This is a genomic window from Pantoea sp. S61 (assembly GCF_016625145.1).
GTDB classification, from domain to species: Bacteria; Pseudomonadota; Gammaproteobacteria; order Enterobacterales; family Enterobacteriaceae; genus Pantoea; species Pantoea rwandensis_B.
Map to the genome: position 1 here is coordinate 115343 of NZ_JACVUO010000008.1, position 57671 is coordinate 173013.

The 57671-nt window shown below is 55.0% G+C and carries 56 protein-coding genes (2 of these 56 running past the window's edge); 25 read left to right on the forward strand and 31 right to left on the reverse strand.

Translation table 11 applies throughout. The annotated features are described in order from the left end of the window. Positions 1-1938, reverse strand: the 5' portion of a protein-coding gene (locus tag IAE30_RS16425; RefSeq protein WP_200680409.1) for a flavocytochrome c. It extends 843 nt beyond the left edge of the window; only the first 1938 of its 2781 coding nucleotides appear in the window; it begins with the start codon at positions 1936-1938; its stop codon lies beyond the left edge, outside the window. A 606-nt stretch (positions 1939-2544) separates the two neighbouring features. Here IAE30_RS16425 and IAE30_RS16430 point away from each other — a divergent pair. Beyond that, a complete protein-coding gene (locus IAE30_RS16430) occupies positions 2545-4056 on the forward strand; it encodes an anion permease (RefSeq protein ID WP_045813912.1) in 1512 nt (503 codons plus the stop codon). A 164-nt stretch (positions 4057-4220) separates the two neighbouring features. Further along, positions 4221-5864, forward strand: coding sequence for a class I fumarate hydratase FumA (gene fumA / locus IAE30_RS16435; protein WP_200680411.1), 1644 nt, complete (start codon positions 4221-4223; stop codon positions 5862-5864). Positions 5865-5943: 79 nt separating this feature from the next. Here the strand turns inward: fumA and IAE30_RS16440 are convergent, their stop codons facing one another. Further along, complete coding sequence (locus IAE30_RS16440; RefSeq protein ID WP_167540449.1) at positions 5944-6108, reverse strand: hypothetical protein; 165 nt, start codon at positions 6106-6108, stop codon at positions 5944-5946. A 194-nt stretch (positions 6109-6302) separates the two neighbouring features. After that, positions 6303-7823, reverse strand: a complete 1521-nt coding sequence (locus tag IAE30_RS16445) for an aldehyde dehydrogenase family protein (RefSeq protein ID WP_200680412.1) — start codon at positions 7821-7823, stop codon at positions 6303-6305. 400 nt (positions 7824-8223) lie between these two features. Here IAE30_RS16445 and IAE30_RS16450 point away from each other — a divergent pair, with 400 nt between their 5' ends. Beyond that, the gene (locus IAE30_RS16450; protein ID WP_038647483.1) at positions 8224-8787 is read left to right on the forward strand and encodes a class I SAM-dependent methyltransferase; all 564 of its coding nucleotides are present in this window, start codon (positions 8224-8226) and stop codon (positions 8785-8787) included. Here IAE30_RS16450 and IAE30_RS16455 read toward each other — a convergent pair. Next, positions 8775-9494 carry a glutamine amidotransferase gene (locus IAE30_RS16455; RefSeq protein WP_038647485.1) on the reverse strand — a complete coding sequence of 240 codons (720 nt, stop codon included), beginning with the start codon at positions 9492-9494 and terminating at the stop codon, positions 8775-8777. The genes IAE30_RS16450 and IAE30_RS16455 overlap by 13 nt on opposite strands. 189 nt (positions 9495-9683) lie before the next feature. Between IAE30_RS16455 and IAE30_RS16460 the strand changes: the two genes are divergently transcribed. Then, the gene (locus IAE30_RS16460) at positions 9684-10568 is read left to right on the forward strand and encodes an EamA family transporter (RefSeq protein WP_200680413.1); all 885 of its coding nucleotides are present in this window, start codon (positions 9684-9686) and stop codon (positions 10566-10568) included. Positions 10569-10615: 47 nt separating this feature from the next. Next, entirely contained in the window at positions 10616-11977 is a 1362-nt protein-coding gene (locus tag IAE30_RS16465) for a CoA transferase (protein WP_200680414.1), read from the forward strand. Here IAE30_RS16465 and IAE30_RS16470 read toward each other — a convergent pair whose 3' ends face one another. Genes IAE30_RS16470 through ghrA form a run of 3 tightly spaced genes read right to left on the reverse strand, consistent with a single transcriptional unit; the run spans position 11978 to position 14265 of the window. After that, a complete protein-coding gene (locus tag IAE30_RS16470; RefSeq protein ID WP_045813907.1) occupies positions 11978-12538 on the reverse strand; it encodes a molecular chaperone in 561 nt (186 codons plus the stop codon). It abuts the gene before it with no gap. A gap of 26 nt (positions 12539-12564) precedes the next feature. Next, a complete protein-coding gene (locus IAE30_RS16475) occupies positions 12565-13302 on the reverse strand; it encodes a phosphatase (protein WP_200680415.1) in 738 nt (245 codons plus the stop codon). 24 nt (positions 13303-13326) lie between these two features. Then, positions 13327-14265 (reverse strand): glyoxylate/hydroxypyruvate reductase GhrA, encoded by a 939-nt coding sequence (gene ghrA, locus IAE30_RS16480; RefSeq protein WP_200680416.1) that lies wholly within the window; start codon positions 14263-14265, stop codon positions 13327-13329. Between the two features lie 206 nt (positions 14266-14471). Between ghrA and treA the strand changes: the two genes are divergently transcribed. Further along, the gene (treA, locus tag IAE30_RS16485; protein ID WP_200680417.1) at positions 14472-16151 is read left to right on the forward strand and encodes an alpha,alpha-trehalase TreA; all 1680 of its coding nucleotides are present in this window, start codon (positions 14472-14474) and stop codon (positions 16149-16151) included. Between the two features lie 397 nt (positions 16152-16548). Beyond that, positions 16549-18645 (forward strand): TonB-dependent siderophore receptor, encoded by a 2097-nt coding sequence (locus IAE30_RS16490; protein ID WP_200680418.1) that lies wholly within the window; start codon positions 16549-16551, stop codon positions 18643-18645. Between the two features lie 61 nt (positions 18646-18706). On the opposite strand, the gene IAE30_RS16495 is transcribed toward IAE30_RS16490, so the two are convergent. Then, positions 18707-18955: a GlsB/YeaQ/YmgE family stress response membrane protein gene (locus IAE30_RS16495; RefSeq protein ID WP_038647498.1), complete on the reverse strand. Its 249-nt coding sequence runs from the start codon at positions 18953-18955 to the stop codon at positions 18707-18709. Between the two features lie 186 nt (positions 18956-19141). On the opposite strand from IAE30_RS16495, the gene IAE30_RS16500 reads away from it, so the two are divergent. Continuing rightward, positions 19142-19876, forward strand: a complete 735-nt coding sequence (locus IAE30_RS16500) for a flagellar brake protein (protein WP_200680419.1) — start codon at positions 19142-19144, stop codon at positions 19874-19876. Between the two features lie 122 nt (positions 19877-19998). On the opposite strand, the gene IAE30_RS16505 is transcribed toward IAE30_RS16500, so the two are convergent. From IAE30_RS16505 to IAE30_RS16535, 7 genes are all read right to left on the reverse strand, one after another. Further along, positions 19999-21489, reverse strand: a complete 1491-nt coding sequence (locus tag IAE30_RS16505; RefSeq protein ID WP_200680421.1) for an FGGY family carbohydrate kinase — start codon at positions 21487-21489, stop codon at positions 19999-20001. A 2-nt stretch (positions 21490-21491) separates the two neighbouring features. After that, positions 21492-22436 (reverse strand): transketolase family protein, encoded by a 945-nt coding sequence (locus IAE30_RS16510; protein ID WP_038647503.1) that lies wholly within the window; start codon positions 22434-22436, stop codon positions 21492-21494. Beyond that, entirely contained in the window at positions 22429-23259 is an 831-nt protein-coding gene (locus IAE30_RS16515) for a transketolase (protein WP_034821964.1), read from the reverse strand. The genes IAE30_RS16510 and IAE30_RS16515 overlap by 8 nt, the downstream gene beginning before the upstream one ends. 198 nt (positions 23260-23457) lie before the next feature. Next, positions 23458-24558, reverse strand: coding sequence for an ABC transporter permease (locus IAE30_RS16520; protein ID WP_200680423.1), 1101 nt, complete (start codon positions 24556-24558; stop codon positions 23458-23460). 2 nt (positions 24559-24560) lie between these two features. Continuing rightward, the gene (locus IAE30_RS16525) at positions 24561-26075 is read right to left on the reverse strand and encodes a sugar ABC transporter ATP-binding protein (RefSeq protein WP_038650177.1); all 1515 of its coding nucleotides are present in this window, start codon (positions 26073-26075) and stop codon (positions 24561-24563) included. Further along, complete coding sequence (locus IAE30_RS16530) at positions 26075-26686, reverse strand: DUF2291 family protein (RefSeq protein WP_038647507.1); 612 nt, start codon at positions 26684-26686, stop codon at positions 26075-26077. The genes IAE30_RS16525 and IAE30_RS16530 overlap by 1 nt, the downstream gene beginning before the upstream one ends. 13 nt (positions 26687-26699) lie before the next feature. Continuing rightward, on the reverse strand, positions 26700-27641 hold the full coding sequence (locus IAE30_RS16535) for a D-ribose ABC transporter substrate-binding protein (RefSeq protein WP_038647509.1): 942 nt from the start codon (positions 27639-27641) through the stop codon (positions 26700-26702). Positions 27642-27825: 184 nt separating this feature from the next. Between IAE30_RS16535 and IAE30_RS16540 the strand changes: the two genes are divergently transcribed. Next, positions 27826-28773, forward strand: a complete 948-nt coding sequence (locus IAE30_RS16540; RefSeq protein ID WP_038647511.1) for a sugar-binding transcriptional regulator — start codon at positions 27826-27828, stop codon at positions 28771-28773. A 72-nt stretch (positions 28774-28845) separates the two neighbouring features. On the opposite strand, the gene emtA is transcribed toward IAE30_RS16540, so the two are convergent. Beyond that, positions 28846-29475 carry a membrane-bound lytic murein transglycosylase EmtA gene (gene emtA / locus IAE30_RS16545; protein ID WP_200680424.1) on the reverse strand — a complete coding sequence of 210 codons (630 nt, stop codon included), beginning with the start codon at positions 29473-29475 and terminating at the stop codon, positions 28846-28848. A gap of 163 nt (positions 29476-29638) precedes the next feature. On the opposite strand from emtA, the gene ldcA reads away from it, so the two are divergent. Both ldcA and IAE30_RS16555 read left to right on the forward strand, forming a co-directional pair. After that, entirely contained in the window at positions 29639-30562 is a 924-nt protein-coding gene (ldcA, locus tag IAE30_RS16550; RefSeq protein WP_038647515.1) for a muramoyltetrapeptide carboxypeptidase, read from the forward strand. A 23-nt stretch (positions 30563-30585) separates the two neighbouring features. Beyond that, positions 30586-31248 (forward strand): MBL fold metallo-hydrolase, encoded by a 663-nt coding sequence (locus IAE30_RS16555; protein ID WP_038647517.1) that lies wholly within the window; start codon positions 30586-30588, stop codon positions 31246-31248. On the opposite strand, the gene IAE30_RS16560 is transcribed toward IAE30_RS16555, so the two are convergent. From IAE30_RS16560 to IAE30_RS16575, 4 genes are all read right to left on the reverse strand, one after another. Further along, on the reverse strand, positions 31249-31662 hold the full coding sequence (locus IAE30_RS16560) for an N-acetyltransferase (RefSeq protein ID WP_045813895.1): 414 nt from the start codon (positions 31660-31662) through the stop codon (positions 31249-31251). It abuts the gene before it with no gap. Positions 31663-31684: 22 nt separating this feature from the next. Further along, a complete protein-coding gene (locus IAE30_RS16565) occupies positions 31685-32068 on the reverse strand; it encodes a hypothetical protein (protein WP_045813894.1) in 384 nt (127 codons plus the stop codon). A gap of 132 nt (positions 32069-32200) precedes the next feature. Then, complete coding sequence (locus IAE30_RS16570) at positions 32201-32422, reverse strand: YgdI/YgdR family lipoprotein (RefSeq protein ID WP_038647524.1); 222 nt, start codon at positions 32420-32422, stop codon at positions 32201-32203. A gap of 175 nt (positions 32423-32597) precedes the next feature. After that, positions 32598-32777 (reverse strand): hypothetical protein, encoded by a 180-nt coding sequence (locus IAE30_RS16575; RefSeq protein ID WP_034821992.1) that lies wholly within the window; start codon positions 32775-32777, stop codon positions 32598-32600. Between the two features lie 202 nt (positions 32778-32979). Between IAE30_RS16575 and IAE30_RS16580 the strand changes: the two genes are divergently transcribed. Both IAE30_RS16580 and IAE30_RS16585 read left to right on the forward strand, forming a co-directional pair. After that, the gene (locus IAE30_RS16580) at positions 32980-33309 is read left to right on the forward strand and encodes a hypothetical protein (RefSeq protein WP_200680425.1); all 330 of its coding nucleotides are present in this window, start codon (positions 32980-32982) and stop codon (positions 33307-33309) included. Between the two features lie 60 nt (positions 33310-33369). After that, positions 33370-33921, forward strand: a complete 552-nt coding sequence (locus IAE30_RS16585; protein WP_200680426.1) for a hypothetical protein — start codon at positions 33370-33372, stop codon at positions 33919-33921. A gap of 26 nt (positions 33922-33947) precedes the next feature. On the opposite strand, the gene IAE30_RS16590 is transcribed toward IAE30_RS16585, so the two are convergent. Then, positions 33948-34154 (reverse strand): DUF2767 family protein, encoded by a 207-nt coding sequence (locus IAE30_RS16590; protein ID WP_038647528.1) that lies wholly within the window; start codon positions 34152-34154, stop codon positions 33948-33950. Positions 34155-34337: 183 nt separating this feature from the next. On the opposite strand from IAE30_RS16590, the gene IAE30_RS16595 reads away from it, so the two are divergent. Continuing rightward, positions 34338-34586 (forward strand): DUF883 family protein, encoded by a 249-nt coding sequence (locus IAE30_RS16595; protein WP_034822005.1) that lies wholly within the window; start codon positions 34338-34340, stop codon positions 34584-34586. Between the two features lie 32 nt (positions 34587-34618). Here the strand turns inward: IAE30_RS16595 and IAE30_RS16600 are convergent, their stop codons facing one another. Both IAE30_RS16600 and IAE30_RS16605 read right to left on the reverse strand, forming a co-directional pair. Then, on the reverse strand, positions 34619-34816 hold the full coding sequence (locus IAE30_RS16600) for a hypothetical protein (RefSeq protein ID WP_038647530.1): 198 nt from the start codon (positions 34814-34816) through the stop codon (positions 34619-34621). 100 nt (positions 34817-34916) lie between these two features. Continuing rightward, entirely contained in the window at positions 34917-35114 is a 198-nt protein-coding gene (locus IAE30_RS16605) for a DUF6404 family protein (protein WP_034822012.1), read from the reverse strand. A gap of 206 nt (positions 35115-35320) precedes the next feature. On the opposite strand from IAE30_RS16605, the gene IAE30_RS16610 reads away from it, so the two are divergent. Continuing rightward, entirely contained in the window at positions 35321-36577 is a 1257-nt protein-coding gene (locus tag IAE30_RS16610) for a mechanosensitive ion channel family protein (RefSeq protein ID WP_200537265.1), read from the forward strand. Positions 36578-36635: 58 nt separating this feature from the next. Here IAE30_RS16610 and icd read toward each other — a convergent pair whose 3' ends face one another. Next, positions 36636-37886, reverse strand: a complete 1251-nt coding sequence (gene icd, locus IAE30_RS16615; RefSeq protein WP_038647536.1) for an NADP-dependent isocitrate dehydrogenase — start codon at positions 37884-37886, stop codon at positions 36636-36638. Between the two features lie 101 nt (positions 37887-37987). Here icd and rluE point away from each other — a divergent pair, with 101 nt between their 5' ends. The 8 genes from rluE (at position 37988) to IAE30_RS16655 (ending at position 45957) form a co-directional block, all read left to right on the forward strand. After that, positions 37988-38656 carry a 23S rRNA pseudouridine(2457) synthase RluE gene (rluE, locus tag IAE30_RS16620; RefSeq protein WP_234472779.1) on the forward strand — a complete coding sequence of 223 codons (669 nt, stop codon included), beginning with the start codon at positions 37988-37990 and terminating at the stop codon, positions 38654-38656. A gap of 45 nt (positions 38657-38701) precedes the next feature. Continuing rightward, positions 38702-39175 (forward strand): NUDIX domain-containing protein, encoded by a 474-nt coding sequence (locus IAE30_RS16625; protein ID WP_038647540.1) that lies wholly within the window; start codon positions 38702-38704, stop codon positions 39173-39175. Between the two features lie 41 nt (positions 39176-39216). After that, positions 39217-40329: a tRNA 2-thiouridine(34) synthase MnmA gene (gene mnmA, locus IAE30_RS16630; RefSeq protein WP_200680427.1), complete on the forward strand. Its 1113-nt coding sequence runs from the start codon at positions 39217-39219 to the stop codon at positions 40327-40329. Positions 40330-40364: 35 nt separating this feature from the next. After that, the gene (hflD, locus tag IAE30_RS16635; RefSeq protein ID WP_034822031.1) at positions 40365-41006 is read left to right on the forward strand and encodes a high frequency lysogenization protein HflD; all 642 of its coding nucleotides are present in this window, start codon (positions 40365-40367) and stop codon (positions 41004-41006) included. 44 nt (positions 41007-41050) lie between these two features. After that, on the forward strand, positions 41051-42421 hold the full coding sequence (gene purB / locus IAE30_RS16640; RefSeq protein ID WP_200680428.1) for an adenylosuccinate lyase: 1371 nt from the start codon (positions 41051-41053) through the stop codon (positions 42419-42421). Positions 42422-42645: 224 nt separating this feature from the next. Further along, positions 42646-43314, forward strand: coding sequence for a two-component system response regulator PhoP (gene phoP / locus IAE30_RS16645; RefSeq protein ID WP_034822036.1), 669 nt, complete (start codon positions 42646-42648; stop codon positions 43312-43314). A gap of 3 nt (positions 43315-43317) precedes the next feature. Beyond that, a complete protein-coding gene (gene phoQ / locus IAE30_RS16650) occupies positions 43318-44778 on the forward strand; it encodes a two-component system sensor histidine kinase PhoQ (RefSeq protein WP_200680429.1) in 1461 nt (486 codons plus the stop codon). Positions 44779-44835: 57 nt separating this feature from the next. Further along, the gene (locus IAE30_RS16655) at positions 44836-45957 is read left to right on the forward strand and encodes a cupin domain-containing protein (RefSeq protein WP_038647550.1); all 1122 of its coding nucleotides are present in this window, start codon (positions 44836-44838) and stop codon (positions 45955-45957) included. Positions 45958-46089: 132 nt separating this feature from the next. On the opposite strand, the gene pepT is transcribed toward IAE30_RS16655, so the two are convergent. The 5 genes from pepT to lolC form a co-directional block, all read right to left on the reverse strand. After that, positions 46090-47316 carry a peptidase T gene (gene pepT, locus IAE30_RS16660; RefSeq protein ID WP_045813882.1) on the reverse strand — a complete coding sequence of 409 codons (1227 nt, stop codon included), beginning with the start codon at positions 47314-47316 and terminating at the stop codon, positions 46090-46092. 119 nt (positions 47317-47435) lie between these two features. After that, complete coding sequence (cobB, locus tag IAE30_RS16665; RefSeq protein WP_200680430.1) at positions 47436-48269, reverse strand: Sir2 family NAD+-dependent deacetylase; 834 nt, start codon at positions 48267-48269, stop codon at positions 47436-47438. A 149-nt stretch (positions 48270-48418) separates the two neighbouring features. Continuing rightward, entirely contained in the window at positions 48419-49663 is a 1245-nt protein-coding gene (lolE, locus tag IAE30_RS16670; protein ID WP_038647554.1) for a lipoprotein-releasing ABC transporter permease subunit LolE, read from the reverse strand. Then, a complete protein-coding gene (gene lolD, locus IAE30_RS16675; protein WP_034822051.1) occupies positions 49663-50364 on the reverse strand; it encodes a lipoprotein-releasing ABC transporter ATP-binding protein LolD in 702 nt (233 codons plus the stop codon). Before lolD ends, lolE begins: the two co-directional genes overlap by 1 nt. Further along, positions 50357-51556, reverse strand: coding sequence for a lipoprotein-releasing ABC transporter permease subunit LolC (gene lolC / locus IAE30_RS16680; protein WP_200680431.1), 1200 nt, complete (start codon positions 51554-51556; stop codon positions 50357-50359). The genes lolD and lolC overlap by 8 nt, the downstream gene beginning before the upstream one ends. Before the next feature lie 375 nt (positions 51557-51931). Here lolC and IAE30_RS16685 point away from each other — a divergent pair, with 375 nt between their 5' ends. Next, complete coding sequence (locus tag IAE30_RS16685; RefSeq protein ID WP_038647560.1) at positions 51932-52141, forward strand: hypothetical protein; 210 nt, start codon at positions 51932-51934, stop codon at positions 52139-52141. Between the two features lie 140 nt (positions 52142-52281). Continuing rightward, the gene (gene mfd / locus IAE30_RS16690; RefSeq protein ID WP_200680432.1) at positions 52282-55725 is read left to right on the forward strand and encodes a transcription-repair coupling factor; all 3444 of its coding nucleotides are present in this window, start codon (positions 52282-52284) and stop codon (positions 55723-55725) included. A gap of 165 nt (positions 55726-55890) precedes the next feature. Here the strand turns inward: mfd and IAE30_RS16695 are convergent, their stop codons facing one another. Both IAE30_RS16695 and IAE30_RS16700 read right to left on the reverse strand, forming a co-directional pair. Then, positions 55891-56433 (reverse strand): glycine zipper 2TM domain-containing protein, encoded by a 543-nt coding sequence (locus tag IAE30_RS16695; protein ID WP_038650180.1) that lies wholly within the window; start codon positions 56431-56433, stop codon positions 55891-55893. Positions 56434-56729: 296 nt separating this feature from the next. Beyond that, a protein-coding gene (locus IAE30_RS16700; RefSeq protein ID WP_156102801.1) for an NAD(P)/FAD-dependent oxidoreductase crosses the window boundary here: on the reverse strand, positions 56730-57671 show its 3' portion. The gene runs 363 nt beyond the window's last position; only the last 942 of its 1305 coding nucleotides appear in the window; the start codon falls outside the window, past its right edge — the gene reads right to left on this strand; it ends in the stop codon at positions 56730-56732.

Sequence of the window (57671 nt, forward strand, 5' to 3'; positions counted from 1 at the left end):
GACGCCGGTGACGACACCGTTTTCCACCAGGATTTCTGAAACGGAGGTCTCCAGCAGCACTTCGATTTCACGCTGGTTGACGTTTTTCACCAGGCCGCTGATCAGGAAGCCACCGACGGCAGAACGGTCTTCCGGGCGGTGCGTGCGGTCAATACTCATACCACCGGTGATGGTGATGTCGCACAGCTCGATATTTTTCGCGGCCAGCCACTCAATCGCTTCTGGCGCCTGCTCAACAAACTCGCGCAGCAGCACCGGGTTGTTTTTGAATTTACCGCCCTTCAGCGTCTCTTCGTAGAACAGCTCTTTGCTGTCTTCGATGCCTTTGAGTTTCTGATAGCGGGTTTCGGCGGCGTTCATGCCCACCGAGGCTTTGATGGTGTTACCGCCAATGGTCGGCATCTTCTCGATGATCACCACGCGTGCGCCGTCATCGTGCGCCTGAATCGCCGCCGCCAGACCGGCACCGCCCGTGCCCACCACTACCACGTCATAATTGACCGGTGCGTTCGGGTTACCGCCCTCTTCAATCACATACTCTTTGCTTGACGTAGTCAGTGCGCGGGATACCGCTTTTTTCAGCGCCTCACTCTGCGTAGTGGCGCCGGTGATGGCATCGACGTGCGGGCTGTTCGCCACCAGAATGCGTTCACGCAGGCTTTCGAAGGTGCTGGTGAAATCGACATCCAGACTGGGGTCCGGCACCAGTGAGATATCGGTGATACGGTCCGTGTCGAGCGTCACGTTGATTTTCAGTTTCAGCGCTTCGGCTTCGACTTTCGCCTGGTAAACCCCGGCTTTGTATTTGCGATGGCCGTCGCTGACGTCGCGGATCATCGCATCCACCAGCGAGAAGCGCCACAGCGGTTCTGGAATCGTCAGCGCCTCACGTTTGGTACTGTCGATATAGAGTTCCATGTGTTCATTTTTGATGATGCGATCCGCCCAGTCCGGATAGGCGATGCAGGCTTTACCGACCGCCACCAGATCAAACCCGTGCTCCAGCGCATTCTCAGCATCTTCTTTATTCACCACACCGCCCACACCAATCACCGGCACTTTCGCCAGCGTGGCAGAGCGCTCGGCCAGATATTTGGTGATCAGTGGCGTTGGATCTTGGGTATCGACAATGGATGGACGCAGCAGCTGGCCGACTGAGAAGTGCACGTAATCGAGACCGCGCGCCGCCAGTTTTTCCAGCAGATACATCGTGTCATCCCAACGGATACCGGGGACTTCCAGCTCTTCCGGTGAGAAACGATAGCCGATGATGAAATCTGCCGCCGCAAAGCGATCGGCCATTTTATGGGTGATCTCCAGCACTTCCATTGGAAAGCGTGCGCGGTTATCGCGGCTGCCGCCCCATTTGTCGTCGCGCTGGTTGGAGTTAGGGGAGTAGAACTGCTGGATCAGATAGGTGTTTGCGCCGTGGATCTCAACACCGTCAAAACCGGCTTTAATCGCGCGGTTTACCGCATCACCAAACTTGGTGATCATCACATCGACTTCTTCGGCGGTCAGCGCTTGCGGTTTGGTGGCACCGTCACGCGGTGCAGCAATAGCGCTCGGTGCAACAGGGGTTTTACCACCAATCAGCGCCGGTTCCACCATGCGGCCACCGTGGTAAATCTGCAGAATGGCTTTTGAACCTTCCGATTTGATCGCATGGGCGATTTTCGCCAGCCCGGCAATTTTGTTGTCGCTGTCGATACCCAACGCGCCAGGGAAAGCAGGGCCACGATTATCAATAAAGCAGCATTCAACAATCACCGTACCGATACTGCCCGCACGTACGCGGTAATACTCGACCAGATCGCTGGTGACACCGCCGTCAAAATAGCCGGTACAGGTGGTCATCGGGGCCATCACCAGACGGTTTTTCAGCACCGCACCTTTCGGCAGCGTTAGCGGGTTAAGGATTGGGGTGAGCTTATTCATAATGAGCAACTCCAGAATTAAGAAATTGTGTATTCAATTCTTTGGCGGTTCGGCGCGGCTTTATAATTATTTAAGTGGTCCGATTTCATGGCGTAAATATACCATTTTATTTAGTTACATAACCCAGAATGTTAGTTATATAAGTTTTACGTTTGGAAATGATATTTGATGCTCATTGCCAGAATAGGCGCTCCGCTAAGTTTTAACCAAGACTTGACAAAAATCAACCTTTTCCTTACATTTAAAACAAATGCTGTACTATCATAAAGATAAAAGCCTCCAACCCGCCTCATTTTGCTCGATTTTTCGCGTTTCGATAGTTTGTAGCGTTTAATCCACAGCAGATAGAAAGTTAAATAAAAAGCAAAAGATAAAAATTAAAAAACAGTGCATATTTTTTATTGATCTAGATCAAAAGAGATATTTTAATTAATCGCATCTTAGCTGCATTCAATTGATAATTCGCGTATCGAATTTGCAAAGCAAAGTTTCATCAAAGCACAAAATTTAAATTGTCACGACTCATCTGCTGCACGCATGTTGAAACCAAAAGAACAGTGTGTTCGTGACAATCAATCGCATTCTTCCTAACTTGCAGACAAAACTATGAACACACAAACAACCCAGAGTGCCTCCCCCGTAGTGCCTCCTGCGGCGCCGGGGAAAAAGAATCGCCTGATTATGTTGTGCCTGCCGATCATCGTAGCGGTGCTGCTGCTGCTGGTCCCTACCCCTGCCGGGCTGGAACCCTACGCATGGCACTTCTTTGCTATCTTCGTTGGCGTGATTGTCGGGCTGATCTTTGAGCCGCTGCCCGGTGCGGTTATCGGCCTGACCGGCGTGGTGGTGATAGCGCTGTTCAGCCAGTGGGTGCTGTTTAGCCCGGCCGAACTGGCGGACCCCAAGTTTAAAACGGCGGCGCAGTCGTTCAAATGGGCAGTGAGTGGCTTCGGCAACTCCACCGTCTGGCTGATCTTCGGTGCCTTCATGTTTGCCGCCGGCTACGATAAAACCCAGTTCGGACGCCGCCTGGCGCTGATTCTGGTGAAGTATCTCGGCCGTCGCAGCCTGACGCTCGGTTACGCCATCACCTTCGCTGACCTGTTACTGGCACCGTTTACGCCCTCTAACACCGCGCGCAGCGGCGGTACCATCTACCCCATTATCGCCAACCTGCCGCCGCTGTACGGTTCAAAACCAAATGACCCGAGCGCACGTAAGATTGGTTCTTACCTGATGTGGGTTGCCATCACCGCTGCCTGTATCACCAGTTCGATGTTCCTCTCTGCGCTGGCACCTAACCTGCTGGCACTGGCGCTGGTGAAAAGCGTGGTGGGCTTCGAAATCTCCTGGGGCATGTGGTTCCTCGCCTTCCTGCCACTGGGCGTGCTGTTGATTCTCACCATGCCGCTGCTGGCTTACTGGCTCTATCCGCCAGAAGTGAAGGTCAATGACGAAGTGCCACGTTGGGCGACCGCTGAACTGGCGAAGCTCGGCAAGCTGTCACGCAATGAAATCCTGCTGCTGGTGTTTGTGGTCTCAGCATTAATGATGTGGATCTTCGCTGCAGCATGGATTGAACCGGCGATGGCTGCCCTGCTGGTTATCGTGCTGATGCTGTGGACCGGTGTACTCAACTGGAACGATATCACCAGCAACAAAGCGGCATGGAATACCTTTGCCTGGTTCGCCACCCTGGTCGCTCTGGCGGATGGTCTGGCGCGTGTGGGCTTTATCGCCTGGCTGGGTAAAGAAGGTGCGCAGCTGCTGCAAGGTTATGACCCACAAGTCTCGGCGGTGGTGTTGCTGGTTGCCTTCTACTTACTGCACTACCTGTTCGCCAGCACCACGGCGCACACCACTGCGCTGTTGCCTGCGATGCTGACCATCGCCGCCTCGATTCCGGGCATCAACATGCCAGTGTTCTGTTTGATGATGTGTGTATCCTTAGGTGTGATGGGTATTATCACCCCGTACGGCACCGGCCCAAGCCCGATTTACTACGGTAGCGGCTACCTGCCAACCAAAGATTACTGGCGTCTCGGTACCATCTTTGGCGCTATCTTCCTGATTGCTCTGATGGTTATTGCCTACCCATGGATGGTGATGATGTTCTGATGATGTTGCTCCGATGTTAAAATCGGAGCCGCGCAGAGCCGTGAAAGTGTTATGATGCTCGCCAGTCAGTCCTTGCGGAGGGCTGGCGAGAGAAAATCAAAAAACAGATCGCCTAATTTGTCACCTGCCACTCTGACAGGCGACACGAAGCTAAGTGAGCCAACATGTCGAACAAACCCTTCTATTATCAGAATCCCTTTCCTCTCGCCAAAGATGATACCGAATACTATCTGCTGAGCCGCGATTACGTCTCAGTAGCCAACTTCGATGGCGAAGAGGTGTTGAAAGTCGATCCTAAAGCCCTGACGCTGCTGGCGAAGCAGGCATTCCATGATGCTTCATTCATGCTGCGCGCCTCGCATCAGGCGCAGGTTGCCGCGATTCTGGTAGATGACGAAGCCAGCAAGAACGACAAATACGTTGCCCTGCAGTTCCTGCGTAACTCGGAAATCGCCGCCAAAGGCGTGTTGCCGACCTGCCAGGACACCGGCACGGCAATTATCATGGGCAAAAAAGGCCAGCGCGTCTGGACTGGCGGTGGCGACGAAGCCGCGCTGTCACAAGGAGTCTATAACACCTTTATCGAAGACAACCTGCGTTACTCACAGAACGCGGCGCTGGATATGTACAAAGAGGTCAATACTGGCACTAATCTGCCGGCGCAGATCGACCTCTACAGCGTGGATGGCGACGAGTACAAATTCCTGTGCATCGCCAAAGGCGGCGGTTCTGCCAACAAGACTTACCTGTACCAGGAAACCAAAGCGCTGATCACCCCAGCCAAGCTGAAGAATTATCTGGTGGATAAGATGATGTCGCTCGGTACCGCAGCCTGTCCGCCGTACCATATCGCGTTTGTGATTGGCGGCACCTCAGCAGAAAGCACGCTGAAAACCGTGAAGCTGGCATCAACTCACTACTACGATTCGCTGCCAACCGAAGGTAACGAACACGGTCAGGCATTCCGTGACGTCGCGCTGGAGCAGGAGCTGCTGAAAGCCTCACAAGAGTTGGGCCTTGGCGCACAGTTTGGCGGTAAATACTTCGCCCACGATATTCGCGTGGTGCGTCTGCCACGTCATGGCGCTTCCTGCCCCGTCGGCATGGGTGTGTCCTGCTCGGCTGACCGTAATATCAAAGCCAAGATTAACCGTGAAGGTATCTGGATTGAGAAGATGGAAGACAATCCAGGCCGCTACATCCCGGAAGAACTGCGTCAGCAGGGCGAAGGTGAAGTGGTGAATGTCGATCTTAACCGCCCGATGAGTGACATTCTGGCGCAGCTGTCATCCTATCCCGTGGCGACCCGCCTTTCGCTGAACGGCACCATTATCGTGGCGCGTGATATTGCCCACGCCAAGCTGAAAGAGCGCATCGACAACGGCGAAGGTCTGCCGCAGTACATCAAAGATCATCCGGTGTATTACGCAGGCCCGGCGAAAACCCCGGAAGGTTATGCCTCTGGTTCACTTGGCCCAACCACCGCGGGTCGTATGGACTCTTACGTTGATCTGCTGCAGGAAAACGGCGGCAGCATGGTGATGCTGGCAAAAGGCAACCGCAGCAAACAGGTGACCGATGCCTGTCATAAACACGGCGGCTTCTACCTCGGCAGCATCGGCGGCCCGGCAGCGGTGCTGGCGCAGCAGAGTATTAAGAGTCTGGAGTGCGTGGAGTACGCGGAACTGGGAATGGAAGCCATCTGGAAGATTGAAGTCGAGAACTTCCCGGCGTTTATCCTGGTGGATGACAAAGGCAACGACTTCTTCCAGCAGATCCACAATCAGTGTTCTGCCTGTGTGAAGTAAGGCTTTAAGCCGTGCTAAAACAAAAAATCCGCGGCTAACAGGCTGCGGATTTTTTTATGGGGTGAGCACTACGCGGCGCTTACATCGCACCGATTTGTACGTCGAGCAGCATATCGGCATCATCATCGTTTTGACCAATCACGTAAATCGCCTGACGGCCCGGCAGATTCACCGTGATGATGTGCTGATCGTCGGCATCCAGCACTTCATCATGCTGCTGCTGAAATTTATGCAGTGTGTTCATGTTATCTCCTTAAAATGGCGCACTATCTTAGATTCCCTACTGTTTAATATCGTCAAGACACGGCTTAAATGTAGCGGAATTGTCTGTATTCGTGATGCAGGCACTCTGTCATGACGAAATGACCATCAGATTAAAGAATTCACACAAATTTTTGACAGTGAATCAGGCAGCGGTTTGACCCGCTGCCAGTTGGCTTAAAAGAAGCCCAGCGGTTGCGTGCTGTAGCTCACCAGCAGGTTTTTGGTTTGCTGGTAGTGATCGAGCATCATTTTATGGGTTTCACGGCCAATCCCGGATTTTTTGTAGCCGCCAAATGCGGCATGTGCCGGATAGAGGTGATAACAGTTGGTCCAGACACGACCCGCTTTAATCGCTCGTCCCATGCGATACGCGCGGTTGATGTCACGGGTCCAGACGCCAGCACCCAGCCCATAAATCGAGTCATTGGCGATGGCGAGGGCTTCTGCCTCATCTTTGAAGGTCAGCACACCGACCACCGGCCCGAAGATCTCCTCCTGGAAGACGCGCATGCTGTTGTCGCCTTTCAGCAGCGTGGGCTGGATGTAGTAGCCGCTATCAAAAGCTTCACCGATTTTCTCCACGCCACCACCGTGCAGCACCTGAGCGCCCTCTTGCTGGGCGATTTCCAGATAAGAGAGGATTTTATCGAACTGCTGCTGCGACGCCTGCGCGCCAATCATGGTTTCGGTATCCAGCGGATCGCCGCGTTTGATAGTTTTGATACGTTTCATAACGGCTGCCATAAACGGCTCAAAGATCGACTCCTGTACCAGCGCACGCGACGGACAGGTACAGACTTCCCCCTGATTCAGGAAGCCAAGCACCACGCCTTCTGCCGCTTTCTCGATAAAGCTCTCTTCCGCATCCATGATGTCTTCAAAGAAAATGTTCGGTGATTTACCGCCCAGCTCAACGGTAGACGGAATCAGGCTTTTCGCCGCCAGTTCGAGAATATGCCCGCCGGTGGCGGTAGATCCGGTAAAGGCGATCTTGGCGATACCCGGATGTGACGCCAGCGCTTCACCGGCTTCTTTACCGTAACCGTGCACCACGTTAATGACTCCCGGCGGCACCAAATCTTTAATCACTTCCATAAACAGGGTGATCGACAAAGGCGTTTGCTCAGCCGGTTTTAGCACCACGCAGTTACCGGCACCCAGCGCCGGGGCCAGTTTCCACGCCGCCATTAACAGCGGGAAGTTCCACGGAATGATTTGCCCGACCACGCCCAGCGGTTCATGGAAGTGGTAAGCGGCGGTGAATTCGTCGATTTCCGCTGCGGTGCCTTCCCGTGCACGCACACAGCCCGCGAAGTAGCGGAAGTGGTCTACCGCCAGCGGCAGATCGGCAGCCAGGGTTTCACGCACCGGCTTGCCGTTATCCCAGGTTTCGTTGACTGCGATATATTCCAGTTTCTCTTCCAGTCGATCGGCGATTTTCAGCAACACCAGCGAACGTGCCTGCGGGGAAGTTTTGCCCCAGGCATCCGCAGCGGCCTGTGCTGCCGCGACTGCGTTATCGACATCGGCTTTGTCCGAGCGCGGGAACTCGCCGATGGTGGAACCGTTAATCGGGGTCGTGTTGACGAAGTAATGACCGTTCACCGGCGCAACGAATTCGCCGTTGATAAAGTTGCCATAACGCGATTGCAGAGTGATGAGAGAACCTTGTTCTCCCGGAGCAGCGTAACGCATGGTGTTTCTCCTTGCGGGACAGAGTGGCGAATAACAACTATGAAACTTGTTATTAACATTGATCGATCAATGTCAGCCTGTCAGATCGCAGAGCGGGAAACTGTGACCGCACCGAAGGAAAATTCCGGGATTGTTGATTTGAGATTTAGCACAGGCGCTAAGCCAGGATTGCTACTAAAGAAAAAGCCTCTGTCACAACAGTTTTCGGTCGCCATAAATGGCAACCCTACCATCCTCATGCACGATTTTCGTAGGGAGCACATTTATGCACATTAGAAATACGCGTAAACCTCCCGCTTCGTTGCGGAAAATTCCGAGTTTTGCCGCATATGCAGCGAAAAGCGAAACAAACGCAATGAATTTGGTCAATATGAAACAGGATACTCATCAGGAGAAAGAGATGTTGGCTTCAGCCCTGACGTTAATGCGCGCCAAAGCGAACTTTGTTCAGCAATTTATTCGAAACCCGCGCAAGATGGGCAGCATCACGCCCTCCTCTGCTGCGCTGTGTCGCACCATGTGTGATGCCGCCAGCTGGGATCACAGCCTGCGTATCGCCGAACTGGGTGCCGGAGACGGGGTGTTAACCCGGCATATTCTGGACAGAATGTCGCCGCAAGCGCAGTTGGATGTGTTTGAGATCAGCCCGGATTTAGTCGAGAGCTTGCGCGAATGGACCGATCCGCGCATGCAGGTACGTGCCTGCTCGGCCGAATACCTGTCTGGCGAATACGATGTGATCTTTTCCGGCCTGCCGCTGCTGTCGCTACCGCCGGAAACGCGTGAAGCGATTCTGAGTGCCGTCCACGATGTGCTGGGCCCGCGCGGTGTATTTATCCAGTTTCAATACACCTCATTGACCCAACCTACTCTGTCACGCTACTTCACCTGGCAGCGCCAGCGGGTGCTGAAAAATATGCCGCCCGCCTGGGTTTATCGCTGCACTCGGCATTACGCGCCCTGAGCCTGCACGCGCGGCTGCGGCCGCGTTTGCAACCAGAAACGACGCAACAACTCGCGTGACCAATCCTCACCTGCGACCTGCGCACCATCATCACACACGCCCGCCGGTAAACAGGCGGTCATGATGTCGCGGGTAAACTCCGGGTGGAACTGTACCGACAGCGCCTGCGGGGAATAGCGTAAAATCTGGCAACCATCCAGCTCAGATTGCGCCAGTACCACGGCGTGCTGCGGGGGACTAATCACCGACTGGCGATGCGAAAGCCATGCCTGAAACTCGCCGGGCAGCGTTGCCAGCCACGGATCGCGCTGCGCCTGCTGCGTCAGGGTTTTCAATCCACGTTCCCATCCGTTCGGGTTATCGCCCACTTTTCCGCCCAACGCATACGCCATCAGCTGATGGCCGTAACAGACGCCCAGCAGTGGCAGCTCGGCTTCCATGGCACCACGGATCCATGCGGCCGTGCGCTCGCTCCAGTCGGCGTGGTCGGTGACCATTGCCCAGGAGCCGCTAAGAATGGCGCCGCTAACGCGATCAAACGCCGGCAGCTCTTCGCCAAGATGCGGGCGGACAATCACATAGTCATCAGGCTGCAGTTGCAGCGCATCAATAAACCAGACGGGTTGTTCACCAATTTGCGCCACAACCTGCGGTGGCGGCACTTCGAGTTGAATCAGAGCAAGGGGTAACGCGCGGGTGTGTGTCATTCCGAATTCATTCCTTCACGGAGTCAGCTTTCGGACATCCACTTTGACAGGAAATCAGTGACCTGTCTTATTTTTTTCCTGCATAAGCTCATGCCTTAATGAAAAAAATTTTTGCACAATGTCACAGAAATGCACGGCTTCGTGCCATGATTAGCCGGTGATACCCCCTTTCATGTGAAGGATGACATTGTGGCAGTGCGGCATTTCTTTTTGGTTCTGATGGTGGTTTCCATTTGGGCTTTCAACAACGTGGCGGTGAAGTGGGGATTGCTGGAACTTCCGCCGCTATTCCTTACCTGGATGCGTTTCGTGGTGGTGGCGATTGTGCTGGTGCCATTCTGCCGCATCACGCGTGAACAGCTGCCGTGGCTGCTCACCCTCGCCTTCACCTTTGGCTTTATGCATTTCTCGCTGCTGTTTGTCGGCATGCGCTACACCGATGCCGGAACCGGCGCGATTGTGGTGCAGCTCGGTACACCGATTGCCATGCTGCTGGCGATGCTGGTGCTGAAAGAGAAACTGCGCCTGGTGCAGTTATTCGGCATCGCGGTCTCGTTAAGTGGTGTGGCGGTGCTCTCCGGCAGCCCAACCATTCCTGCGTGGTGGGTGTTATGTATTTTGCTGTGCAGTGCCTTTGGCTGGGCCATCAGCAATATGATCGTGAAGAAATCGCCGCCGATAAAACCGTTGACGCTCACCGGCTGGATCTCATTTCTTGCCGTGCCGATTGTCGGTGCCGCTTCCTGGCTTACCGAATCGCACCAGTTTTATGCCTTAAGCCACGCGGGCTGGCGCGGCTGGTTTGGTATTCTTTACAGCGCGCTGGCTTCCTCGATCGTGGCTTATACCTTGTGGTATTGGTTACTGAAAAAGTACAACGTCAACTTAATCATGCCCTACTCGCTGCTCACGCCAGTGCTGGCGGTTTTGATGGGCGTATTAGTGCTGGGCGACAGCATGAACAGCTTCAAGATCCTCGGCGCGTCTTTGGTGGTGCTCGGCACGGCCATTGCGGTGATCAACCTGCGTAATCTGCGCATGCACGCGCGTTTTCCGCGTTTACGCCGCCGTTAGATCCCCTCTGCTATGCTTGAGTCTCGCGCGTTTTCCGGAGACTCAATATGGATACTCAATCTGCTGCCGCATTATGGCAGCAACTGTGGCAAGGATTGCGTGGCGCGGAACCCCTTCCCGCGCTTAGCTTTCTCCAGCCCGATACCTTTTCCTGTGCGTTTGCCGTCAGTGAACTGGCCGCCACCAGCATTGGGCTCGCAAGCCAGGCAGTGAGCGACTTGCTCGGGCAATCGGCCCCGGTTAGCGTCAATGTGCGGCTCGCCTCTCGCTGGTTTCAGCACAGCCTCACGCCGTTAAATCGTCCTCCTGCCGCACTTTGGGACCCTTTTGCTGGCGACTATGCCACCACCGATGGCTGGATCCGTCTGCACACCAACGCCCCGCATCATCGTGCCGCCATGGAGCAGGTGCTGGGTCAACAAGCCGATCGCGCCGCGTTAGCGCAACAGGTATCACAGTGGCAAGCGACTGCGCTGGAGCAGGCTGTGATTGAGGCAGGCGGTTGTGCCGCGCAAATGCGCAGTGAGCAGCAGTGGCTACAGCATCCACAAGGCGTGGCCGTCAGCAGTGAAGCACTGATCGCCCAACAGGCCACGGGGCATGCGCCCACGCCTGGCTGGCAACTGCCCATTGCACGCCCACTGCTGGGCGTACGCGTGCTGGATCTGACGCGCATTATCGCCGGGCCGGTCGCCACGCGTTTTCTCGCCAGCCTTGGCGCGCAGGTTTTACGTATCGATCCTTACGGCTGGGAAGAGCCAACACTGGAAGAGGAGATCACCTGCGGCAAACGCTGCGCACGACTCGATCTCAAATCCCGAGCGGGCGTTGAGCAGCTGCGCGATCTGATCAAACACGCTGATGTGCTGGTGCATGGCTATCGCGCGGATGCGCTGGAAAAGCTGGGGCTGGATGCAGAATCACGCCGCAAACTGTCGCCCGGATTGGTGGATGTTAGCCTGAATGCGTGGGGCTGGAGCGGGCCGTGGCGTAATCGGCGCGGCTTTGACAGCCTGGTGCAGATGGGATGCGGCATCGCTGAACAGGGCATGATCTGGCGTGGTAACGTCCAACCGACACCGCTGCCAGTGCAGGCACTCGATCACGCCACCGGCTATATGATGGCCGCCGCGGTACTGGAAGGGATGAGACAGCGTCGGGAAAATCACGTTGGCTGGCAGGCACGCTTATCACTGGCGCGCACCGCAAGGCTATTGCAGCAGTTTGGCGCATCCCCGCCACCGCCGCAGCATGGCATTGCGGCACAGCACGGCGATGCCCTGCCGACAGTAGAGATTAACGCGTGGGGGATTGCCGAAAGATTGCGTGCCGCTGCGTATCTGCCCGGCACGCCGATGATCTGCGCCACGCCGGGCGTTAAGCTCGGCAGCAGCGTAGCCAGCTGGTGATCAGGCTTCTTCGCCGTTGCCTTCGTTCAGTTCATCGTACATCGCCTGAATGGCTTCACGGCTCAGCGCAGCCAGCGTGCGGTAGAACGCGCTGGTCGCGTGCGCTTCCACTTTGCCCAGGAACGCACCGCACCACGGCAGCAGGTAGTCGTCAAACAGCGCCAGCTGCGCGGCGAACTCATCTTCCGCTGACTGATCTTCCAGCCACGAGGCCGCCAGCAGCAGCACGCCAAAATGATCGGCAGGTGCATCGCTTAACGGCATGCCACGTGAGGCGAGGAAGGCACGGACATCCGCTTCCTGCGGACCGTTTGGCCACTGCGAGGCGTAAGGCGGTACGCTGCATTCGCTGCCGACGAACAGTGCGTTGTAATCCGCCGCCAGGGCCTGCGGATCGCTATTCTGCTGCAGACGGGTTAACAGTTCATCCTGCTCCAGCGGCCACTGAGCCTTCAGTTTGCCTTCACGCAGCATGGTGAAGAGCGGCACCAGCAATGGATCTTGTGGCTGGCGGTTGAACAGCGAGCCGATGACGCGGCAGAGAATGGAAAACTCATTCATGCAACAGAATTCCTTGAGGCTAAAAGTTAAAAGTCCGCAAATTCAGCAATGTGCTTACCGGTTCGCTGTTCGAGGAAGTCGAGCAGGCGGCGCGGCGTGACATTTAACACGCGTTCCTCGGGAAAATCCACTTCGCGCGTAATGCGGATGCAGTGTTCGAAATGACCAAGGGTAAATGCGGTGTGCGAATCCGACCCAAACGCCAGACGCCCGCCGGCATCACGCACCGCTTCAGCAATGGCGCGACAGTTCGGTTCGCTGCCCGGACGTGAGTGAGTAAAGGAAGAGTTGTTGATCTCCAGCGCCACATCATAATGCGCGGCCGCTTCGGCAATGGCGCGGATATCCACCGGGAATTTCGGGTTGCCAGGATGCGAAAGAATGTGCACCAGCCCACCGGCCATGGCGGCAATCATTGCTTCCGTGTGATGCGCTTTATCACGTGGTGCATACACCGGCTCATGGAAACCCGCCACGATCAGATCCAGCGCATCCAGCATCGGGCCGCTGCAGTCAATTTCACCCTGCTGATTTTTGATGTTGGCTTCAATACCACGCAACACGCCTACGCCATCAATCACGCGTGGCCAGATACGCATATTAACGAAGTGCCAGTAGTGCGGCGCATCCGCCATATCCGGGCCGTGATCGGTGATGGCAAACAGCTTCAGGCCATTCTGCTTAGCCTGCACCACATAGTCATGCAGTGTGCTGTAGGCGTGGGTACTGGCAACGGTGTGCATATGCAAATCGACGGGATACATCCTCTTCTCCTGACTCAATGTGAATTAATAACCGCGCTGACGATCGACTAAACCACCCGGTTGATCCCCTTGCTCCAGAGCAAGTATGGCACCAGCAATGAAATCCATCGCCTCGCCGGGCAACGTAATAGCCGCAGTATGTGGCGTCAATGTGACATGTGGATGAGACCAGAGCGGGTGATCCGCCGCCAGTGGCTCGGTCTGGAACACGTCCAGCGCCGCACCCGCCAGTTGACCGCTGTTCAATGCGGCCAGCAGATCGGCTTCCACCACGTGCGCGCCGCGCGCCAGATTGAGAAAAAAGGCACCCTGCGGTAACACGCGCAGAAACTTTTCATCGATCAGGTTGGTGGTTTCCGGCGTGGTGGGCAGCAGGTCGATCAGCACCTGAGTGCCATCGAGAAATGCATCCAGCTGATCGCGACCATGGAAGGTTTGCACGCCATCAATCTGCTTAGCCGAGCGGCTCCAGCAACGCAGCGGGAAGCCCCACTGACGTAAGCTTTCAAGCACGCTACTCCCCAGTACTCCCGCACCGAGCACGCCGATGGTGAAGTCGGCGCGATCCGCTGTGTCGAGTGGTTGCCAGTGCGCCTGTTGCTGCTGCTGACGGTAGTCGGCAAAGCGGCGGAACCAGCCCAGCACGCACCAGTTCGCATATTCCTGCATCTGACGCGCCATACCGGTATCTTCGAGGCGGAACAGCGGCACGTCATCGGTGAGCATTTCAGGATGGGCGCGCAGTTGCTTAAGAATTTCGTCGACGCCCGCGCCCATGGCAAACACGCCTTTTAACGGACGGCCAGCCAGCATCTCGATGGGCGGTGAACGCACGATGGCATAATCCGCCGGAGCCGTGTCGCCCGGCTGCCAGTAGCGCACGTTGGCTTGCGGTAAACGCTGACGTAGTCCCGCAAGCCAGCGATCGGGGGCTTGCGACGGGTGATACCAGATAATCTCCATACTGCTCTCCTTTTTTCCTTCAGCCTCAGGCAAATAGCAATGAAGGGCAAGCAAAAACCTCACTGTTAATGCAATTTCTTGCATGATTAATTCCCCCGGCTTCACATTTCCATGGCTTGAGGCGGCTAAGCGGCGCGTTAGCGACTAAAGTTGTTCGGGTGGTCAATGTGTTAGCACACCACCTTTTCGGACAAGGAGAAAAACCGATGATAAAAAATGTCAAATTCACGCCCGCGCCACTGACGTTGTTACTGAGCGCGGCGCTGCTGGCCGGCGCCTCTGTTGCGCAGGCGGAAGATACCAGCCGAATGCTAAGCAGCCAGCCACAGCCGCCCGATATCCGCCTTGGGCCTCTGTTTAATGCGGTACAGCAGGCAAAATTTTATCCGGATCAGAAAACCTTTGCCGATGCGGTTCCGAAGTACAATCCTTCCTCGATACTGGCGGACTGGCAGATGCAAAAGAGCCAGCGCAACTTCGACCTCAAGCATTTCGTTGACGCTAATTTCACCCTGCCTAAAGAGCAGGACAAATACGTGCCACCTGCCGGACAAAGCCTGCGTGAACATATCAACGGCCTGTGGCCGGTGCTGACACGATCAACACCGACCGCCAGCCAGTATGATTCCCTGTTGCCGCTACCGAAACCCTATGTGGTCCCCGGCGGCCGTTTCCGCGAAGTTTATTACTGGGACAGCTACTTCACCATGCTGGGCCTCGCCGAGAGCGGGCACTGGGATCGCGTGCAGGATATGGTGGATAACTTCGCCACCGAACTGGATAAATACGGCCACATCCCGAACGGCAATCGCAGCTATTATCTCAGCCGTTCACAGCCACCTTTCTTTAGCCTGATGGTGGATCTGCTGGCGACGCACAAAGGTGATGATGTTTACCGCCAGTATCTGCCGCAGTTGCAGAAAGAGTATGACTACTGGATGGCGGACAGCGATAAAGTCGCGGCCGGAGAAGCCAGCAAGCGCGTGATTAAACTGGGTGACGGCACGCTGCTTAACCGTTACTGGGATGACCGCGACGCTCCTCGCACCGAGTCCTGGCTCGACGATGTGAATACCGCCAACAAAGCGCCAGATCGCAATAAACAGCAGGTGTATCGCGATCTGCGTGCCGGTGCGGCCTCCGGTTGGGATTTCAGCTCTCGCTGGTTTACCGATGCCCACAATCTGGCCTCGATCCGTACCACCCAGCTGGCACCGGTCGATCTTAACAGCCTGATGTTCCATCTGGAGCAGGTGTTGTCCAAAGCCTCGAAGCTGGCACAGCAGGATGACAAAGCCAAACAGTTCGCGGCCGATGCTGAAAAACGTCAGGCGGCGATTAATCGTTATCTGTGGGATGAGAAGCAAGGCTGGTACGCCGACTATGACTGGCAGAAAAAACACATTCATCCGCAGTTAACCGCCGCTACCCTGTTCCCGCTGTATATGCAGGTGGCGAGTGAAAAACAGGCGGACCGCACCGCCAAAGCGGTTGAGAAACAGCTGTTGAAACCGGGAGGTTTGGTGACGACGACCGTTAATAATGGTCAGCAATGGGATGCACCAAATGGCTGGGCGCCGCTGCAATGGGTGGCGGTGGAAGGTCTGGAACATTACAAGCAACCGAAGCTGGCGCAGGAAATTGGTCAGCGCTTCCTGCAGAACGTGCAGGCCACTTACAACAAAGAGCACAAGCTGGTTGAAAAGTATGTGGTGGAAGGCGCGCAACTGGGCGGCGGTGGCGGCGGTGAATATCCGTTGCAGGACGGCTTCGGCTGGACCAATGGCGTGACGCTCAAATTACTGGATAAATACTGCCCGAAAGACAACACCTGTAATAACGCGAGCGATATCCCGAATATGCCCGCGCTGAGTGCGGGGAAATAGCCCTCATACTTTAAATAAAACCGCTGCTACTGCTTTGTTTGTCAAACGGTAGCAGCGCAATCGGTTCGCGCTGTCAAAGCCAGGGTGCTTAATGCCATCCCCTCAGGCATTCGATGTCACACTTAATGCAGTGAAGTCATCACCTCAGGTTTATACACCCTCGCGCACCGCAACAGATTGTATGACTGAATCATGAAACCATTACTCACTTAAAGCCGTGCTCGCTGCGCCACCCTTCCCGTTCATTTCCTCACAATCTCTTTCACTCACATTCACAACTTGAAACATACCTCACTAAAAGATAATAATTCTCACTCTTAATTTTAATCGCATTCTCAATTTACTGCAGTGCTGGTTGAGTGCTGCTTTTGTTCTGCTGCCCGTTAAAGGATTTCCGATGACGCTTTTTACACTTAATCGTGCCCGCGTGCTTTGTGCGCTGGCTCTGGCCCTTCCTGCTGCAACCTTCGCAGAAGAGTCCATCGTGGTCACCGCGCAACCGCAGGAGAGCGCCAGCTCACCGACGCAAGGCTATCTCGCCACCCGCAGCAGCGGCAGCAGTAAAACCGATCAGCCGCTGATCACCACGCCACAGTCCATCTCGGTGGTAACACGTCAGCAGATGGAAGATCAGGGTGCGCAGGATCTCAATCAGGTACTGAACTATACGCCGGGTGTATTCACCAACTTCGGCGGAGCCGCCACCCGTTATGACACCATCGCGCTACGTGGTTTCCATGGCGGCGATGTCGACAACACCTTCCTGGATGGCTTGCGCATCATGAGTGATGGCGGCAGCTTCAACATCTTGCAGGTGGATAACTGGCTCCTCGACCGCGTTGATGTGATCAAAGGCCCCTCTTCCGCACTATACGGCCAGACCGTGCCGGGCGGGTTAGTCAATCAGGTGAGCAAGCGGCCGCAGTTTGCTGAAGAGGGCCATTTCCGCCTGTCGACCGGCACCAACGCCACCAACAGCGCCGCCTTTGACTACACCAATGCGATTAACGATCAGTGGGCCTTCCGTCTCACCGGCATCACGCGTAACAGCGACACGCAATACGATCACACCCGTGAAGAAAAGTATGCGATTTCGCCACAGCTGCTGTGGCAACCCAGCGAAGACACCAGTCTGGTGCTGCGTGCCTATCTGCAAAAAGATCCATCCGGCGGTTATCACGGTTCCGTACCGGCTGAAGGCACGCTTTACAGCCACAACGGCCGCAAGCTGAGTGACAGTTTCTATGAGGGCGACAGCGCACTGGATCAGTTCAAACGCCACGAACAGATTTACAGCTATGACTTCTCGCACCGCTTCAATGAAGTGTGGTCTGTTTACTCCACCGCCAGCTATAGCCACTCTAATGTCGATCTCGATCAGGTGTATCAGATTGGCTGGGACGCCACCAATCCTGATTTGCTGACGCGCTACTACTCCGGTGAACGTTCTTCGCTTAGCGCATGGGCCAACGACAACCGTCTGCAGGCTGATTTCGCCACTGGTGCTGTGCAGCATCGTGTGATTTTGGGTGCGGAGTACCATCGTTACAAGAACGACTTGAGCAATGCCGGCGGATATGCCAGTTCGTTGAATCCATGGACCGGTGAAGCCGTTGACGCGATGCCAGATTACAGCTGGGCCGAATCTACTCGCCGCTACTATCAAACCGGACTCTATTTACAGGATGAGTTACAGCTGGATCGCTGGCATCTGGATCTCTCTGGCCGCTACGATCGCATCGTCTCCAATAATGGCACCAGCCGTCGCCAGGATGACCACGTCAGCGGCCGTGCTGCGCTGCTGTATGCGTTCGACAGCGGCATCTCACCTTACGTCAGCTGGAGCCAGGCGATTACCCCGGCTTCGTTGACCGACCCAGACGGCAATCAGCTGAAGCCAACCACTTCCGAGCAGTATGAAGCCGGTGTGAAATACCAGCCTGTGGGCACACGCGATATGTACTCCATCGCGCTGTACGATTTGACGCAAAACGATGTGGCGAACCGTAACGTGGTGGACAGCACCTACAGCCCTTCCGGCAAAGTGCATTCGCAGGGCATTGAGCTGGAAGCACGTAATCAACTGACGCCGCGACTCAGCACCATTGCCGGTTACACGCTGAACCATCTGCGTTTCAAAGATTCCGTTGACGGAAATGATGGCCATACGCCTTACGTCACGCCGAACAGCATGGCGTCATTCTGGGGTCACTATCAGTTTGATTACGGGCTGAGCGCCGGTGCGGGTGTGCGTTACATCGGTAAGCAGTGGGCTGATAATGAAAACACCACTCGTTTGCCGTCAGTGACGCTGTTTGATGCTTCCGTTCGTGCCGATCTCGGTGCGTGGGATTCACAGTTGAAAGGGGCATGGCTGCAGGTCAATGCCAATAACCTGACCGACAAAAAGTATCTCGCCGCCTGCTATGGCACCGGTTACTGCTATCGCGGTGCGGAGCGGACCATTACCGCCACCGTGGGTTACGATTTCTAACCGCCATAAAAAAATCCGCATCCCGTTGGGGATGCGGATTTCATAAAATCAGAGTGCGCTACTAGGTTCGAACTTTACGATAGATCCACAGCACCACGATGGCACCAATTACCGCCACCACGAAGCTGCCAAAGTTGAAACCGTCAACTTTGCCGAAGCCAAACAGGGTACTGATCCAGCCACCAACCACCGCGCCGACGATCCCTAAAACCACAGTGATGATGAATCCGCCGCCATCTTTACCTGGCATGATCCATTTAGCGATGATCCCGGCAATCAAACCAAAAATAATCCATGAGAGAATACCCATTTACTGCTCCTTACGTTATGAATCAAGGTGTTCACTGCGATTAGTATAGTCGGATATTTTTAATCTGCTTGAGGAACATCACAGTAAATAGAGAGTTAGCAGGCTAAAGCTTTTTGTTAAAACGTCGATAACAGTTCGATAGCCGTGTCACCCGTGATAATAACAATCGGATAAGTGGAGCAGGATGTGAAAGACGCCGATAACGAACAATATCTCAAACGAGGCACCCTTGCTGTTTTAAACGTAATGAAGGATTTGTTGCGTTTCCAGACCCCTTTAATGGTCAGTTTTTCGCGCGGTCAATTTATTAGCCGCATGCTGGATGCGGATGAAGATCGCGTCATTTTCGATCTCGGCAGCAATGCGCTGGATAACGATTTAGCGCTGCAGGGCGGCGAAGTGAATATCGCGGCAGAAACCCAGGGGGCAAAAGTAGAGTTTGGCTTGATCAAACTTGAGCGCACCGAGTTTGAAGGCTTACCGGCTTTCACTGCCCCACTGCCTGAGCTGCTGTGGCAGATTCAGCGTCGTGAATTTTTCCGTGTTTCCGCCCCGATGGAGCCGGTGTTTTACTGCCATACGCAGTGGCCGGATGGCAGCAATGCGCGTTTTCGCTTGCAGGATCTCTCTCTCGGTGGTGCAGGTGTATTGCTGGACGAAAGCTTGCCAGAGGGTCTGAACCGCGGTGACACTTTTAAAAATCTGCGCGTTGAGTTGGGCGAATACGGTCATTTTGAGGTCACTGCACAGCTGCTGAATATTGGCGAGCGCAGCACCGTCACCAGCAAGAATGAAACCCGCACAACCCCTCGTCTCAGCTTCCGTTTTACCGCCATTGAGCCGGTGCAGGAACGTCAGCTACAGCAGGTGATCTTTGCCCTGGAGCGTCTGGCGCGCGACAAAGCGAATCGTTTCCAGTAATTAGGCAACATGCGGGGATCAGAGTGAACCCCGCCGATTTCTCTTCGACATGATTTATCACGCCTGGGCAAGCGCGGTGTGACTCGCCCTCGCGCGATACGTTGTCTTTGAGACGATAAAGATTAATGGTACGGTTGATAACGACAACGCGCCACCGCTTCCAGCCAGCCGCGATAATTCTCCTGCATAATGGTCGCGCGATCGCTGCGCGGCTCAATCACGCTGCCACCCTGCAACGCCTGCATATCACTGCCCTGCTGCCACCAGCCTAATGAACGCCCCGCCAGCAGCGCGGCACCTAGGGCGGAGACTTCAGCGGTGGGGGCACGTTTCAGCGGCCGCTGCAACACGTCTGCCTGTAACTGCATCAGCCAACTGTTTTCGGTTGCCGTGCCATCCACACAGAGCGCGGGCAACTGCACACCACTGGCCTGCTCCATCGCGAAGAACACATCGGCAATTTGGAAGGTGATCGATTCCAGCGCCACGCGCGCCAGCACCTCTGGCGTGGCTGCATCGGTAAGACCACATACCATGCCGCGCGCCTTCAAATCCCACCAGGGCGCGCCCAGTCCTGACAAGGCAGGCACGAAATAGATGCCCTGATTATGCTCACTGCGCTGCGCCATTGCCGTCAGTTCACGCGGATCGCTGATGCCCAGCATGCGTCCCAGCCAGGCCGCACCTGAACCGGTATGGGTGATGTTGCCTTCAAAGGCAAATCGCAGCGTGCCATCGTGCCACGCCACCGTGGTACTGAGGCCGTTTTCGGTCAGCAAAGGTGTGGCCATTGACATCATCAGCGATGAACCAGTGCCGTAAGTGGCTTTCACCACCTCTTCACCCGCACTGCGTTGTGCCTGCAGTGCCGCATGGGAATCGCCAATGCGCGACAAAATGGGCGTACCCGCTTTCAGTCCGGCGATGTCCTGTACCGTGACAACACCCTGCGCACTGGCGGAGGGCACAATATGTGGCAGCGCCGCGCGCGGGATATGGAACAGCGTCAGCAGTTCCTCATCCCAGTCACCGCTGTGCAAATTGTAGAGTTGGGTGCGGGCCGCATTCGCGTGATCGGTAATAAAACTTTCGCCGCCGCTGAGTTGCCAGCTGAGCCAGCTATCTACCGTGCCAATGCAGAGTTCACCGGCCTGCGCACGCGCCTGGCCATCCGGTATCGCCGCCAGCATCCCGGTAAGTTTGCCTGCGGGAAACATCGGATCGACCGCCAGGCCCGTTAAGCCGGTGATGCGTGGCGCTTTACCCGCCATGCGTAAATCACGACAAAACGCTTCTGAGCGACGATCCTGCCAGCTCACCAGCGGCGTCAGCGGTTGCCCGTCGCGGCGCTGCCAGATCAGCACCGACTCGCGCTGATTGCTGATCGCGACGGCGGCCACCTCTGCCCCGCCGCACTGCGCCAGACAGCTTTCAATCGCCTGTTTCACTGCCTGCCAGATCGCCAGCGGATCCTGTTCGGCCAATCCGGGCTGCGGATGGGCTAGCGTCAGAGGCTGGCTGCCGCGCGCCACCACCTTGCCTGCGCGGTCCACCGCTATGGCTTTCGCGTTCGTGGTACCCTCATCAATTGCCAGTATTAATGGACCCGCCATGTTTACGCTCCTGCACACATGCGCACTGCACTCTTCACCACGCTGGCGGCGTCAATACCATGATGCGCGCGCGTGGAGGCACGGTCGCCAGCAATCGCGTATTGACCATCGGGGATGCCCAAACGTAACAGCGGAATGCCGCAGCCGCCTTCAGCCAACACTTCGGCCACCAGACTGCCGACGCCGCCGTTAACATTGTGCTCCTCTACGGTGATCACCGCCGGATAATGCTTTAACAGCTCTTGCAGCTGTTGGGTATCGCAGGGACGAATTGATGGAATGGCGATCACACCTGCGCTGATTCCCTGTGCATGCAATTGCTCAGCCGCGCTCACCGCCTCATGCACGGTGGAACCCATCGCCACCAGCACGATGTCGTTGCCTTCACGCAAGACGTCGATTTGACCGGGACGGAACTGGTAGTTTTCGTCGTGCAGCTGAGGCAGGTCCTTGCCATCCAGACGGATGTAAACCGGCCCCACATGCGCAAGGGCATAATCGATGATCTGGCGGCACTCCAGCGGGCAGGATGGCGCGTAAATCTCGATATTGCCGAAGCCACGCATCACCGCAATATCATCAATGCTGTGGTGGGTGCTGGCCAGCGGTCCGTAACTGGCACCGGCATTCAGGCCAAACAGTTTGACGTTAGTGTTGTTGTAGCAAACGTCCACTTTTACCTGCTCGTTGGCGCGGGAAATCAGGAACGGTGCGGCATTACAGGTCACCGCCACTTTACCACCGATTGCCAGACCAGCTGCTGTGCCCACCAGCGTTTGTTCCGCAATGCCGACGTTGATCAGGCGATCCGGGAACGCCTTAATGAAAGGTGATATTTTTGCCGTTGAGGTGGAATCCGCCACCACTGGCACCAGATCCACACCGCGATTGACCGCGTCAATAAAGGCTTCCACCATCACCGTGGCCAGGTGTTTTGCATTACTCATCTTTTAATTCCTCCAGTGCCAGTTCGATCTCTTCCCCTTTCGGCACACGGTGATGCCACTCTGGTTTGCCCTGAATAAAGGAGATGCCAAAGCCTTTCTCGGTATGCGCCACAATCACCTGCGGTTTGCCGTTACGTGGCAGGTTTTCAATGGTTTCCACCACGGAAGCCATGTCATTACCGTTGCACTCAGTGACCTCCAGGCCGAAGGCGCGCCATTTATCCGGCAGCGGATCGGTGTTCATGATGTCGCGCGTGTGCCCTGCCAGCTGCAGTTTGTTCTTGTCGTTGATGATCACCAGGTTATCGAGGTTGTAGTGCGCCGCCACCAGCGCAGCCTCCCAGTTACTGCCCTCGGCCAGTTCACCGTCGCCGGTTACCACGAAGATGCGGCGGTCGCTGTTGTCTTTCTTCGCCGCCAGCGCAATACCCACCGCCACCGGTAAGCCGTGCCCCAGTGCACCGGTGTTGAGTTCCACGCCCGGCGTTTTCTGCCGCACCGGATGGCCCGGCAAATGTGAATCCGAATGCTGGTAAGTGGGCAGCCACTCGGTTGGGAAATAACCCGCCTCTGCCAGCACACAGTAATAGCCGCCGACCGCATGGCCTTTCGACTGGATGTAAATGTCACGCTGCGGATCGTTGGTGCGATCCGGCGCGCAATTCAGGATGCGGAAATAGAGTGCCGTCAGGATTTCGACCTGAGAGAGATCGGCACCGGTGTGTCCACCCGCCGGACTACCGGCATTGAGCTGGATGATGCGGCGACGTACGGCGCGCGCTTTCGCTGCCAGGTCCGCCACCGAATATTTGAAAGGATTCATAGACACCTCTGCATTTTAAATGCGTTATTGAATATATATTCAAAACAGGTAAAAAAATTTACCCAGATTTTTACCCTAAATAAGCTGAGTTGCGGGAAGGCGGCCAACTCGTCAATCCCCAGGAGCCTACTCAGGTAAGTGACTGGGGTGAGCAAGTGCAACCCACGCACCTGCGGCTCAGCTTATGACGGGTAATGATTAACCTTTGGCCTCACCTTCCTGAATCAATGCCTTCTGCGCCACCACGGCGGCTTTTTGCTGCATGCGGCTTTGCATCTGATCGATGATCACCGCCACGATAATCACGATGCCTTTGATCACCATTTGCCAGAACTCACTGACGCCCATCATGATCAGGCCATCCGCCAGAAAACCGATGACAAAGGCCCCCACCAGCGTGCCGAGAATGGTGCCGCGTCCGCCAGCCAGTGAAGTACCACCGAGCACCACTGCCGCAATCGCATTCATCTCAAATGAAGTCCCGTTCGCCGGATGGCTGGCCACCAGCTGCGAAGACACCACAATGCCGGCAATCGCCGCACAGAAACCTGAAAGGGTGTAAACCCAGATTTTCACCGACTTCACTTTGACGCCGGTGAGTTCCGCCGCACGCTCGTTATCACCAATCGCATACACCTGACGGCCAAACGGCAGGCGGCGCGCCACATAGGCAATCACTAACGCCAGCACCACCATCATCCAGATCGCCCACGGTAAGCCGAGAAAATACCCCGCACCGATTTTGTCGAAACCGGTGTTACCCAGCAGCGGATTGCCCTGCAAGCCGGGGAAGGTTTCGCCGCCAGAGGTCAGCATCGCCGCCCCGCGCAGGATGTACATGGTGCCCAGCGTGCAGATAAACGGGGCCACGTTATATTTGGTGATGATCCAGCCATTCACCGCGCCAATCAGTCCGCCAACCACTAACACCACGGGCACAATTACCCAAACGCTGGGAAAGATGGCGATGCCAAACATCGGCAACACAATACCTTTGGTAATCAACCAGCCGGCAATCATGCCGCACAGGCCCAGCGTGGCGCCGATGGAGAGATCAATACCCGCAGTGATAATGACAAAGGTGATGCCGAGCGCCAGAAACGCATTGATGGCGATGTGTTTGACCATGATCACCATGCTGCCCACGGCGAGGAAATCAGGCACGCTAATAGCAAAGAAGCCGACGATGAGGAACAACGCAATAAAGGTGCGCAGTTTTAACAGCAGCAGAATCATGCCTTCACGCGAGTTGAAAACCTTACCTGGCGAAGCGAGCGCCATTGCGCCATTGTTTTTCATGCTCAGAACCCCTGTGCACTTGCTTTAACCAGCGCCGCCTCTTCCGCTTCCGCGCGCGGCAGGTCAGCTGTCAACTTGCCGCCAGACATCACAAGAATGCGATCGGCGACGGCCATAATTTCTTTTAAATCGGAGGTGGAGAACACCACGGCAATGCCCTGCTCTGACAGTTTCACCATCATGCGGAACACTTCCGCTTTGGCACCCACATCAATGCCCCGGCTGGGCTCATCCAGCAGCAGTAAACGTGGATTGGTGAGCAATGAACGGCCAATCACCACTTTCTGCTGATTGCCGCCACTCAGCGCACTGATCGCCACGTCGGGCGACGAGATTTTGATGGCCAGATTGCCTACCGTACTGTTTACCGCTTCGCGTTCAGCTTGTTCGGAGATCACGGTGCGATGCGATAATCGTCGCCATAAGCTGGCAATGGTGAGATTGCTGGCCACGGAGGAGACCGGGAAAATACCGGCCCGTTTACGATCTTCCGGCACCAGGCTCATGCCCATACGAATACGTTCGGCCGTTGGCAAGCGTGTGGGTAGCGGTTTGCTGTCCAGCCACAGTTTGCCGAGATAGTTGCGCTGGCTGCCGAGCAGGCACTCAAACAGCTCGGTGCGTCCCGCGCCCATCAGGCCATAAATGCCGACGATCTCCCCGGCGCGAACATTGAAACTGACATCGTCCACCAGCGTATTGCCATGGGCACTGACACAGGTGATGTGCTCGGCTTCCAGCACCGCCGCCCCGAATTGACGATTAGGCGGCAGAAAGTTACTCACCGGTTCGCTGCCGAGCATTTCACGCACGATCCAGGGGACATCGATTTCGCTGACCTTCGCTTCCGCCTGAAAACGTCCGTCACGCAGGATGGTAATCACATCACCTATCGCCATCAGCTCTTCCAGCCGATGTGAGATATAAATGATGGAAACCCCCTGCCGCGTCAGTTCACGGATCACGCGGAACAGAATCTCCACTTCGGTTTTGCTCAACGCCGAGGTCGGCTCATCCAGAATTAAGATGTCGGCGTTTTCTGCCAGCGCTTTGGCAATTTCCACCAATTGCTGCTGACCCACTTTCAGGTTACCGACCATCTCGTCCGGTGAAATTGGCTGGTCGAGACGTTGCAATAACGCAGCCGTACGGCGCTTCTGTTCTGCTTCGTTAATCGGGCTGATGCCGCGCTGGATTTCCCGTCCCAGAAAGATGTTCTCCGCCACGCTCAGGTTTTCAAACAGGTTGAGTTCCTGGTGCACCATGCCAATACCGTGACGGGCGGCGTCTCGCGTACTGCTCAACACCACTTTTTCGCCGTTAAGGAACATTTCGCCGCTGGTGGGCTGCTGTACCCCGGCGAGGATCTTCATCAGCGTGGATTTCCCCGCCCCGTTTTCGCCGATGATGACGTTCACTTTGCCGCGCCACACGCGATAATCGACACGATCCAGCGCCAGGGTGCCTGGAAACAACATCGACATCTGTTTGGCCTGCAGGATGATTTCATCGCTCATCATGGATTCCCCTGCTGCAACTGAATCGCCACCACGTCATCCACCTGATTCGACTCGATACTGACGGCTAACAGCGCCTGCACCGGTTTGCCGACCCAACTGGCATCCACCGGCGGTAGCTGCTGGACGGCATGGCGGTTCAACGCTTTAGTCAGCTGTGCGTATTGCACCTGATTGGTGAACTCTTCAAAGCGATAGCCCGCCGCATCACGAATTGCATTACTGCGCAGTACCGGCCCAATCAACACCTTGACCGGTTTGCCATTGATGGTGACGGTCAGGCTGCGTTCCCGCTCGTTGCTGTTATCAAAGGCGGTGACGGTTCCTCCGGCACGCACAAACACGCTTTCGCTGCCCCCTGCCTTAACGGTATGACTTTTGGTTTCCATATCCGCCCAGCTCAGCGCCTGCTTCTCAGCCGGTTGCTGCACCCGGCTGGCCCAGCTCGATTCGGCAATCTGCTGTGGCGTCTGGTTGCTGTAGCCGGGTTTGGCATTCGGATCTTTCGGCATGATGGGATTGCCGTTTGCATCGAGATCCACCACGGTGCAGGCGGTCAATATCAGCGATAAGAGCCCAACCATCACCCCGGCTGCTGCTTTTCCCTTCATGCCGACCTCCGTCTTATTTCGCCAGGTTGAAGTTTTTCAGCTTCGCGGCGTTGCTGTCGTCGATCAGCACGCAATCCATCAGCTGCTTCTCTTCTTTTTGCGCTTTGCCGTTTTTCAGGTAGTCGTCCACCTGTTCAACCGCCATTTGTGCCTGATCCCAGCCTGGCTGCAGCACCGTGGCTTTGATGTTGCCTTTATTGATGATGGAGTCACGCGTGTAGTCGCTGCCATCAAAGCCGACCACGATCACGTTGGTTTTACCGGCGGCTTTCAGCGCGGCTTCCGCACCCAGCGCCATGGTGTCATTCCCGGAAATCACCCCGACGATGTTGGGATTTTTCTGCAGAATGGTTTCCATGCGACTGAAGGCTTCGGTCTGGCTCCAGTTAGCACTCTGCTGCGCCACCATCTTCATATCGGGATAGTCATCCAGCACATCGTGATAGCCCTGTGAGCGCACGCCCGCGTTGGTATCCGACTCTTTGCCCAGCAGCTCAACGTAGTCGCCTTTGCCGTTCAGCAACTTAGCGAACTTCTCTGCGCCCAACTGCGCGCCCTGATAGTTGTTGGAGACAATCTGCGCCACGGCGACGCCGGTTTTGTTGATCTCACGGTCAATCAGGAAGGTGGGGATGCCGGCATCTTTGGCTTTTTGCACCGGGCCGACAGTAGCGTCAGCACCGGCGTTATCCAGAATGATCGCTTTGGCTTTACGCGCGATGGCGGTTTCGATCAGCTGGTTCTGTTTGTTCACGTCATCATCGTGCGAGGCCACCAGCGTGGTGTAACCGAGCGCTTTGGCTTTCTCTTGCGCGCCATCGGCTTCGGCTTTAAAGAACGGGTTATCGTGAGAAGGCGTGATAATAGCAATCAAGCCTTTCTCTGCCGCCAGCGTTGCCGCTGAGGCCAACATCAGTGAAGCCAGTAGGGTCATTTTGAGGACAGAAGCTTTCATTGATTTTTCTCCGCTTGAATATATATTCAATTGCGATTTTATATGCATAATGACTATGCGCTGGCTTCCTGAACTCGTCCATCGCGCGATCCTGAAAAAGCGAAAACGATCACAAAATGTTCTGCGTTGTTATTTATGACAGCCTGATTAACAATACCAGGCAGGTTAAGAGAGAGAAAAAACCATGGCAAAACAGGACGAACAGCGGCTGATGGTGAAAATCGCCACGCTTTATTATGTGGAAGGCATGAAGCAGTCCGACATTGCGCAGCTGCTGAAGCTGTCGCAATCCTTTGTGTCACGCATTCTCAATCGCAGCGTGAAAGAAGGCGTGGTGAAGATCAGCGTGGTGCCCCCCGCCAACGTCTTTCCCGAACTGGAGAAGGCGATTGAGCAGCAGTATCAGCTGCCACAGGTGATTGTGGTCGATGTGCCGGATCAGGCTTCCGCGCTGCAAATTAAACAGGCGATTGGATCAGCGGCGGCGCACTATCTGGAAACCCGCCTGCGCGCCGATGAACTGATCGGCATTTCATCATGGAGTGGCACCATTCGCGCGATGGTGGACGCGTTGCATCCGCTGAGCGCGCCCTGCAAAGGCGTGATCCAGTTGCTTGGCGGGGTGGGCGCGAACGGCAACGTGCAGGCCACCATCCTGACGCAGAATCTGGCGGCGCTGCTGGATTGTCCAGCCTGGTTGCTGCCGTCGCAGTCGATTGAGCATTCAGTGCAGGATCGTCAACGCTTATCAGTCAACCCAGACGTGGCCGTGGTGCTGGAAAAGTTTGATCAAGTGGATCTGGCGATTGTCGGCATTGGCGATCTTGAGCCTTCCGCGCTGCTACGCAATTCCGGCAACTACTATGACGGCGAGATGCTGCGCACGCTGGCCGAGCGCGGTGCGGTGGGCGATATCTGTTTGCATTATTTTGATGCTGACGGAAAACCGGTGTTGAACGCCGAGGAAGATCCGGTGATTGGCATGGAGCTGGCGCAGGTTAAACAGTGCGCGCAAGTGGTGGCGCTGGCAGGCGGCAAAGAAAAAGCCCAGGCGATTCGCGGAGCGTTGCGCGGTGGATATGTGAAAGTGTTGATTGTGGATTATCCAACCGCTCGATTGCTGATGGAATGATGTCATTGAAGCTGGCGCCAGGAATGGCGCCTCTATCGGAAAAGAGTGCGCAGTGAAGCGCACCGGAAGATATCAGCCAATGGTGCGATAAGCCGTGGTGACCTTCCATAAATAACGTGGAGCCTGTGCCGCCGGATGTTTGTTCTGAACATGCTGGTAAAACTCGTCTGGCGACATGGAATTGATCATCGCTATCGCCCGCTCGCGATTCCGTGAGAAGGTGCGCAGCAACGCACCGGCACCGTTGGCGTAAGAAACGATGGTGGCATAGCGCAGCGTCAGTGGATTTCGAATCCCGGCCAACTCAGAATCCTGCAGCAGCTTGAGATATGCCGCGCCGATATCGATATTTCTCGCTGGATCGCGCAATTCCGAAGACGTCGGCTGACCGTGACGTCCCTGAGTGCGATACACCGCACGCCCCGCCGTTGAGGCTTTAATCTGCATCAACCCTACCGCGTTTGAGCGGCTGGTAACGGTGGGATTGCCCCCGGATTCGACACTAATAATGGCGCTGATTAACTTCTCATCAACGCCATAATGACTGGCGGCATCTTCGGTAAACATTGACCATGCATCATTCACTTTCGACGGGGGTGCCTGGGTTAATGGCGTATTTTTCTCTGGCACGACCGTTTTTTCTGGCTCACTGGCACAGCCCGCGAGCAACAGCGCAGATAGCATAAGTAGTCGAATTTTCACTGATTTTTGGTTCCGCAATAGAGTTGGCGCAAGCTATGATACCTGGCGCAGCGCAATGCAAAATTACCGTTTATCCTAAATACGTAAAAAACCTTGTGCTGCCGTGACATCGGTAACGGATTTCGCCATCATCGGCAGGCCACTTTAAATCAGGATGAACGCTATGCTTTCCCCCCGATCCATTCGTCTGATCGCCCCCTCCGGCTACTGCCATAATCAGGATGCGGCCCAACGTGCAGTGAGTCGTTTACAGGCTCAGGGACATCAGTTGGACAACTTATCAGCGATGACACGCCGCTTCCAGCGTTTTGCGGGCGAGGACGGGGAACGGTTGAATGATGTGAACCAGCTGGCAACACTGAGCACGCTGCCCGATATTGTGCTGGCGGTGCGCGGTGGCTACGGTGCCTCGCGCTTGCTGGATCAGATTGATTATGTCGGTCTGCAGCGCCGGCTGCTCAATCAACCTATCGCGCTTTGTGGACACAGTGATTTCACCGCGATTCAACTGGCGTTACTGGCGCAAACCGGGCTGGTGACCTTTAGCGGCCCGATGCTGGCCGGCAACTTCGGCGCAGAGGCATTATCCGAATTTACCCTGTCACACTTTTGGCAGGCGCTCTCTTCTCCTACAGTCAATATAGGCTGGCAGACCCACAGCCCGGATGCGGGACGCTGGCAAGGGACCTTGTGGGGCGGCAATCTGGCGATGATCTGCTCTCTGATCGGCACACCGTGGATGCCGCAAATTGAAAACGGCATTTTGGTGATCGAGGATGTGAATGAGCATCCTTTCCGCATTGAGCGCATGCTGATTCAACTGCAACAGAGCGGCATTCTGGCGCGCCAGCGGGCGATCATCACCGGCAGTTTTACCAGCACGTCACTGTCGGCATATGACAATGGTTTCGATTTTGCCAGCGTATGGCAACGCATCCGCGATGAATATCAGCTACCGGTGATCAGCGAACTGGCGTTTGGCCACGATGCCGACACCGTCACGCTGCCGCTGGGCGCCAGCGCCACCTTACAGCTTGAACAGGGCGAAGCACAGCTAGCCTTCACCGGCCACCCGACATTGCGCTAACGTTTTGCCGCAGGAGACCGACATTGAAGCCACTGTACGAAGATTTGTGGATCTCCACCCCGGAATTTCCCGCCGAAGAAACGGCGCAAGATTTAATGATGCATGGCTTTATGCTGCGCCATCCGCGCGGCAATCTGGTCATCGGCCGTGTCGAACATCCGCTCGATCATGAGTTTCTCAATGATGCGGGCGGCGTGATTCGTCACTACCTCACCCACTGGCATGAAGCCGCGCCAGGCGCCGTGGCGATTCAGCAGCGTTTTAACAGTGCGCTCTACTGTCACAGCCGTTCACTGGGGCCCGTCAGTCTGATTGTCGAACCCGATGAGACCTTCATTCAGCAGGAAAGCCACTTTGGTGACTTTCATCTGCTGCCCACACCCGGCCACACACCCGGCAGCTGCAGCTACCTTTATCACTCCCCGCTGGGCCAGACCTATCTGTTTGTTGGCGATACCTTGACCTGTGACTACAACCGCTGGATCAGCGTGTTGGTACCGGAGAGTAATCCGCTGGAGTTGCAGCAGTCGCTTGAACTGTATCGCGCACTGCGCCCGGACGTGGTGCTAATGAGCACCACACGTGGTCACCTGTCATGGGCGAAAGTCGATTTGCAGAGTTGGCTGGCGGCGATCGATGAGGCAGAGCAGTCGCCGCTGGATTTGCGCCAGCAGCCACTGATCTAGTTAAAGCGATTTACTGAGGTAATGACGCTGATGCAGACGCGGATAATTATCGAGGCTGAAGCGTAAAGTGTAGCCCATTTTTTCATAGAACGGGCGCGCCTGGAAACTGGCCGTATCAACCTGCGCATAAAGGCAACCACGGGCGCGGGCTTCTGTTTCGGCGGCCTGAATCAACTGTGTGCCAGCCCCCTGCCCGCGTAACGCATCGCCGACCCAGAGCAGGTCGATGCGCAGCCAGTTACCAAAGGTGGAACCGGTCAACCCGGCCAGCTTGCGGCCAGAAGCATCCTTAATGAAGACGCCAATCGCCTGCATCTCACTGGGATCGATAAAGCGGCTGTTATATTCGGTGAGGCCGAGACGAACATCATCCAGATCCTGTGCGGTAACGGTATCGGTTACGCTTAATTGCATCGTCTACTCCTTTGACTGGCAACTATGAATTGGGGCGCTGGCTATCGTCATAACGTTCCAGCGAAAGAATTTCCGCATCGCGTTTTTCAGTGCGATTGCAGGGGATCAGTTTATCGCTATCGGCATAGACAAAGAACGTATCGTCATTATTTTTGTTCACAATCAGCTGATCGCCATTACGAAAACGCGTAATCGCCACTTTATCCCCGCCTTGCAAACGCGTGCGCTGTTGCCCTGCTGCAATTTGAAAATGACGTGTTGGCCACATCAGCGTGCTTAAACCGTATTCCGCACGCGATACCGTCATGGTCGGGCGCCCCGGACAGGTAATTTGAAATTCGGTTTCGCTCCAGGCCGGCGCGATTTGGCACGCCATTAAGCCAACGGCAATTGCTATCGCCTTCATTGGGATCTCCGCTGAGGTTAGATGATGATTTCGTTGGGTTTTATGCGGAGAAGCGTAACACAGAAAAAAGCGGGAAGACGAATAATGGCCCGTTGAGTACGGGCCTGCAAGGATAGAAAGGTAAAGAAAACGTTAGTTAACCGAATTCATATCTTTGATTTGATTACGGTTTATCTGCTGTTCTTTACCATCAATATCTTTGTAAGTAATCATGCCGGTATCTTCATCCACTTTAGGTTTACCCTGCACCACAATGGTTTGCCCATCGGTGGTGTGCAGGACGTGATCGGATGCGCAGCCCGCCAGCAGTAGGCCGAGGCTAAAAGTACCGATTAAAAGCAGTGTCTTTTTCATCTCATCCTCCTTTTGGATTCACTATCAGGTTTAGCACAGCGCGCAGTCATGTGAACCAGGAGAAAGATTAATCTGTGCAGGACAATCGCTGCGCATCAGCCGATATCGACTGAGCAGCAGCTATATTGCATGGATTTCCATCGCAAACGGATGGGGAAGGAATGACCGTAAGAGATTACTCTGCTGCAACCTGTGCGGCGACTAACATTAACGCCAGACCCGCATCTTCCGGATCGAAGCCTTGCATCACTTCTTGTATGGCCGCTACACAGTTCATTACCTGCTTTTTTTTGTCGGCTTCTAATTTATCAATCGCGTGCTGAAGAATCATTAAACTGGCTTCTTCTTCTTTCATAGATTTGCCCTTGTTTTGCTTACCTGATGCGCAACGCTGGCAAGAATAACGTTTATCTGCTACCAAAGTCACCCCTTTACATTCTTACCGCTTAACGATTAAGCAAATGACAAATGGGAAGCGGTGCCAGACCTGCTATGATCAGCATATCAGTGGGCATTGACGGGCCACTGCAAACAAGGAATCGAACCAGGACAGGATCATGTTGCGAATCACGGTAGTACTCACCCTCTTATTATTGGCTGGTTGCAGCTCCACGCCCAAAGGTGTCGACTGCCCGGGCGAAGTCGCGACCATTTATGGACAATCAATGGGGCAGACTCAGGCGCGCATTTTCGATTTGGTGAATGCCTTTACGGTTACGCGTGATGGCGTGGCGGTGAAAAGCGGCACATTGCACTCCAGCGATCGTTTCCAGTATGTCCCTTCTGCCGTGACGCCTGAGGGCTTCACCGCTCAGCGGCTGTCAAATAAGCAATTCCGTCTGATCAACCCTTATCAGAACACCATGATTACCTGGACGTGCCCTTAAACGTGCTTAGCCGGGAAAGATGGTTTATTGTCAGGCTTCCTCACGCTGCGGACCTGTACTATGGAAAAGAGTCTGGACAATAACGGCTACATTGACTTCCCCTTCCCCGCTTCCACCAACGCAGATGGTTCGGTGAATCCTTGTGGATTTGACCTCACGCTCGAGACCGATCGCATCGACGGAATCTCAGCGGGTAAACATTCCGAAAATTTACGGCGTTTGCTGGAAGAGGTGAATTTGCAGGAGGGGGTATTTATGACCTTAGCCTGTGACTGGCAGCAGCGTGATGACGGCGTGTGCGGATTTATCGATGTGGCTTTACGCCCGGCGCTATCGAATGGTAGCAGTGAAGAGACGCAAAGTCTGGATCAGGCATTTGAACTCTATCTGAGCCGACAAGAGAAGCAGCACACCATGCAGAGCGGCACCCTGGTCAATTACGCCCGCGCCGTGCTGGATTGGGGCTGGTCACCTTTGCATCAGCGTCATATGCGCTACGAGAAAGTCACCATTCGCTATTATTGTCAGCAAGCCGACGATGCCGAGTGGTGTTTCGATCATCTACGCCATTTTTTAGTGACCTGGTATCCGGCTTACCGCGGCAATCCCTGAGGGCGTCTCGTGACACCCTATCGGGCTTAGGGTTTGACCAGACGAATCGCATGCTCCAGCATCCGCTGTTCGTCGCGTTCATCATGCGAGCGATGGTGGCGGGTTCGCTGCAGTAATTCGGTAATCTCTGCTCTTTTCGTTTCATGGCCACATTCGGAAAGGACGATCACCGCATCGCCAATTACCCGGCATACTTCATCGTAATCGTCGTCGTTCAGCACATCACGTTTCATATTTCCTCCCGCTGCCGTTGAGCTAGTTCGGCAAGATGCATCACGCCCCCTGCCATCTTCAAGCCTGGACAGAATTCTCTGTTCCTGCAAACAGCTGTTACAACCTGAATGCTCGTTGGGTTGCTGGTCTGAAAATCTGTGACTACGCTGAATCGTAATATTCACAACCAGCAGGGAGTCATCATGACTGATAAAGCGGAAGCAAAATTGAATGAAGCAGCGGGCGCAGTTGAAGAAAAAATCGGGGAATGGACCGGCTCTCGCAAACATCAGGCTAAAGGTGCCGCGCGTCGTTATCCCGCGCAAGCCAGTTATGCTGTGCAGGATGCGGCAGACTGTGTGGTCAAATCGGTACGTGATAATCCGGCAACTGGCCTGGCAGTAGCAGCCAGCATCGGCATTATTGTCGGTTTCCTGCTGGGCAGGAAATAAGCTGCGATGGGGGGCCTTCCTGGCCCCAATGCTTATTGATGATGACCGGCCTCATCCAACCTTTCCTGAATATGTTCATCCGGCGTCTCAGCCACATCAGCCGTGCTGTTATTCACATCCAGATGACGCCCCTGGTGTACAGTGATATTCACTGGCACGTCAGGTAATTGCGCACAGCTGCCAAATGACACCAGTAAAAAGAACCACGCGGCTAATGACGTCTTTGCCATCTTCACTTCCACCCACACTGTTTTGAGTCGGGCCAGATTGCCTGACAGATTGCAAATTAGCGTCAGCGCTGCGCAAAGCTGTGTGGGCAGATGTGAGCAATCAGGCTTGCGAACGCCGTGCTTTAAAGCGCGCCACCATGGTCATCAAAGCCTGATAAATCAATCCAGCGTACAAGCTTTTTACCACCACCATACTGATGGCCTCACCCTGCGCCTGCCACGAAGTGAACCACATGAAAATGCCCCACAGCAGCGAAAACAGCAGCCAGCCCTTAACGAATTTGATGACACCTTGCATACCACCTCCAGAATCTGAAGCGCAGAACATAGCGGGTTTTGCCGGAAAAGGCACGACGAGGGGTTCATGGATGCTATCTGTTTCAAAGTTTTGCGAAATGTATTGTCAGGCGCGAACCGCCGTTAAGAAATTGCGCACTTGTCGCATACAGTATGATCACAGTTTGTGATTGAATCCCCGCCAACGTTGTCAGGCATGTTGTGAATATGAATTATTTAAGCGATATCCAGAAATTTATTGAGAGTAACACCCTGCTATCCACCACTTTTAGCTTGCTGCTGCTGGTGATTGCGGGGATGGTGACGCATCTGATCTGCAAATTCTTTGTGGTGAAGGTGGTGCGCAAGGTCTTCTTTAGCACCCACAAAAAACAGGTTCCACTCGATAAAGATGTGCGGCTTTCTGAAAAGCTCTCTAATTTTATTCCGGTGATCACGGTCTATTACCTGCTGCAGTTTATGCCAGACCTGCCCGAACATCTGCTGATTGCTATTAAGACTATCTGCGGCATTTTGTTCTTTGTTTATCTGTCGCTGTTCTTCACAGAAGTGCTGGAGATTGTTAACAACTCCTACTCCCGCAAATCAAAGCGTAAGAATCACTCGATCAAGGGCTATATTCAGGTCGGCAAGATCCTGGTACACATTATTTCGGCGATCATGATCCTGGCCATTATGTCGAATAAATCGCCAGTGATTATTATCTCGAGTTTGGGTGCGGTTGCTGCGGTATTAATGTTGGTGTTCCAGCACACCTTAATGTCGCTGGTGGCGAATATTCAGGTGTCATCCAACGACGTGCTGCAACTTGGTGACTGGATTGAGATGCCGGATAAAGGCATTAGCGGCGAAGTGATTGATATTGCGCTGCACACCATTACGCTGCGTAACTGGGATAACACGTTGTCACGCATCCCGACGAAAAATTTCCTCACCGAAACCTATACCAACTGGCAGGCGATGTTCTCCTCCGGCGCGCGCCGTATTATGCGTAGCTTCCACCTCGACCAAATGTCGATTCGCTTTCTCGATCACGAACTCATTCAGCAAATGAGCCAGATTCGCGGTGTTAACGAGCAGCTTTCAGCGTTAATGGATGGCCGAGACAGCAATGCTGTGGGCGATCGCTGGTTTGCTGACAACGGCATGACTAACCTGACGGTGTTCCGCAAATATCTCACCGCGTGGCTGTCGCAGCGCGATGATATTAAGCAGGATATGTATATCGTGGTGCGCGCCATGAAGCCCTCGCCGGAAGGTTTGCCGGTAGAAGTTTATTGCTTCACCTCGTCGATATTTTGGGTCGAGTATGAGAATTCGCAGTCAGCGATCTTCGAATATATCTATGCGATTGTCGGCCAGTTTGGGCTGCGCATGTATCAGCATCCGGGCGGCAATGATTTCTGGCGCTTGTCGCAGCAGCATGCGTCATCCACCAAATCCGTTGAACAGCAGGTCGATTAATTTAGCGCATAAAAAACGGGAGCCATGGGCTCCCGTCTCAATTTCTGGCTGGCAGAAATTACATGTTCGCGATGATCGCGTCACCAAACTCTGAGCATTTCAGCAGTTTAGCGCCATCCATCAGACGCTCGAAGTCATAGGTCACGGTCTTAGCGGCGATTGCGCCTTCCATGCCTTTAACAATCAGGTCTGCGGCTTCGAACCACTCCATGTGGCGCAACATCATTTCTGCGGACAGGATAACGGAACCTGGGTTCACTTTATCCTGACCAGCGTACTTAGGTGCCGTACCGTGGGTGGCTTCGAACAGTGCACATTCGTCACCGATGTTTGCGCCTGGTGCGATACCGATACCGCCAACCTGTGCCGCCAGGGCATCAGAGATGTAGTCACCGTTCAGGTTCATACAAGCGATAACGTCGTATTCGGCTGGACGCAACAGGATCTGCTGCAGGAAGGCATCAGCGATCACGTCTTTCACGATGATCTCTTTGCCGGTGTTCGGGTTCTTGAACTTCATCCACGGGCCGCCATCGATCAGCTCGCCGCCGAACTCTTCTTTCACCAACTGGTAGCCCCAGTCTTTGAATGAGCCTTCGGTAAACTTCATGATGTTGCCTTTGTGAACCAGGGTCAGAGAATCACGATCGTTGGTGATGGTGTACTCAACCGCTGCGCGTACCAGACGTTTAGTGCCCTCTTCAGAGCACGGCTTCACGCCGATACCACACTGCTCAGGGAAGCGAATTTTCTTCACGCCCATCTCTTCACGCAGGAACTTGATCACTTTATCTGCTTCTGGCGTGCCCGCTTTCCACTCGATACCTGCATAGATATCTTCTGAGTTCTCACGGAAGATCACCATGTCGGTATCTTCTGGGCGTTTAACCGGGCTTGGGGTACCGGTGTAGTAGCGAACCGGACGCAGGCACACGTACAGATCCAACTCCTGACGCAGCGCAACGTTCAGAGAACGAATACCGCCACCGACTGGGGTAGTCAGCGGGCCTTTGATGGCAACGCGGTATTCTTTGATTAAATCGAGGGTTTCTTGCGGCAGCCAGACGTCCTGACCGTAAAGTTCTACTGATTTCTCACCAGTATAAATTTCCATCCAGGAAATTTTGCGCTCGCCGTTGTAGGCTTTTTTCACAGCGGCATCAACCACTTTCAGCATAACAGGGGAAACATCAACGCCGATGCCATCACCTTCGATGTAAGGAATGACTGGGTTATTCGGAACAGTGAGTTTGCCCTGAACCAGGGTGATTTTTTGACCTTCCGCCGGAACAACTACTTTGCTTTCCATCAACCTCTCCTTCGAGCGATTTTTTGTTAATGATTTGTAAGATGCGGGTCAATACTACTTGAATATTTCCGCTACGCCAATCACCGCAGTTTCGCGTTATAATGCGCCGATTGTTTCTGACTGCAAAGCCCATGCGAAAAACTTCTAAACGAATTCACCAGGATAAGCGTCCAAACACCGCAGCACGCCAGCCCGTGCGCCGTGACACACGTCCAAAAGGACCGCGACGCGTCATACTCTTTAACAAACCTTTCGATGTTTTACCGCAGTTCAGCGATGAAGCGGGACGCCGCACGCTCAAGGATTTCGTGCCGGTTAGCGACGTTTATGCCGCCGGCCGCCTCGATCGCGACAGCGAAGGTTTGATGATTCTGACCAACGATGGCGCGCTCCAGGCGCAACTGACGCAGCCCGGAAAGCGCACCGGAAAAATCTATTATGTGCAGATTGAAGGTGCACCACAGGAATCAGATTTATCCCTGTTACGCAACGGCGTCACCCTCAATGATGGACCCACGCTGCCTGCTGGGGTGGAATTGGTCACTGAACCAGAGTGGCTCTGGCCGCGCCAGCCGCCAATCCGCGAGCGTAAAGCGATCCCGACCAGCTGGTTGAAAATCACCCTGTACGAAGGGCGTAACCGTCAGGTGCGGCGCATGACGGCACATATTGGTTTTCCCACCTTGCGCCTGATTCGCTTTGCCATGGGCAAATATCAACTCGACGATTTAGCCCTGGGAGAGTGGCGCGATATCAGTGCCAACGTTTAGAGCACCACTTTTCAATAACTTTTAGTTAACAATTTCGGAGGAAGGATGTTTAAACCTCATGTAACGGTAGCTTGTATCGTGCAGGCGCAAGGCGAATTACTGGTGGTCGAAGAGCGTGTTCACGGCCGCATTACGTGGAATCAGCCGGCGGGTCATCTCGAAGCCGATGAAACGTTGCTCGAAGCCGCACAGCGTGAGTTATTTGAAGAGACCGGAATAGACGCTAAACCCGAGTATTTCCTCGGTGTGCAGCAGTGGATCGCGCCTGACGATACACCTTTTGTGCGTTTCCTGTTTGGCCTCGATCTGCCAGAAAAATGCGAGACGTCTCCGCACGATCGTGACATCGATTGTTGCTGGTGGCTGCCGCCAGAGCAGATTCTGACGGCGAATCGCCTGCGTTCACCGCTGGTCGCTGAGAGTGTACGATTGTGGCAACAAGGCGCACGTTATCCGCTGCAACTGGTGGCGCCGTTCCAATGGCCGTTTCACGAAGGTGCGCGCCCGGCTTCGGCATGATAGAATGCGCCGCCTGTTTTTATCGTAATTAAGAGTGCGTCATGTCTGACAACAGCCAGAAAAAAGTGATCGTCGGGATGTCCGGCGGCGTCGATTCTTCCGTATCCGCCTGGTTACTGCAACAGCAGGGCTATCAGGTTGAAGGCCTGTTCATGAAGAACTGGGAGGAAGACGACGGCGAGGAGTATTGCACCGCCGCTGATGATCTGGCTGACGCTCAAGCCGTGTGTGACAAACTCGGCATCAAACTGCACAAAATCAACTTCGCCGCTGAGTACTGGGACAACGTGTTCGAACACTTCCTGGAAGAGTACAAAGCGGGCCGTACGCCAAACCCCGATATTCTGTGCAATAAAGAGATCAAATTTAAGGCCTTCCTTGAATTCGCGGCTGAAGATCTCGGTGCAGACTTCATCGCCACCGGACACTATGTGCGCCGCGCCGATGTGAATGGCACCAGCCAGTTATTGCGCGGTCTCGACGGCAATAAAGATCAGAGTTACTTCCTCTACACCCTGAGCCATGAACAGATTGCGCAAAGCCTGTTCCCGGTGGGTGAACTGGAGAAGCCTGAAGTTCGGCGTATCGCTGAAGAACTGGATTTGATCACTGCGAAGAAAAAAGACTCGACCGGCATTTGCTTTATCGGCGAGCGCAAATTCCGCGACTTCCTTGGCCGTTACTTACCTGCACAGCCGGGCGAAATCGAAACCGTTGAGGGTGAGATTGTCGGTGAACACCAGGGGCTGATGTATCACACGCTGGGTCAGCGCAAAGGATTGGGGATTGGTGGACGCAAAGAGAGCAATGACGATCCCTGGTATGTGGTCGACAAAGACGTCGCACGCAACCGCCTGGTGGTGGCGCAGGGTGCTGAACATCCACGCCTGATGTCTGTTGGCTTGATTGCTCAGCAACTGGATTGGGTTGATCGCCATACGATGACGGCCCCGTTGCGCTGCACGGTGAAAACCCGTTATCGCCAGACCGATATTCCCTGTGAAATCATTCCGCTGGATAGCAATCGTATTGAAGTGCGTTTTGACGAGCCGGTTGCGGCCGTCACGCCTGGCCAGTCGGCCGTATTTTATCTGGGTGATGTTTGCCTCGGTGGCGGCATTATTGAACAGCGCCTGCCCCTGGCAGAAGCCTGAGGTCGGCGCTGCCGACGCGATGACAGGAGTTAAGCGTGGCCAAGAACTATTATGAGATAACGCTCGCGCTCGCGGGTATTTGTCAGTCCGCGCATCTGGTGCAGCAATTAGCGCATCAGGGCAGTTGCAACAATGCCGCATTAACCGTGTCGCTGCGCAGCCTGCTGGATCTGAACCCCGGCTCGACGCTGGCGGTCTTTGGCAATGATGAAGCGAATCTGCATCTCGGCCTGGAATCGCTGATGGCGGTGCTGAACAGCGGCAGCCGCCAGGGTGCAGGGGCCGAACTGACACGTTACACCCTGAGCATGATGGTGCTGGAACGCAAATTGCACGGCAACAGCGCGGCGCTAAACACCCTTTCTCAGCGTATTGCGCAGCTTGATCGCCAATTAGCCCATTACGAGCTGGAATCTGAAACCATCACCAGTGCCATGGCAGGGATTTATGTCGATGTCATTAGCCCACTGGGTCCGCGCATTCAGGTCACCGGTTCGCCGCAGGTATTACAGAATTCTCAGGTACAGAGTAAAGTGCGAGCCACCTTGCTGGCAGGTATTCGTGCTGCTGTGCTGTGGCAGCAGGTGGGCGGTGGCCGCCTGCAGCTGATGTTCTCGCGTCAGCGTTTGCTGCGTGAAGCCAAAACCATTTTATCCCGGTTGGGCCCGGCGTATTAAGCGCCGCCCTGCCCTAATTTGTTAACGATTCAGGAGTTGCACTGATGGAATTATCCTCTCTGACCGCCGTCTCACCTGTCGATGGCCGTTATGGCGATAAAGTCAGCCCGCTGCGCGCCATTTTCAGCGAATACGGTTTGCTGAAATTCCGCGTTGAGGTTGAAGTTCGCTGGTTACAGAAACTGGCTACGACCGCAGAGATCAAGGAAGTTCCTGCATTTGATACTGACGCAAACGCTTTCCTTGATGCCATTGTCGCCAATTTCAGCGAAGAAGACGCGGCGCGCATCAAAACCATCGAACGCACCACCAACCACGACGTCAAAGCGGTTGAGTACTTCCTGAAAGAGAAAGTGGCTGATGTCCCTGCGCTGCATGCGGTATCAGAGTTCATCCACTTCGCCTGTACTTCTGAAGATATCAACAACCTGTCGCACGCGCTGATGCTGGAAACCGCTCGCCGTGACGTCATCGTGCCTTTCTGGAACAAAATTATCGATGCGGTGAAAGGGCTGGCGCAGGAATATCGCGATATCCCGCTGCTGTCTCGTACGCATGGCCAACCCGCTACGCCCTCCACCATGGGTAAAGAGATGGCCAATGTCGCTTACCGCATGGAGCGTCAGCTGCGTCAGTTGAGCAAAATCGAGGTGCTGGGCAAAATCAACGGCGCGGTCGGCAACTACAATGCCCACATTGCTGCCTATCCGGAAGTCGACTGGCATCAGCTGAGCGAGCAGTTTGTCACCTCACTGGGCGTGACCTGGAACCCGTACACCACGCAGATCGAACCGCATGATTACATCGCAGAACTGTTTGATTGCATCGCGCGTTTCAACACCATCCTTATCGACTTTGACCGTGATATCTGGGGTTACGTTGCCCTGAATCACTTCAAGCAGAAAACCATCGCCGGCGAAATCGGCTCTTCCACCATGCCGCATAAAGTGAACCCGATTGACTTCGAAAACTCGGAAGGCAACCTCGGTCTGGCGAATGCGGTGATGCAGCACCTGGCGAGCAAACTGCCGGTTTCCCGCTGGCAGCGCGATCTCACCGACTCTACCGTACTGCGTAACCTCGGCGTCGGCGTGGGCTATGCGCTGATCGCTTATCAGGCGACGTTGAAAGGTATCTCTAAACTGGAAGTGAACCGCGATCGTCTGCTGGACGAACTGGATCACAACTGGGAAGTGCTGGCCGAGCCGATCCAGACCGTGATGCGCCGCTACGGTATCGAGAAGCCATACGAAAAGCTGAAAGAGCTGACGCGTGGCAAACGTGTGGATGCAGCCGGTATGCAGGCCTTCATCGACAGTCTCGAACTGCCGGAAGAAGAGAAAGTGCGTCTGAAACAGATGACACCGGCCAACTATCTCGGCCGCGCCATTCAGATGGTTGATGATTTAAAATAATCATTAAGGGTGTGCCTGCGGGCACACCCTACTCTTCCTATCAGGCAGTCGAGCGCCTGCAAATCGGCAAGTGCATCAATCCCTTGTTGCCTGCGTCCGGAATGAATACTCGCCGCGTTTTCCTGCTGTCGTTCAAACGATGACAGCCAAGTGTTGTTCTCTTGTTTAGCTCGCTTAACATATACTCTTGCCATCATCACTGAGTTTGAAGGTAAGGAAATTCTATGCGTGTTCTGGTTGTGGAAGATAATGCACTGCTGCGTCATCATCTCGCCGTGCAGTTACGTGAAATGGGTCATCAGGTGGATGCTGCCGAAGATGCCAAAGAAGCCGACTATTTCCTGCAGGAACACATTCCCGACATTGCGCTGGTCGATTTAGGCTTGCCTGATGAAGATGGCATGTCGTTGATTCGTCGCTGGCGCGGTGATGCTGTGCGTCAACCGATTCTGGTGTTGACGGCGCGTGAAGGCTGGCAGGCTAAAGTGGAAGCACTCGAAGCGGGTGCCGATGACTACGTCACCAAACCTTTCCATATCGAAGAAGTCGCTGCACGTTTGCAGGCGCTGATGCGTCGCAACAGTGGACACGCTTCACAGATCATTGCGATGCCGCCGTTCCAGGTTGATCTGTCACGTCGTGAAGTGACCGTCAATGATGCGCCGGTTAAACTCACCGCATTTGAGTACACCATTGTAGAAACCTTGATCCGCAACGCCGGAAAAGTGGTCAGCAAAGATTCGCTGATGCTGCAACTCTATCCCGATGCCGAACTGCGCGAGAGCCACACCATTGATGTTTTGATGGGTCGCCTGCGTAAAAAAATTCTTGCGCTCCATCCGACCGAAGTGATTAACACCGTGCGCGGCCAGGGCTATCGCTTTGATCTCTGATTTATGAATTGGCTGAATCGCTTACGTCCTTTCTCATTACGCGCCCGGTTTTTACTGGCGACCGCCGCTATTGTGCTGTTTTTGTCGCTCTCCTACGGCATGGTTGCCGTAGTCGGCTATGTGGTGAGTTTCGATAAAAACACTTATCGCGTGATGCGCGGCGAGAGCAACCTGTTCTTCACCCTGGCGCAGTGGCAAAACAATAAGCTGACCATTGCCCAGCCAGAGCGTATGACGCTCAATTTCCCGACGCTGGTGTTTATCTACGATGAACACGGCAAGTTGCTGTGGCAGCAGCGTGATGTGCCGGACATCCGCAAAAAAATTCAGCGTGAGTGGCTGCTCAAGCCCGATTTTTATGAAATCGACACCACAAATCGCACCAGTCTGGCCGCCATCGGCAACAACTCCGATGTCAAAGAGCGGTTGCATCAACTGGACAGCGACAACAACGACACCTTTACCCACTCGGTCGCCGTCAACCGTTACGATGCCACCACCAACTTACCGGCACTGACCATCGTAGTGGTGGATTCTATCCCCCAGGAACTGCAGCACTCGGATGTGGTGTGGTCATGGTTTAGCTATGTGCTGGCAGCGAACCTGCTGTTAGTGATTCCGCTGCTGTGGCTGGCCGCGCACTGGAGCCTGCGCCCTATTGGTGATTTAACCGCGCAGGTGCGGGAACTGGAAACGGGTCATCGCGAGAACCTGGACGACAATCCGCCGCAGGAGTTACGCAGCCTGGTGCGAAATCTCAACCTGCTGCTGACCAATGAGCGCCAGCGCTACACGCGTTATCGCACCACCCTGTCTGATTTAACGCACAGCCTGAAAACTCCGCTGGCGGTGTTGCAGAGTACCTTGCGCTCCCTGCGCAGCGGTAAGGAGCTCACCGTGGAGCAGGCTGAGCCGGTGATGCTGGAGCAGATCAGCCGTATTTCACAACAAATTGGCTACTACCTGCATCGTGCCAGTATGCAGGCCGATCATAATCCGCTGCAGCGCGATCTGCATTCGGTGTCGGCACTATTGGACAGCCTTTGCTCGGCGCTGAATAAGGTTTATCAGCGCAAAGGTGTCGAAATCACCCTGGATATTTCCCCCGAGTTGACCTTTATCGGTGACCAAAATGACTTTATGGAAGTGCTGGGCAACGTGCTGGATAACGCCTGCAAATACTGCCTGGAATTTATTGAGGTCAGCGCACGGCAAACCGACAAGGCACTGCATCTGTTTATTGATGATGACGGCCCCGGCATTCCTGAAAGCAAACGCGATCTGATCTTCGTGCGCGGTCAGCGTGCCGATACGTTACGTCCCGGCCAGGGCCTTGGCTTAGCCGTGGTCCGCGACATCCTCGAACAATACGCCGGTCAGGTGATCGCCAGCACCAGCCCGCTGGGCGGTGCCCGCATGGAAGTGATTTTCCAGCGTCAGGAAGTTGAACATCACCGCGAGTAGAAAGGCCTGCGGGCTGTTATACTTGCCTGCATTCATGGCCCTAACCGGAACACTCGTATGGACTATCAGCTCGATATTAACTGGCCCGACTTTATTCAGCGCTACTGGCAAAAACGTCCGGTGGTGCTCAAGCGTGGTTTTAAAAACTTCATTGATCCCATTTCTCCTGATGAGCTGGCGGGTCTGGCGATGGAAAACGAGGTGGACAGCCGCCTGGTGAGCCATAACAACGGCAAATGGCAGGTTAGCCATGGTCCGTTTGAAAGCTATGATCATCTCGGTGAAAGCAACTGGTCGCTGCTGGTGCAGGCGGTTAATCACTGGCATGAACCTTCTGCCGCGCTAATGCGCCCGTTCCGTTTCCTGCCTGACTGGCGCATCGACGATCTGATGATCTCTTTTGCCGTTCCGGGCGGCGGTGTAGGCCCACACTTCGACCAGTATGATGTGTTTATCATTCAGGGCACCGGCCGTCGTCGCTGGCGCGTGGGCGAAAAAGTGCCGATGAAACAGCACTGCCCGCATCCCGATCTGCTGCAGGTTGAGCCGTTTGATGCCATCATCGACGAAGAGATGGAGCCGGGCGACATTCTGTACATTCCGCCAGGATTCCCGCATGAGGGCTATTCGCTGGAAAATGCCATCAATTATTCGGTCGGTTTCCGTGCACCCAATGGCCGCGAGCTGATTAGCGGTTTCGCCGACTTTATGCTGGCACATGAGCTGGGCAGCTATCGTTTCAGCGATCCAGATGTGCCTTCGCGCGATTGTCCGTCACAGATTTTGCCCTCTGAAGTGGAAGGGATCCGTCAGGTGATGTTGGATGTGATCAACCAACCAGAACAGTTCAATCAGTGGTTTGGCGAGTTTATCTCGCAGTCACGTCACGAACTGGATATCGCCCCACCAGAGCCGCCGTATCAGCCTGATGAGATTTATGATGCGCTGCAGCAAGGCGATGCGTTGACGCGCCTTGGCGGCCTGCGCGTGTTGACGCTGGGCGACGCGGTATTTGTGAACGGGGAACGTGTGGCGTGCAGCCACCCAGAAGTGCTGGCGGCACTGGCACACAATCAGGTGTTAACGCTGGAAGATTTCGGCGATGCGCTGGACGATCCGTCACTGCTGGCACAGCTTGCGGCGCTGGTGAACAGCGGCTACTGGTTCTTCGGTGAGTAATCTGTTGCACTAAAATCGCGTCTCTTTATCACGGCGCGATTTGTCACACGTGTTTGCCGCGACAGAGACGCTGTCGACTGCGCCGCCACGTAAGATATTGATTAAAGGCCTGCTTAGCAGGCCTTTTTCATACTATTTCTTCTCTGCTGCCAGAGCAGACAAGCGTACAATCACATCTACCGCCTGCGACATCACATTTAATGACGCGAACTCGTGTTTACCGTGGTAGTTATAACCGCCGGTGAACAGGTTTGGACACGGCAAACCTTTCCACGATAGCGCAGAACCGTCGGTGCCACCGCGAATCGGCTTCACCACCGGCTCGATACCGCAATCACGAATGGCCTGCAGCGCCAGCTCAATAATCTGCGGATGTGGCTCAACTTTCTCACGCATATTGCGGTAGCTGTCGCTGATCTCTACTTTCACTGAGCATTCAGCCTGCAGCCCCTTCCCAACGCGCGCAGCAATCTCTTCCAGCAGCTGTTTACGCTGTTCATAACTGTCGGCGTCGAAATCACGAATCAGATACATTAACTCGGCATGCTCAACCGTGCCTTTGATGGTGTGCAGATGGAAAAAGCCTTCATAACCGTCGGTGAACTGAGGTTTTTCTTTGGCGGGTAGCTCAGCGTGGAAACGCATTGCCAGATCCAGTGCATTCACCATCACGTTTTTCGCACTGCCGGGGTGCACGTTATTGCCGGTGATTTTCACCATCGCGGTCGCGGCATTGAAGTTTTCAAATTCAAATTCGCCAAGATCGCTGCCATCAATGGTGTACGCCCAGTCCGCTGCAAAACCTTCAACATCGAAATGAGAGGTGCCGCGACCAATCTCTTCATCAGGGGTAAACGCCACACGAATCGCGCCGTGCGGAATATCCTCCTTCACCAGGCGTGCCATCGCCGTCATGATTTCAGCGATACCCGCTTTATCATCTGCGCCCAGCAAGGTTTTGCCATCGGTGGTGATCAGCGTATGGCCAATCAACTTGTGCAGGATCGGGAACATCACCGGCGAGAGGATTTCATCGCCGTTGCCCAGCGCAATGTCGCCGCCACGGTAGTTTTCGATAATCTGCGGATTGACGTTTTTAGCGGTGAAATCCGGCGACGTATCCATATGCGAGATAAAACCAATCACCGGGGTCGGCCAGTCAACGTTGGCGGGCAAAGTGCCCATCACGCAGCAGTGATCGCTCAGGGATACATCAACAAATCCCAGTGCAATCAGCTCTTCCTGTAACTGACGCGCCAGCGTCCACTGCCCTTCACTGCTGGGCACCTGACGCGCCTGCGGTTTTGACTGAGTTTCTACTGCCACATAACTGAGAAAACGCTCAAGTAATTGATCCATTTGTCATCCCTCTAAAGAACCTGCGTTATTATCATGGCGCGTGAGGCGCGCCATGTTGCGTCAAATCATTATCCTTCAGGTTAGCGTTCTCAGCGCAAAGTGCTTAACCAGATATCGTCTTACTTATACAGCCCGCGTAGAAAGGTATGCACAAAATCCGGTACCACTTCACTGGCTAAGCCGTACTGGCTTTCCGCGAACTCATTGCCAACCTGACTTGGCTCCAGATTGAGTTCAACGGTATGCGCACCCTGCAGTTTTGCTTCATGCACAAAACCGGCGGCGGGATAGACATGCCCGGAGGTGCCAATGGCGATAAACAGATTGGCTTTCTCGATCGCCTGATAAATCTCTTCCATGCCGAGCGGCATTTCGCCAAACCACACCACATGCGGACGGAGTCGGGCCGGGAACTGGCAGCAGGTGCAGCGATCGTCCGGCTTCACATCTTCCGTCCAATCCAGCACCTGTCCACTACTTTCACAGCGCACTTTTAGCAATTCACCGTGCATATGCAGTACGCGCTGACTGCCTGCCCGCTCATGCAGATTATCGATGTTCTGCGTCACCAACAGGAAGTTGTCGCCCAGCACCTGCTCCAGCTCGGCCAGCGCTTTGTGCGCGGCATTTGGCTGAATCTCCGGCTGTTGCAACTGACGGCGGCGCGCATTGTAGAATCCTTGCACCAGATCGGGATTACGATGAAATCCTTCTGGTGTGGCAACATCTTCAACCCGATACTCTTCCCATAATCCGTCGGCAGCGCGAAAGGTTTGAATGCCTGACTCGGCGGAGATGCCAGCGCCGGTCAGTACCACGACGCGCGGTTGCGGGTGCGCAGCCAGTTCAGCTTTGCGATCGCGTTCAAAGATGCGCTGGCGAAAGCGCTGATGCACTTTGCGGCGATTTTTCTTGTCGCGGGCGAGTCGTAGGCGGCGGCGCGGTATGCGCATAAAAGCTCCTTATGCTGCGGTGGTTGTCACCGCATGTCGGGTGTTTGGCTCAGGATAATGGTTCCCGATAATAGCGGCTGCGCATGACGGCTGCATGCCACAGACGCTGAAAATGTGCGCAGCCGCGAAGGCGGCTGCGTTTTTTATCATTACTGTCCACTCAGTACGCGAGCCGGATCGATTCGACTGGCTCGCCGCGCCGGATACCAGCTGGCAATCAGGCTGAGCAGGATAGCGGTCACCAGCACCGAAATCACATCAATCCAGTGCAGCTCCGATGGCAGGAAATCAATGAAGTAGATATCCCCCGCCAGCAATTGATGACCGGTAAGATGCTCCAGTCCACGGACGATCGGCGTCAGGTTGAGCGCCACCAGCACGCCCACCACCACACCGCTGATGCTGCCGAGCAATCCGGCCAGCAAGCCATACCAGATAAAAATAGCGCGGATCAGGCCATCTTTGGCCCCCAGCGTGCGCAGCACCGCAATATCACTGCTCTTGTCTTTCACCGCCATGACCAGCGTCGAGACGATATTAAAACAGGCCACGCCAATCACCAGCACCATCGCCAGATACATAATCGCGCGGATCATCTGGATATCGCGGTACATGTAACCGTAGGTGCCAATCCAGCTCTTAATATAGACATAGGAGTGCGTGGCTTCACCGGCATCGCGCACCAGTTTTTGCGCCTGGAAGGGATCGCTCATCTTCAGCGCAATGCCGCTGACGCTGTCACCCATATCAAGATATTTTTGCGCATCCGCCAGCGGCACCAGCGCCAGGCTGTGGTCGAGCATCCCGCTGAGTTGCAGAATGCCTGATACCTGCAGGCGAATACGCTTCGGTTGCAGCAGCTTATTTTCACCGTCATTGTTCGGGATCATGATGGTGATCCAATCGCCCTGCTTCACGTTAAGTGATTTCGCTATACCGCCACCGAGGATGATCTGCTGTTTATCCGCGCCAAACTGCTGCCACGCATCACCATCGACAAAACTCGGCAAGGCACTCAGCCGCGATTCCTGTTGCGGATCGACACCCTTCACCTGCAACGCCTGCATCTTCGCGCCACTCTCGATCAAGCCGGTAAAGTTAATGTAAGGCGCCGCTGCCGCGATACCCGGCACCTTTTCAATCGGTGCGATCATCGGCTGCCAGTTGCGGAAAGGCTGATTCACCGGTTCGATTTCACCGTGCGGGACCACGGCCAGAATGCGTTTGTTCAGTTCGCGTTCAAAACCGTTCATCGCACTCAGGCCAATAATCAACACGGCAACACCCAGGGCGATGCCGATGGTCGAGATGATGGAGATCAGTGAGACCATGCCACCGCGCCGCCGACCGCGACTAAAGCGCAGGCCAAGCAGCAGGGATAATGACGAACCCATCAGATAGCTCCCAGCGTCAGATGCTCGCTTAGCTGACCGTCGCGCATCTCCATCTGGCGATTCAGACGTTTAGCCAGATTCAGATCGTGCGTCACCACCAAAAATGCGGTGCCCTGCTGCTGATTCAGCTCGCCCAGCAGTTTGAAAATCGCATCGGCATTACGCGCGTCCAGGTTACCGGTCGGTTCATCCGCCATTACCAGGCGCGGACGGTTCACCAGCGCACGCGCAATTGCGACACGCTGACGCTCACCGCCTGACAGCTCAGATGGACGATGCGCAGCACGTTTTTCCAGTCCGACCGCCGCCAGCATTTCCAGCGCGCGCGAGGCGGCTTCTGCTTTTGCAGTTTTGCCAATCAGCAATGGCATCGCCACGTTCTCCAGCGCCGTGAAGTCTGGCAAGAGATGGTGGAACTGATAGATAAAGCCCAGCTCGCGGTTGCGCAGTTCGGCTTTCGCTGCAGAGGACATGGCATTCAGTGATTTGCCGTCAAACACCACGTCACCCGAAGTGGGCGCATCGAGGCCGCCGAGCAGATGCAGTAAGGTACTTTTACCCGAGCCGGAGCTACCAACGATGGCCGTCAGTTCGCCTGGCTGCAGGCTAAAAGCCACATTGCGCAGCACATCGGTCTGCACGCTGCCTTCCTGATAGCGTTTGCACAGGTCACGACACTGCAACAAAGGGGTATTACTCATAACGTAAAGCCTCAGCGGGTTGAACGGCGGCAGCGCGCCATGACGGATAAAGGGTTGAGAGCAGCGCGACGATCATGGAGACCAGCGCAATAGTGACCACCTGCCAGACATTAATATCGACCGGCAACGCCGCGCCATCCAGGAACAGGCCAATCACCGGCATCAAATTATTGAGCTGGCTGGCGAGCAGCACACCCAGCAGCGTACCGAGCAAGGTGCCGATAATGCCAGCACTGGCGCCCTGCACCATAAACACCGCGACGATCTGTCGGCGGGTTAAGCCCTGAGTTTGCAGAATCGCCACTTCACCCTGCTTTTCCATGATCAGCAGACCAAGTGAAGTAATGATGTTAAACGCCGCTACCGCGATGATCAGGCTCAGCAGCAGCCCCATCATGTTTTTTTCCATGCGCACCGCCTGGAACAGATCGCCTTTGCGCTCGCGCCAGTCTTTTAACGCCAGGCCATCCGGCAGATGCTGTTCACTGAAGGCATCCACATTCAGCGGTTTATCCAGCCACAAACGCCAGCCGGTGATGTTACCCAGCGGATAGCGCATCACGCGGGAGGCATCCTGCTGATTAACCAGAATCTGATAGGCATCGACTTCACTGTTAGCAGCATAAGTGCCTGCGACGGTGAAGATACGCTGGCTTGGCAAGCGACCTACCGGCGTGAACTGGCTCACCGTCGGCACCATCAGACGCAGCGGGTCGCCACGTTTCACACCCAACTGAGACGCCAGTTGTTCGCCGAGAATTACATTATATTGGCCCGGTTGTAGCACGCTTTGCTGAGTATTGACGAGGTAAGGCGTCAGCGGATCCTGCTCATCAGAATTGATGCCCAGCATCACGCCCACAGAAACGTTGCGCGCGCTTTGTAGCACCACATCCGCGGTCGTCAGCGGGGCAACACGCGTGACGCCCTGCAGACTGAGGCTCTCCGCCGTCACCTGTTGTGGATTGATGCTGCCTTTATCGCTGGTGACCAACGCTTGCGGCATCAGGCCGAGGATATTGCCCTCCAGCTCACGCTCGAAGCCGTTCATCACCGACAGCACGGTGACCAGCGCCAGCACGCCCAGCGTGATACCGATGGTAGAAAGCCAGGAGACGAAGCGACCGAAGCGGTCTGAGGCACGTCCACGCATGTAGCGCAAACCGATGAATAACGCGACTGGTTGATACATGAGATCCGTCTTGGCAGTTGCCTGAAAATAAGTAGTGGGATGATAAAGGAGCAGCCCTGTTTATGAAACCTCTAACCCTCTGAGTCTGTGGCAAAGTTGCATCCAAATACGTCGCAATCTGCGTCAATGCATAAAATTGCGACAAAATAATGATACTCATTGTGCGTTTATTAGGCATACCCTGCGGTAGAATCGCTCTTGCAGTTAAGAATTTATGTCCAACCGGCACCGCAGTCAGCCCAAAATAATTCGTGCTGTGGCAAGGCGGCAAGCCTGTGAATCCCCGTGAGCTTACTGAAGTCAGTGACGGGGGTTCGCAGACGCAGCCAATGCCGCCACAGCGCGAAGTATGCAGGGCGAAAAGGAGTACATCTCATGTTCAGATATCCCAAAGGCAGTATCGTGAAGCACAAATCGGGAGAAATCAGAGGCGAGATCGTCAACGTCTTTGAACAGGGAGATGCGGCAACCGGCTATTACGTGAAGTGGGACGACGGCAATCACAGCTATCATCTGGAAAAAGAGCTGTCCTGGGCCAATGTCGATCGCCCACGCATGCACTACACACAGCAATCCAGTAAGTGACTGGGGTTCGCAAACGCAGCCAACGTGGCCAACGCGCGAAATATAAAGGGCGATGAGAAATAGCACCGCGACAGATGATCCTCAGGGCGGATTATGGAATGATGACGCCCTGGAATCCAAGGAGAGAATGTCGAGTCCTTATGTCGGAACAGAGTCGTTATACCCTGCCTGCGAAAGCGGGCGATCATCGTCAGCTCGGCGAACTGATTGGCGCCGCGCAGGCGGTTGAGTGCGCCAGTATCACCGAACGCCACCCGGGTCCGGTGTTGATGATTACGCCAGATATGCAATCTGCCCTGCGTCTGCAGGAGGAGATTCGCCAGTTCACCGATCTGCCGGTCACCAATCTCGCCGACTGGGAAACGCTGCCTTACGACAGCTTCTCGCCGCATCAGGACATTATCTCCGCCCGTCTTTCCACCCTTTATCAACTGCCCAATCTGACGCGCGGCATGCTGATTATGCCGGTCAACACGCTGATGCAGCGCGTTTGTCCGCACAGCTTCCTGCACGGCCATGCGCTGGTGATGAAACAGGGGCAAAAACTCTCGCGCGATGCGCTGCGTGATCAGCTGGAGCAAGCTGGTTATCGCCATGTCGATCAGGTGATGGAACACGGCGAGTACGCCACGCGTGGTGCGCTGCTGGATCTGTTCCCAATGGGCAGCGATCAGCCCTATCGCATTGACTTCTTTGATGACGAAATTGACAGCCTGCGCCTGTTCGATGTGGACAGCCAACGCACGCTGGAAGCGGTTGATGCCATCAATCTGCTGCCTGCGCACGAGTTTCCTACTGATAAAGCAGCGATTGAGCTGTTCCGCAGCCGCTGGCGCGAGCTATTTGATGTGCGCCGCGAGCCGGAGCATGTCTATCAACAAGTGAGCAAAGGCACGCTGCCGGCCGGGATCGAATACTGGCAGCCGCTGTTCTTTGAGCAGGAGTTGCCCACCCTGTTCAGCTATCTGCCTGCTAACACGCTGGTACTCAACAGTGGCAATCTGCACGGCAGCGCCGATCGCTTCTGGCAGGATGCTAACGCGCGTTTCGAAAATCGTCGCATCGATCCTATGCGCCCGCTGCTGGAGCCTGCAACGTTGTGGCTGCGCCCGGACGCGTTGCTTGGCGAACTGAAAGCCTGGCCACGCATGCAGCTCAGCAGCGAAACGCTGCCAGAAAAAGCCGCCAATACCAATCTCGGCTATCAACCGCTGCCGGAACTGACGGTGCAGGCCCAGGCTAAAGCGCCACTCGATCTGCTGCGTCAGTTCATGGAGCAGTTTGATGGGCAGATTATTTTCTCGGTGGAAAGTGAAGGCCGCCGTGAAAGCCTGCAGGAGCTGCTGGCGCGCATCAAACTGCGCCCACAGCCGATTGAACGCTTTGAAGAAGCCGCCAAACAGCCGCACAGTTTAATGATTGGCGCCAGCGAACGCGGCTTTATTGATAGCGCGGGCCATCGTGCATTGATTTGTGAAAGCGACCTGCTGGGTGAGCGTGTCAGCCGTCGTCGCCAGGATAATCGCCGTACCATCAATCCCGATGTGTTGATTCGCAACCTCGCCGAGTTACACCCCGGCCAGCCGGTGGTGCATCTGGAACACGGTGTGGGCCGTTATATTGGCCTGACCACGCTGGAAGCTGGCGGCATTGTCGCGGAATATCTGATGCTCTCCTATGCGGGCGACGCCAAGCTGTACGTGCCCGTTTCATCACTGCACCTGATCAGCCGCTACGCGGGTGGCGCGGATGAGAATGCCCCGCTGCACAAGCTTGGCAGCGATGCCTGGTCACGTGCACGCCAGAAAGCGGCCGAGAAAGTGCGTGATGTAGCGGCCGAACTGCTGGATATCTACGCCCAACGCGCGGCCAAAACCGGCTTCGCCTTTAAGCACGATCGCGATCAGTATCAACTGTTCTGTGAAGGCTTCCCGTTTGAGACGACGCCGGACCAGGGTCAGGCCATTAATGCCGTGCTGAGCGACATGTGCCAGCCGCTGGCGATGGATCGTCTGGTGTGCGGTGACGTAGGCTTTGGTAAAACTGAAGTGGCGATGCGCGCCGCCTTCCTCGCGGTGGAAAATGCCAAACAAGTCGCCGTGCTGGTGCCCACCACCCTGCTGGCGCAGCAGCATTACGATAACTTCCGCGACCGTTTCGCCAACTGGCCGGTGCGCATTGAGATGCTGTCACGCTTCCGCAGCGCCAAAGAGCAGAGCCAGGTGCTGGAACAGGCGCGTGAAGGCAAAGTGGATATTTTGATCGGCACACACAAGTTGCTGTCAAACGACCTGAAATGGCACGATCTCGGCCTGTTGATTGTCGATGAAGAACATCGTTTTGGCGTGCGTCACAAAGAGCGTATTAAAGCAATGCGCGCGGACGTTGATATCCTGACTCTGACTGCCACGCCGATCCCACGTACGCTGAATATGGCGATGAGCGGCATGCGCGATCTGTCGATCATTGCGACACCGCCAGCCCGCCGCTTAGCGGTGAAAACCTTTGTGCGCGAGTACGACAGCCTGGTGGTGCGTGAAGCGCTGCTGCGTGAAATTTTGCGCGGCGGTCAGGTTTACTATCTCTACAACGATGTCGAGAACATCGAAAAAGCCGCACAACGCCTGGCGGAGCTGGTGCCTGAGGCCCGCATCGCCATCGGTCACGGCCAGATGCGCGAGCGCGAGCTGGAACGGGTGATGAATGATTTCCACCACCAGCGTTTTAACGTGCTGGTGTGTACCACCATCATCGAAACCGGTATTGATGTGCCGAGCGCTAACACCATCATCATTGAACGTGCTGACCACTTTGGCCTGGCGCAGCTGCATCAGCTGCGTGGCCGCGTCGGACGCTCACACCATCAGGCCTATGCCTGGCTGTTAACGCCGCATCCAAAAGCCATGACCACTGATGCGCAGAAGCGTCTGGAGGCGATTGCCTCGCTGGAGGACCTGGGCGCAGGCTTTGCGCTGGCGACGCACGACCTTGAAATTCGCGGTGCCGGTGAACTGCTGGGCGAAGATCAGAGCGGTCAGATGGAAACGATCGGTTTCACGCTGTATATGGAGCTGCTGGAAAACGCGGTCGATGCGCTGAAGGCCGGGCGCGAGCCGTCGCTGGAAGATCTCACCAGCAACCAGACCGAAATCGAACTGCGCATGCCTGCGCTGCTGCCGGATGACTTTATCCCGGATGTGAACACGCGTTTGTCACTCTATAAACGCGTTGCTTCAGCCAGTGACGAGCAGGAACTGGCTGAGCTGAAGGTTGAGATGATCGACCGTTTCGGCAAGTTGCCGGATGCGGCGCGCAACCTTCTGGATGTGGCGGCTTTACGTCTGGTGGCGCGAGAACTGGGCGTGCGTAAAATTGAAGCCAGTGAAAAAGGCGGGTTCTTCGAGTTCGCGCCGCAGAACCATGTCGATCCCGGTTGGTTAATTGGCCTGCTGCAAAAAGATCCTAAACAGTGGAAGTTGGATGGCCCAACTCGTCTGAGATTCACTCGTGATTTAGAAGAGCGCAAAGTGCGGATGGAGTGGGTGCAGGGCTTCATTGCCGAACTGGCGAAGAATCGGGTTTAGCGCCCTCAGCCGCATCTCGCCTGGCGAAGCAATACCTTGCGCTTCTGCAGGCAACATTGTGGCTATCGGGACGCGAGATACATCTCGCCGCTCCCGTTTACACCATAAAAAAAGCGCCTTACGGCGCTTTTTTCGTTACTGCTGCTGTGACGTGTCTTTGCCCAATCAGGCCTGATTCGAATTCAGGATCAGCTGACCATTACGGTCGAGCGGAATGCGGGTGCCAGGGTCATTTTCCATGCGGATTTTGCCCTGCTGGTCGCCTATTTTATAGGTCACATCATAACCCAGCATTTTTTCCTGTTTGTCGTAAACGGTTTTGCAACGCTGCTCGTTGGTGGTGTAGGTATCACGATCCTGCAGTGCCCCCTGCACCTGGTTACCACCGTAACCGCCCGCCAGCGCGCCCGCTACCGTTGCGACATCGCGCCCACGACCGCCACCAAACTGGTGACCGAGCACGCCGCCCGCCACTGCACCCAGTACTGAACCGGCGATGCGGTTCTCATCCTGTACCGGACGACGATGCGTTAACGTCACGTTGCGACACTCCTGTCGCGGTTGTTTAATGTTCTCTTTGATCGGCGTAGCCGAGAGAACTTGTGCATACTGCGGGCCGCGATCAAAGACATCCATGCTGGCGACTGCGGCAACCCCTAACGCTGCTGCCACGCCGATACCGATACCCGCTAACATTGATTTATTCACAGGAATGTCCTCCTGAATGTTGTTACCGCGCATTCCTGCCGCTACGAAATCCTGTGTAGCCGAGGCATAACCGGCGTGCGCGCCGCGCCGTGTTTGTTGATATAAGTTTTACAGATGGTCCGTAATTGCAACATCAGATTAATGGAGGAAACGCAACGGAAAGCCGTCAGGGCCAGTTTTTCGGAGAGTTCTGAGAGAAGCTGAAATACCGCCGTAACCTTAAACTGAATTGTCGTTTTTCAGCAGGTTACGGCAGGCGGAGCGGCATCTGGCGGCAGATAACCGCCCGGCAATCATTAGTGCAGCTTGAGGCGAGGACGCAGCACGCGGTTCAGGCTACCGACCAGCATCATCAGGCCGGTTTTGAAGTATCCGTGGAGCGCAATCTGGTGCATGCGATATAGAGAAATGTAGACGAAACGCGCAATGCGCCCTTCTACCATCATCGAGCCGCGCATCAGGTTGCCCATCAGGCTACCCACCGTGGTGAAGCGTGACAGTGACACCAGCGAACCGTGATCCTTATAGACGTAAGCTTTGAGCGGTTTGCCTTTGCGTTGCGCCAGAATATTTTCCAGCGCGCGTGACGCCATCTGGTGTGCAGACTGCGCGCGCGGTGGCACAAAACCGCCGCCCGGCAGTGCGCAGGAAGCGCAGTCGCCAATCGCGTAGATGTCATCATCCAGCGTGGTTTGCAGCGTGTCTTTCACCACCAGCTGATTGATGCGGTTGGTTTCCAGCCCACCAATCTCTTTCATAAAGTCTGGCGCCTTAATACCGGCAGCCCACACCATCAGGTCAGCATTGATAAATTCGCCGCCTTTGGTATTGAGCCCCTCTTCTGTCGCGCTGGTCACCATGGTTTGCGTCAGGACGCGTACGCCGAGCTTGGTCAGTTCCTGGTGTGCCGCAGCAGAAATGCGCGGTGGCAAGGCTGGCAGAATACGCTCACCGGCTTCCACCAGCGTCACGTTCAGTGCAGAGCTATCAAGGCCTTTGTAGCCATAGCTGTGCAGCTGCTTCACGGCATTGTAGAGTTCTGCTGACAGTTCAACGCCGGTGGCGCCGCCGCCGACAATCGCAATGTTAACTTTTTCCAGGCTACCTTCACTGGCGGAGAAGCGCAGGAACAGGTTAAGCATCTCGTTGTGGAAACGACGAGCCTGATGCGGGTTATCGAGGAAAATGCAGTGATCTTTCACACCCGGTGTGCCGAAGTCATTGGAAGTACTGCCCAG

Excerpts from the sequence above, each read along its gene's own strand:
- IAE30_RS16465 (WP_200680414.1), top strand. The coding sequence starts at position 10,616 with ATGGATACTCAATCTGCTGCCGCATTATGGCAGCAACTGTGGCAAGGA.
- lolC (WP_200680431.1), bottom strand. The coding sequence starts at position 51,556 with ATGTATCAACCAGTCGCGTTATTCATCGGTTTGCGCTACATGCGTGGA.
- IAE30_RS16625 (WP_038647540.1), top strand. The coding sequence starts at position 38,702 with ATGTTTAAACCTCATGTAACGGTAGCTTGTATCGTGCAGGCGCAAGGC.
- IAE30_RS16560 (WP_045813895.1), bottom strand. The coding sequence starts at position 31,662 with ATGCAATTAAGCGTAACCGATACCGTTACCGCACAGGATCTGGATGAT.
- IAE30_RS16455 (WP_038647485.1), bottom strand. The coding sequence starts at position 9,494 with ATGACACACACCCGCGCGTTACCCCTTGCTCTGATTCAACTCGAAGTG.
- phoP (WP_034822036.1), top strand. The coding sequence starts at position 42,646 with ATGCGTGTTCTGGTTGTGGAAGATAATGCACTGCTGCGTCATCATCTC.
- fumA (WP_200680411.1), top strand. The coding sequence starts at position 4,221 with ATGTCGAACAAACCCTTCTATTATCAGAATCCCTTTCCTCTCGCCAAA.
- IAE30_RS16585 (WP_200680426.1), top strand. The coding sequence starts at position 33,370 with ATGGAAAAGAGTCTGGACAATAACGGCTACATTGACTTCCCCTTCCCC.
- IAE30_RS16475 (WP_200680415.1), bottom strand. The coding sequence starts at position 13,302 with ATGTATCCCGTCGATTTGCATATGCACACCGTTGCCAGTACCCACGCC.
- lolE (WP_038647554.1), bottom strand. The coding sequence starts at position 49,663 with ATGGGTTCGTCATTATCCCTGCTGCTTGGCCTGCGCTTTAGTCGCGGT.
- IAE30_RS16440 (WP_167540449.1), bottom strand. The coding sequence starts at position 6,108 with ATGAACACACTGCATAAATTTCAGCAGCAGCATGATGAAGTGCTGGAT.
- IAE30_RS16445 (WP_200680412.1), bottom strand. The coding sequence starts at position 7,823 with ATGCGTTACGCTGCTCCGGGAGAACAAGGTTCTCTCATCACTCTGCAA.
- IAE30_RS16490 (WP_200680418.1), top strand. The coding sequence starts at position 16,549 with ATGACGCTTTTTACACTTAATCGTGCCCGCGTGCTTTGTGCGCTGGCT.
- pepT (WP_045813882.1), bottom strand. The coding sequence starts at position 47,316 with ATGGATCAATTACTTGAGCGTTTTCTCAGTTATGTGGCAGTAGAAACT.
- IAE30_RS16655 (WP_038647550.1), top strand. The coding sequence starts at position 44,836 with ATGGACTATCAGCTCGATATTAACTGGCCCGACTTTATTCAGCGCTAC.
- IAE30_RS16580 (WP_200680425.1), top strand. The coding sequence starts at position 32,980 with ATGTTGCGAATCACGGTAGTACTCACCCTCTTATTATTGGCTGGTTGC.
- icd (WP_038647536.1), bottom strand. The coding sequence starts at position 37,886 with ATGGAAAGCAAAGTAGTTGTTCCGGCGGAAGGTCAAAAAATCACCCTG.
- ldcA (WP_038647515.1), top strand. The coding sequence starts at position 29,639 with ATGCTTTCCCCCCGATCCATTCGTCTGATCGCCCCCTCCGGCTACTGC.
- IAE30_RS16495 (WP_038647498.1), bottom strand. The coding sequence starts at position 18,955 with ATGGGTATTCTCTCATGGATTATTTTTGGTTTGATTGCCGGGATCATC.
- IAE30_RS16470 (WP_045813907.1), bottom strand. The coding sequence starts at position 12,538 with ATGAATGAGTTTTCCATTCTCTGCCGCGTCATCGGCTCGCTGTTCAAC.
- IAE30_RS16515 (WP_034821964.1), bottom strand. The coding sequence starts at position 23,259 with ATGAATCCTTTCAAATATTCGGTGGCGGACCTGGCAGCGAAAGCGCGC.
- IAE30_RS16505 (WP_200680421.1), bottom strand. The coding sequence starts at position 21,489 with ATGGCGGGTCCATTAATACTGGCAATTGATGAGGGTACCACGAACGCG.
- IAE30_RS16430 (WP_045813912.1), top strand. The coding sequence starts at position 2,545 with ATGAACACACAAACAACCCAGAGTGCCTCCCCCGTAGTGCCTCCTGCG.
- ghrA (WP_200680416.1), bottom strand. The coding sequence starts at position 14,265 with ATGGAGATTATCTGGTATCACCCGTCGCAAGCCCCCGATCGCTGGCTT.
- IAE30_RS16565 (WP_045813894.1), bottom strand. The coding sequence starts at position 32,068 with ATGAAGGCGATAGCAATTGCCGTTGGCTTAATGGCGTGCCAAATCGCG.
- mnmA (WP_200680427.1), top strand. The coding sequence starts at position 39,217 with ATGTCTGACAACAGCCAGAAAAAAGTGATCGTCGGGATGTCCGGCGGC.
- IAE30_RS16610 (WP_200537265.1), top strand. The coding sequence starts at position 35,321 with ATGAATTATTTAAGCGATATCCAGAAATTTATTGAGAGTAACACCCTG.
- purB (WP_200680428.1), top strand. The coding sequence starts at position 41,051 with ATGGAATTATCCTCTCTGACCGCCGTCTCACCTGTCGATGGCCGTTAT.
- IAE30_RS16575 (WP_034821992.1), bottom strand. The coding sequence starts at position 32,777 with ATGAAAGAAGAAGAAGCCAGTTTAATGATTCTTCAGCACGCGATTGAT.
- cobB (WP_200680430.1), bottom strand. The coding sequence starts at position 48,269 with ATGCGCATACCGCGCCGCCGCCTACGACTCGCCCGCGACAAGAAAAAT.
- IAE30_RS16685 (WP_038647560.1), top strand. The coding sequence starts at position 51,932 with ATGTTCAGATATCCCAAAGGCAGTATCGTGAAGCACAAATCGGGAGAA.
- IAE30_RS16510 (WP_038647503.1), bottom strand. The coding sequence starts at position 22,436 with ATGAGTAATGCAAAACACCTGGCCACGGTGATGGTGGAAGCCTTTATT.
- rluE (WP_234472779.1), top strand. The coding sequence starts at position 37,988 with ATGCGCCGATTGTTTCTGACTGCAAAGCCCATGCGAAAAACTTCTAAA.
- IAE30_RS16570 (WP_038647524.1), bottom strand. The coding sequence starts at position 32,422 with ATGAAAAAGACACTGCTTTTAATCGGTACTTTTAGCCTCGGCCTACTG.
- treA (WP_200680417.1), top strand. The coding sequence starts at position 14,472 with ATGATAAAAAATGTCAAATTCACGCCCGCGCCACTGACGTTGTTACTG.
- IAE30_RS16600 (WP_038647530.1), bottom strand. The coding sequence starts at position 34,816 with ATGGCAAAGACGTCATTAGCCGCGTGGTTCTTTTTACTGGTGTCATTT.
- IAE30_RS16595 (WP_034822005.1), top strand. The coding sequence starts at position 34,338 with ATGACTGATAAAGCGGAAGCAAAATTGAATGAAGCAGCGGGCGCAGTT.
- IAE30_RS16450 (WP_038647483.1), top strand. The coding sequence starts at position 8,224 with ATGTTGGCTTCAGCCCTGACGTTAATGCGCGCCAAAGCGAACTTTGTT.
- IAE30_RS16590 (WP_038647528.1), bottom strand. The coding sequence starts at position 34,154 with ATGAAACGTGATGTGCTGAACGACGACGATTACGATGAAGTATGCCGG.
- phoQ (WP_200680429.1), top strand. The coding sequence starts at position 43,318 with ATGAATTGGCTGAATCGCTTACGTCCTTTCTCATTACGCGCCCGGTTT.
- IAE30_RS16605 (WP_034822012.1), bottom strand. The coding sequence starts at position 35,114 with ATGCAAGGTGTCATCAAATTCGTTAAGGGCTGGCTGCTGTTTTCGCTG.
- IAE30_RS16520 (WP_200680423.1), bottom strand. The coding sequence starts at position 24,558 with ATGAAAAACAATGGCGCAATGGCGCTCGCTTCGCCAGGTAAGGTTTTC.
- mfd (WP_200680432.1), top strand. The coding sequence starts at position 52,282 with ATGTCGGAACAGAGTCGTTATACCCTGCCTGCGAAAGCGGGCGATCAT.
- IAE30_RS16540 (WP_038647511.1), top strand. The coding sequence starts at position 27,826 with ATGGCAAAACAGGACGAACAGCGGCTGATGGTGAAAATCGCCACGCTT.
- lolD (WP_034822051.1), bottom strand. The coding sequence starts at position 50,364 with ATGAGTAATACCCCTTTGTTGCAGTGTCGTGACCTGTGCAAACGCTAT.
- IAE30_RS16530 (WP_038647507.1), bottom strand. The coding sequence starts at position 26,686 with ATGAAGGGAAAAGCAGCAGCCGGGGTGATGGTTGGGCTCTTATCGCTG.
- IAE30_RS16525 (WP_038650177.1), bottom strand. The coding sequence starts at position 26,075 with ATGAGCGATGAAATCATCCTGCAGGCCAAACAGATGTCGATGTTGTTT.
- IAE30_RS16535 (WP_038647509.1), bottom strand. The coding sequence starts at position 27,641 with ATGAAAGCTTCTGTCCTCAAAATGACCCTACTGGCTTCACTGATGTTG.